The organism is Moorena sp. SIO1F2, assembly GCF_010672755.1.
In the GTDB taxonomy this organism is placed as follows: Bacteria; Cyanobacteriota; Cyanobacteriia; order Cyanobacteriales; family Coleofasciculaceae; genus Moorena.
The window spans coordinates 1-57531 of sequence record NZ_JAAHFV010000005.1 but is presented as its reverse complement, the minus strand read 5'-3'; the positions used below and the strand labels follow the sequence as shown (position 1 = coordinate 57531).

Annotated in this window: 48 protein-coding genes, 1 tRNA gene and 2 pseudogenes; 14 read left to right on the top strand and 37 right to left on the bottom strand. The window is 44.5% G+C overall.

Translation table 11 applies throughout. The features are described 5' to 3' along the window. Nucleotides 1-363: 363 nt before the first annotated feature. The 3 genes from F6J94_RS01685 to F6J94_RS01675 all read right to left on the bottom strand — a co-directional run bounded on the left by F6J94_RS01685 (nucleotide 364) and on the right by F6J94_RS01675 (nucleotide 7503). Nucleotides 364-1776, bottom strand: a complete 1413-nt coding sequence (locus tag F6J94_RS01685; protein WP_293036249.1) for a reverse transcriptase domain-containing protein — start codon at nucleotides 1774-1776, stop codon at nucleotides 364-366. A gap of 444 nt (nucleotides 1777-2220) precedes the next feature. Beyond that, nucleotides 2221-3861 (bottom strand): SWIM zinc finger family protein, encoded by a 1641-nt coding sequence (locus tag F6J94_RS01680; RefSeq protein ID WP_293036247.1) that lies wholly within the window; start codon nucleotides 3859-3861, stop codon nucleotides 2221-2223. A 444-nt stretch (nucleotides 3862-4305) separates the two neighbouring features. Continuing rightward, complete coding sequence (locus F6J94_RS01675; RefSeq protein WP_293036245.1) at nucleotides 4306-7503, bottom strand: WGR domain-containing protein; 3198 nt, start codon at nucleotides 7501-7503, stop codon at nucleotides 4306-4308. Between the two features lie 192 nt (nucleotides 7504-7695). Between F6J94_RS01675 and F6J94_RS01670 the strand changes: the two genes are divergently transcribed. From F6J94_RS01670 to F6J94_RS01660, 3 genes are all read left to right on the top strand, one after another. Next, nucleotides 7696-9492, top strand: coding sequence for a serine/threonine-protein kinase (locus F6J94_RS01670; RefSeq protein ID WP_293036242.1), 1797 nt, complete (start codon nucleotides 7696-7698; stop codon nucleotides 9490-9492). Between the two features lie 609 nt (nucleotides 9493-10101). Continuing rightward, entirely contained in the window at nucleotides 10102-11088 is a 987-nt protein-coding gene (gene thrB, locus F6J94_RS01665; RefSeq protein ID WP_293036239.1) for a homoserine kinase, read from the top strand. A gap of 251 nt (nucleotides 11089-11339) precedes the next feature. After that, nucleotides 11340-12953 (top strand): NAD(P)H-quinone oxidoreductase subunit 4, encoded by a 1614-nt coding sequence (locus tag F6J94_RS01660; RefSeq protein ID WP_293036234.1) that lies wholly within the window; start codon nucleotides 11340-11342, stop codon nucleotides 12951-12953. Between the two features lie 223 nt (nucleotides 12954-13176). On the opposite strand, the gene F6J94_RS01655 is transcribed toward F6J94_RS01660, so the two are convergent. Next, nucleotides 13177-13356, bottom strand: a complete 180-nt coding sequence (locus F6J94_RS01655) for a hypothetical protein (RefSeq protein ID WP_293036231.1) — start codon at nucleotides 13354-13356, stop codon at nucleotides 13177-13179. A gap of 110 nt (nucleotides 13357-13466) precedes the next feature. Between F6J94_RS01655 and F6J94_RS01650 the strand changes: the two genes are divergently transcribed. Genes F6J94_RS01650 through F6J94_RS01635 form a run of 4 tightly spaced genes read left to right on the top strand, consistent with a single transcriptional unit; the run spans nucleotide 13467 to nucleotide 17981 of the window. Beyond that, complete coding sequence (locus F6J94_RS01650) at nucleotides 13467-14903, top strand: Rieske 2Fe-2S domain-containing protein (protein ID WP_293036228.1); 1437 nt, start codon at nucleotides 13467-13469, stop codon at nucleotides 14901-14903. Further along, nucleotides 14900-15469, top strand: coding sequence for a 2Fe-2S iron-sulfur cluster-binding protein (locus F6J94_RS01645; protein ID WP_293036225.1), 570 nt, complete (start codon nucleotides 14900-14902; stop codon nucleotides 15467-15469). Before F6J94_RS01650 ends, F6J94_RS01645 begins: the two co-directional genes overlap by 4 nt. Then, on the top strand, nucleotides 15466-16461 hold the full coding sequence (locus F6J94_RS01640) for a xanthine dehydrogenase family protein subunit M (protein WP_075898748.1): 996 nt from the start codon (nucleotides 15466-15468) through the stop codon (nucleotides 16459-16461). The genes F6J94_RS01645 and F6J94_RS01640 overlap by 4 nt, the downstream gene beginning before the upstream one ends. Continuing rightward, nucleotides 16458-17981, top strand: coding sequence for a xanthine dehydrogenase family protein molybdopterin-binding subunit (locus F6J94_RS01635; RefSeq protein ID WP_293036220.1), 1524 nt, complete (start codon nucleotides 16458-16460; stop codon nucleotides 17979-17981). The genes F6J94_RS01640 and F6J94_RS01635 overlap by 4 nt, the downstream gene beginning before the upstream one ends. Here F6J94_RS01635 and F6J94_RS01630 read toward each other — a convergent pair. From F6J94_RS01630 to F6J94_RS01565, 14 genes and pseudogenes are all read right to left on the bottom strand, one after another. Beyond that, nucleotides 17913-19085 (bottom strand): GTPase, encoded by a 1173-nt coding sequence (locus F6J94_RS01630; protein ID WP_293036217.1) that lies wholly within the window; start codon nucleotides 19083-19085, stop codon nucleotides 17913-17915. The genes F6J94_RS01635 and F6J94_RS01630 overlap by 69 nt on opposite strands. An 8-nt stretch (nucleotides 19086-19093) precedes the next feature. Further along, a complete protein-coding gene (locus tag F6J94_RS01625; RefSeq protein WP_293018838.1) occupies nucleotides 19094-20242 on the bottom strand; it encodes an NAD(P)/FAD-dependent oxidoreductase in 1149 nt (382 codons plus the stop codon). Between the two features lie 431 nt (nucleotides 20243-20673). Continuing rightward, nucleotides 20674-21513, bottom strand: coding sequence for a Uma2 family endonuclease (locus tag F6J94_RS01620; RefSeq protein ID WP_293036214.1), 840 nt, complete (start codon nucleotides 21511-21513; stop codon nucleotides 20674-20676). Nucleotides 21514-21737: 224 nt separating this feature from the next. Next, a complete protein-coding gene (locus F6J94_RS01615) occupies nucleotides 21738-22988 on the bottom strand; it encodes an NAD-dependent epimerase/dehydratase family protein (RefSeq protein ID WP_293036211.1) in 1251 nt (416 codons plus the stop codon). A 187-nt stretch (nucleotides 22989-23175) separates the two neighbouring features. Further along, nucleotides 23176-23511, bottom strand: coding sequence for a hypothetical protein (locus F6J94_RS01610; protein ID WP_293036208.1), 336 nt, complete (start codon nucleotides 23509-23511; stop codon nucleotides 23176-23178). A gap of 178 nt (nucleotides 23512-23689) precedes the next feature. Next, the gene (locus F6J94_RS01605; RefSeq protein ID WP_198954314.1) at nucleotides 23690-24445 is read right to left on the bottom strand and encodes a phosphoadenylyl-sulfate reductase; all 756 of its coding nucleotides are present in this window, start codon (nucleotides 24443-24445) and stop codon (nucleotides 23690-23692) included. Nucleotides 24446-24732: 287 nt separating this feature from the next. Further along, entirely contained in the window at nucleotides 24733-25854 is a 1122-nt protein-coding gene (locus F6J94_RS01600) for a transposase (protein ID WP_293036253.1), read from the bottom strand. Continuing rightward, nucleotides 25838-25948 (bottom strand): annotated as a pseudogene (locus tag F6J94_RS01595) (IS607 family transposase); the annotation flags it as partial. The pseudogene F6J94_RS01595 and the gene F6J94_RS01600, both read right to left, overlap by 17 nt. 103 nt (nucleotides 25949-26051) lie before the next feature. Then, complete coding sequence (locus F6J94_RS01590) at nucleotides 26052-26540, bottom strand: IS607 family transposase (RefSeq protein WP_293036203.1); 489 nt, start codon at nucleotides 26538-26540, stop codon at nucleotides 26052-26054. 263 nt (nucleotides 26541-26803) lie between these two features. Continuing rightward, nucleotides 26804-27733 carry a 15-cis-phytoene synthase CrtB gene (gene crtB / locus F6J94_RS01585; protein ID WP_293036251.1) on the bottom strand — a complete coding sequence of 310 codons (930 nt, stop codon included), beginning with the start codon at nucleotides 27731-27733 and terminating at the stop codon, nucleotides 26804-26806. A 42-nt stretch (nucleotides 27734-27775) separates the two neighbouring features. Continuing rightward, on the bottom strand, nucleotides 27776-29254 hold the full coding sequence (gene pds, locus F6J94_RS01580) for a 15-cis-phytoene desaturase (protein WP_293036200.1): 1479 nt from the start codon (nucleotides 29252-29254) through the stop codon (nucleotides 27776-27778). A 237-nt stretch (nucleotides 29255-29491) separates the two neighbouring features. Next, nucleotides 29492-29854, bottom strand: a complete 363-nt coding sequence (locus F6J94_RS01575) for a DUF4870 domain-containing protein (RefSeq protein ID WP_293036197.1) — start codon at nucleotides 29852-29854, stop codon at nucleotides 29492-29494. 474 nt (nucleotides 29855-30328) lie between these two features. Next, nucleotides 30329-30399: transfer RNA gene (locus F6J94_RS01570), tRNA-Leu, on the bottom strand. Nucleotides 30400-30854: 455 nt separating this feature from the next. Next, the gene (locus tag F6J94_RS01565) at nucleotides 30855-31055 is read right to left on the bottom strand and encodes a hypothetical protein (RefSeq protein ID WP_070393156.1); all 201 of its coding nucleotides are present in this window, start codon (nucleotides 31053-31055) and stop codon (nucleotides 30855-30857) included. Nucleotides 31056-31386: 331 nt separating this feature from the next. Between F6J94_RS01565 and F6J94_RS01560 the strand changes: the two genes are divergently transcribed. Beyond that, entirely contained in the window at nucleotides 31387-32211 is an 825-nt protein-coding gene (locus tag F6J94_RS01560; RefSeq protein WP_293036192.1) for an SDR family oxidoreductase, read from the top strand. Between the two features lie 210 nt (nucleotides 32212-32421). Here F6J94_RS01560 and F6J94_RS01555 read toward each other — a convergent pair whose 3' ends face one another. From F6J94_RS01555 to F6J94_RS01535, 6 genes are all read right to left on the bottom strand, one after another. Further along, nucleotides 32422-33144 carry a metallophosphoesterase family protein gene (locus F6J94_RS01555; protein WP_293036189.1) on the bottom strand — a complete coding sequence of 241 codons (723 nt, stop codon included), beginning with the start codon at nucleotides 33142-33144 and terminating at the stop codon, nucleotides 32422-32424. Nucleotides 33145-33177: 33 nt separating this feature from the next. Continuing rightward, complete coding sequence (locus F6J94_RS01550; protein WP_293036185.1) at nucleotides 33178-33993, bottom strand: metallophosphoesterase family protein; 816 nt, start codon at nucleotides 33991-33993, stop codon at nucleotides 33178-33180. Beyond that, on the bottom strand, nucleotides 33990-34742 hold the full coding sequence (locus F6J94_RS01545) for a GTP-binding protein (RefSeq protein WP_293036182.1): 753 nt from the start codon (nucleotides 34740-34742) through the stop codon (nucleotides 33990-33992). Before F6J94_RS01545 ends, F6J94_RS01550 begins: the two co-directional genes overlap by 4 nt. 86 nt (nucleotides 34743-34828) lie before the next feature. Then, nucleotides 34829-35485 carry a GTP cyclohydrolase I FolE gene (gene folE, locus F6J94_RS01540; protein ID WP_293036179.1) on the bottom strand — a complete coding sequence of 219 codons (657 nt, stop codon included), beginning with the start codon at nucleotides 35483-35485 and terminating at the stop codon, nucleotides 34829-34831. Nucleotides 35486-35596: 111 nt separating this feature from the next. Continuing rightward, nucleotides 35597-35821: a GTP-binding protein gene (locus F6J94_RS34090; protein WP_365972856.1), complete on the bottom strand. Its 225-nt coding sequence runs from the start codon at nucleotides 35819-35821 to the stop codon at nucleotides 35597-35599. A gap of 47 nt (nucleotides 35822-35868) precedes the next feature. Beyond that, on the bottom strand, nucleotides 35869-36063 hold the full coding sequence (locus tag F6J94_RS01535; RefSeq protein WP_149030998.1) for a hypothetical protein: 195 nt from the start codon (nucleotides 36061-36063) through the stop codon (nucleotides 35869-35871). A gap of 43 nt (nucleotides 36064-36106) precedes the next feature. On the opposite strand from F6J94_RS01535, the gene F6J94_RS01530 reads away from it, so the two are divergent. From F6J94_RS01530 to F6J94_RS01525, 3 genes and pseudogenes are all read left to right on the top strand, one after another. After that, entirely contained in the window at nucleotides 36107-36349 is a 243-nt protein-coding gene (locus F6J94_RS01530; protein WP_293036173.1) for a hypothetical protein, read from the top strand. Between the two features lie 468 nt (nucleotides 36350-36817). Next, nucleotides 36818-36868: pseudogene (locus tag F6J94_RS34085) on the top strand (hypothetical protein); the annotation flags it as partial. A 12-nt stretch (nucleotides 36869-36880) separates the two neighbouring features. After that, nucleotides 36881-37150: an EF-hand domain-containing protein gene (locus F6J94_RS01525; RefSeq protein ID WP_293036170.1), complete on the top strand. Its 270-nt coding sequence runs from the start codon at nucleotides 36881-36883 to the stop codon at nucleotides 37148-37150. Nucleotides 37151-37286: 136 nt separating this feature from the next. Here F6J94_RS01525 and F6J94_RS01520 read toward each other — a convergent pair whose 3' ends face one another. From F6J94_RS01520 to hslO, 3 genes are all read right to left on the bottom strand, one after another. Further along, nucleotides 37287-38714 (bottom strand): ion transporter, encoded by a 1428-nt coding sequence (locus F6J94_RS01520; RefSeq protein ID WP_293029474.1) that lies wholly within the window; start codon nucleotides 38712-38714, stop codon nucleotides 37287-37289. 109 nt (nucleotides 38715-38823) lie between these two features. After that, nucleotides 38824-41112, bottom strand: a complete 2289-nt coding sequence (locus F6J94_RS01515) for a chromosome segregation ATPase (RefSeq protein ID WP_293036167.1) — start codon at nucleotides 41110-41112, stop codon at nucleotides 38824-38826. A gap of 224 nt (nucleotides 41113-41336) precedes the next feature. Further along, on the bottom strand, nucleotides 41337-42221 hold the full coding sequence (gene hslO, locus F6J94_RS01510; protein WP_293029480.1) for an Hsp33 family molecular chaperone HslO: 885 nt from the start codon (nucleotides 42219-42221) through the stop codon (nucleotides 41337-41339). 182 nt (nucleotides 42222-42403) lie between these two features. Between hslO and F6J94_RS01505 the strand changes: the two genes are divergently transcribed. Beyond that, a complete protein-coding gene (locus tag F6J94_RS01505; protein WP_293029485.1) occupies nucleotides 42404-42799 on the top strand; it encodes a hypothetical protein in 396 nt (131 codons plus the stop codon). Here the strand turns inward: F6J94_RS01505 and F6J94_RS01500 are convergent. Continuing rightward, entirely contained in the window at nucleotides 42796-43140 is a 345-nt protein-coding gene (locus tag F6J94_RS01500) for a metal-sensing transcriptional repressor (RefSeq protein ID WP_008177474.1), read from the bottom strand. The two genes, F6J94_RS01505 and F6J94_RS01500, sit on opposite strands and share 4 nt — an antisense overlap. A gap of 419 nt (nucleotides 43141-43559) precedes the next feature. On the opposite strand from F6J94_RS01500, the gene F6J94_RS01495 reads away from it, so the two are divergent. Further along, a complete protein-coding gene (locus F6J94_RS01495; RefSeq protein ID WP_293036162.1) occupies nucleotides 43560-44768 on the top strand; it encodes an HhoA/HhoB/HtrA family serine endopeptidase in 1209 nt (402 codons plus the stop codon). A 264-nt stretch (nucleotides 44769-45032) separates the two neighbouring features. On the opposite strand, the gene F6J94_RS01490 is transcribed toward F6J94_RS01495, so the two are convergent. The 3 genes from F6J94_RS01490 to F6J94_RS01480 all read right to left on the bottom strand — a co-directional run bounded on the left by F6J94_RS01490 (nucleotide 45033) and on the right by F6J94_RS01480 (nucleotide 49186). Further along, nucleotides 45033-45884 carry a class I SAM-dependent methyltransferase gene (locus tag F6J94_RS01490; protein ID WP_293036158.1) on the bottom strand — a complete coding sequence of 284 codons (852 nt, stop codon included), beginning with the start codon at nucleotides 45882-45884 and terminating at the stop codon, nucleotides 45033-45035. Nucleotides 45885-45958: 74 nt separating this feature from the next. After that, nucleotides 45959-46807, bottom strand: a complete 849-nt coding sequence (locus F6J94_RS01485; RefSeq protein WP_293028742.1) for a DUF3598 family protein — start codon at nucleotides 46805-46807, stop codon at nucleotides 45959-45961. 474 nt (nucleotides 46808-47281) lie between these two features. Then, nucleotides 47282-49186 (bottom strand): ABC transporter substrate-binding protein, encoded by a 1905-nt coding sequence (locus tag F6J94_RS01480; protein WP_293036153.1) that lies wholly within the window; start codon nucleotides 49184-49186, stop codon nucleotides 47282-47284. A 130-nt stretch (nucleotides 49187-49316) separates the two neighbouring features. Here F6J94_RS01480 and F6J94_RS01475 point away from each other — a divergent pair, with 130 nt between their 5' ends. Continuing rightward, complete coding sequence (locus F6J94_RS01475) at nucleotides 49317-50414, top strand: acyl-CoA dehydrogenase family protein (RefSeq protein WP_293036150.1); 1098 nt, start codon at nucleotides 49317-49319, stop codon at nucleotides 50412-50414. A 255-nt stretch (nucleotides 50415-50669) separates the two neighbouring features. Here F6J94_RS01475 and F6J94_RS01470 read toward each other — a convergent pair whose 3' ends face one another. The 6 genes from F6J94_RS01470 to larB form a co-directional block, all read right to left on the bottom strand. Continuing rightward, complete coding sequence (locus tag F6J94_RS01470; RefSeq protein WP_293036147.1) at nucleotides 50670-52832, bottom strand: hypothetical protein; 2163 nt, start codon at nucleotides 52830-52832, stop codon at nucleotides 50670-50672. 118 nt (nucleotides 52833-52950) lie between these two features. Then, nucleotides 52951-54249, bottom strand: coding sequence for a transposase (locus tag F6J94_RS01465; protein ID WP_293024510.1), 1299 nt, complete (start codon nucleotides 54247-54249; stop codon nucleotides 52951-52953). Nucleotides 54250-54623: 374 nt separating this feature from the next. Beyond that, nucleotides 54624-55076 (bottom strand): hypothetical protein, encoded by a 453-nt coding sequence (locus tag F6J94_RS01460; RefSeq protein WP_293036144.1) that lies wholly within the window; start codon nucleotides 55074-55076, stop codon nucleotides 54624-54626. Between the two features lie 28 nt (nucleotides 55077-55104). After that, a complete protein-coding gene (locus F6J94_RS01455; protein WP_293024514.1) occupies nucleotides 55105-55272 on the bottom strand; it encodes a hypothetical protein in 168 nt (55 codons plus the stop codon). Nucleotides 55273-55741: 469 nt separating this feature from the next. Then, nucleotides 55742-56227, bottom strand: coding sequence for a hypothetical protein (locus tag F6J94_RS01450; protein WP_293024516.1), 486 nt, complete (start codon nucleotides 56225-56227; stop codon nucleotides 55742-55744). Between the two features lie 331 nt (nucleotides 56228-56558). Beyond that, a complete protein-coding gene (gene larB, locus F6J94_RS01445) occupies nucleotides 56559-57332 on the bottom strand; it encodes a nickel pincer cofactor biosynthesis protein LarB (RefSeq protein ID WP_293036141.1) in 774 nt (257 codons plus the stop codon). Nucleotides 57333-57531 lie beyond the last annotated feature (199 nt).

Here is a 57531-nt window from a genome sequence, read left to right as displayed (position 1 = left end):
TGAATTAAGAATTAAGAATTAAGAATTAAGAATTAAGAATTAAGAATTAAGAATTAAGAATTGGGAATTAAGAATTAAGAATGTAGAATGTAGAATGTAGAATGTAGAATGTAGAATGTAGAATGTAGAATGTAGAATGTAGAATGTAGAATGTAGAATGTAGAATGTAGAATGTAGAAGGCATAATTCTAAATTCCCAATTCTTAATTCTTAATTCTTAATTCTTAATTCTTAATTCCCAATTCCCAATTCCCAATTCCCAATTCTTAATTCTTAATTCTTAATTCTTAATTCCCAATTCTTAATTCTTAATTCTTAATTCTTAATTCTTAATTCTTAATTCAAAAATAAGTAAGCTGAGACCTAATGCTGATTAGATAACCATTTGTCTTTGATGCGTTGGATTTGTGCTTGAAACGGGGCTGCTTTTTCGGGATTTACCATGGCGATGAAGTTGGCGTAGCCTTGAATGGCTGCGATTACATTACTGGAGTTTCCCCAGTGTTTGCTGTCTGGACCGTCTTTTTCGATTTGATAGAGGGTAGCACGGAAGCGTTTTAATTGTTTTCTGGAAATATTGAGATGGTGGTTGACTACAATTCCTGTTACTTCTTGCTGTTGGGATTTGCGTAGGATTCGGGTCTTTTGTTGATTTATAGTAAACCCTTCGTGAGCTACTACGGAGCTGGTGCGTTTTAGGAGTTTACCGATAAAGCGGAGGCTCTCACCAGAGGCGGAGAAGGTAAGGTCATCGGCATAGCGGGTGTAAATAAAGCCTAAGTCTGTGGCTACTGTGGTTAGTCGGTGGTCTAAACGACGGCACAATATGTTGGTAATGGCTGGTGAAGCGGGGGACCCTTGGGGGAGGTGGCGATCGCTTGTGGCTACGTAGTAGGTTTTGCTATCTAGTTCGACTTCTTCAATGTCGGCTTCTGTACATAGTAATCCAAATACTGTTGCTGCTGCTTCTGAATAACCGAATGACCGGAAAAGTCCTTTGACTCGTGGGTAGGAAATGGATGGGAAGAAATTTTTTAGGTCAATGTTGATAATGACATCAGCACCAACATGAGGCTGGGCGTTGGTTACTATGGAGCGATCGCGTCGAAAGCCGTGAGCGGCATTGTCTAGTTCTAGTTTTTCTAGTATGTTGCTGAGAATCCAGTGTTGTGCTTGTTTTAGTTTTGGTTTGGGTGCGGAAATTAATCGCTCTCCACCGGTTTTTTTGGGAATCTTGAAACGAATGTAGTGAGATATGGTGGCGGTTTTGCGATTAAATGCGAGAAAGCGTAGCTGTCCTAGGGCAATCCCCATGGCTTGAGCAATGTCTTGGGCTGTGCTAAGCAGGGGTAATTTATAGGTTTGTAATCGTATGCGATCGCTTTCGGTATGGTTTAGACCTGGGGATACTTGCTCACCGAGATAGAGTATTTCCTGTTGCTGGCGTATAGCCCACGCTTGGGCACGTTCGAGCCGTTGTTGTTCCCGTCTTTCTTTGGTTTCCTGACGCTTACGCCTGGACTCTGCTAACCGTTCTTTTAGCAAGCGCTTACGGAGTGCTTGTTCGTTTTGTAGTTTCTTACTTTCTTGACGCAGTTGGGCTAGTTCTCGCTGGAGTTCTCCCCGCCGTCGAATTTCATCAGCTGGATCTTCTGGCATCTCACCTTCTGCTGGCCAAAATCCGTAGCGAATCATTTCTTCGAGGACGAATTCTTCTTTTCCAATTTGGCGGATGCGATCGTAGAGTTCCTGACGGGTACGGGGTTGGTCTGACATGGGTTTTTATAGCAGTTTGCAATTGGGTAAGGTACAAATTCTTGGGTTTTAGGGAGCAGGGAGCAGGGAGTAGGTAAGAAAGAAGAGGGAAGTCGGAAGATGGAAAAAATCCTGTGTACCTCATAGCTAGGAAAAAGGCTATAGTTTTTAAGGTTAGTTGAAGGTTATTTGTGATACCATTAATGATTAGCTCTATACAAAAAAATCACGCCTACTCCGGTTGGTTACCCCTTCGTAAACTCCCTCGGACTAGACTGCTCAACTCAAGCGGGCTCGGGTGCTATCGCTAATTAGTTTTAAGAAAACGAAACCGTAATAGCGATAGCACCCGATAGCCCGCACAGTCACGAGCAGGCTAGTGATGCGTGGTTGAACTTATCGCAGGGACGGCGATCCACCGCCCAGATTGCAAGGCTGTTTACCAACTGATGGAATGGACGTGATTTATTGAAACTGACGAGCGTGCTGCATCCGCAACGCCAGAATGTGTTCACAAGGACCTTTGTACAGCTTATTTTGCTGATACCAATTACAGGTACACTCTGCTGCTATTATACGTTCATCACGATCAATTGTCAAAACGGGATTATAGGTTTTGCTTTTATCTGTGACATTTCCCTGTAGCTGGAGTGTACCTCCAGCGTCTTTTACTGAGGTTACTTGTACGGCATTGTTACTTAAGAAGCGGGTTGCTGTTTCTTCTCGCTGATTGGCAAACCGTAACCGTTCCATGGGTAAGGGCTCTCGGGAGAGTTCCCGGACTCGATATACTTGCTTGTTTAAGTCGTAAATGGCTCGTCCGGCTTGGGTGTAAGCTCCTAAGGCACCTAGGACAGCAGTAGGACTTAGGTCTAACCGCTGGGCGAGACTATCGGGACTTTCTACCCAGTTTTCTCTGAGTGCGTCAAAAATGAGTTGTTGGGTCCACTGGTCTACATCTGCACGGGGTGCCATTAAGTCAAAGTTCCCAGCTTGGGACCAATCGTTAGCTGTCCATCCTGATAAGCCGAGGGTAAAGGACATATCCCCTAGGTCAGCTACATAAAAGGATGGCATGCCGGTTCCGAGTAGGTGAATGGTAAATTTGTTGGCAATGGGGATAAGACGTTCTAGGATGTGGAGGCGGCGGCGTCCCCACACTCGGATGACCTGTTCTGATGAACCTTGATAGGGCGATCGCGAACAGACTACTTCGATGTTCCAAGGCTCAAATACTATTCGCACGGGTTCTCCTGGTTTGAGATGGTAACGCATTCCCCGTGGGCCAGTTTTTTCTTTGTGGCGACGCAACACAAAACAGATATTGTGAATATCCATGGGCTGCAAGTCAAAGGTGGTGGCGGGTAAGGCCATGGCGGAACTGACTTGTAGAAATCCTCTTACCCAACTGTCTGGTAGGTCAATTTTGACTTCTTTAAATGCTGCTTCATGGGTGGTTTTTACTTCAAAACCGGAGGGGTCAATTTCAAATTGGGTTGTCTTGTAACTGCGGATTTTTTGAAATTCGTTGTACAGGGCGGCGGAGTAGTCTATGTTTGTTGTACCGCAGGCGAATTCACTGATAGTTTTAAAGACTTCGTAGCTGGCTCCTAGTCGCCCATAACTAGATTCATCTTGGCTGAAACATTCAAAGAAGACTTCATCGGGATGAACGGTAATTACTGGATCGAGGACAAACCAGGCATCACGGTCTTTCTGATAGAGGTAATTGTAGTACTGCTGTCTGGCTTTATAAAATGTGGATAATCGTTGAGATCTGTTCTGATTTAATTGATTTAGTTCTGCTTGTAAGGGTTGAATTTTATTGGCGAGGTCTTGGCGTTGTGCGGCTATGATTTGCCAGTCTTGTTGGTCTTGGTTAGCACGCCATTGTTTATACTCAGTTCTGTCTTTGGGTTTGAAGCGTAAATCGGAAACTACTACGTCATGTAGGGCGCTGATGGCTTCTCGAAAGGCTACATTTTTCCCTAATTCACCAATGAAGTAGGTGGGAGGACGCTTGGTGTCTGGGGAGAAGGACATTTGGGTGCTGCTGCCGCGATCGCTAACTGCTGTACTATTTTTATAGGCGTAGTTAAATTCCATGGTTTTTAGGGGATTGAAGTATTTTTTAAATTGTTAAGGAGGGAATTTAGAATTTAGAATTTAGAATTTAGAATTTAGAATTTAGAATTTAGAATTGGGAGTCGGGAATCGGGAATCGGGAATCGGGAATCGGGAATCGGGAATCGGGAATCGGGAATCGGGAATCGGGAATCGGGAAGTTAGAAGTTAGAAGTCAGAAGTCAGAAGTTAGAATCGGTAATCGGTAATCGGTAAAATTATGAAATAGATAATGGAAATAGATAATAATAGTTTTTGGTGTTATACTAAATCAGTATTTTGTTTCATGAGCTATCAGGATATATTTGAAAATGTTATAGGGTTTCTCCTACTATCCCTACTCCCTATTCCCTACTCCCTACTCCCTACTCCCTGTTCCCTGTTCCCTATTCCCTAAAATACACAACTTTTAAATCCCTAAACTCCCTACACTCCTCTTACTTCGGATACTGGTTTAACGTTGATGGGAAGAGGAAGATTAGGATAGTTTTGGTGAATTTGAAGCATAATCTGAATTGAACGGGCTTTATCACCAATAGCCATTGTGATGGATTGTCGTGTTAATATTTCTGCTACTATTTTAGCAGCTGCTTGGCTTTTTTGGGCTTCAGCTTCTAGAAATGCAAACACGCGCTGTTTAGCAATTCGTCCGCGATTAACCCGAGACAAAATACTGATAAAGTATGGAATTAAGTCTTGCAAACGGTCGGGATTATCTAGGGCATACTGTTCTAGATAGTTAGTGGCAAATAGCTGCATGTCTTGACTGGGATGTTCACTAAATTTGAGGAGATAATCTTGACCATAACTCTGCTGAAAGGTACGTAGGACTAAATCCCGCCCAAATTGACGAACATCATCCCGAGTACTGTCACAAATACTTACCATGACTTCAGGGGTCCAGTCTTGTTCGGTAATTTGTTGGCTAAAGAGTTTGGTAGCAAATTCTCGGGAATCCTGCCATTTTGCTTCTAGTAATCGCACTGCGGCTAACATGTCTTGAGAATTGCTACGGATACGGTTGATGATTTGCTCAATCATTGTCCAAGCGGCTTGACGGACGGATAGGATTTCATGATTGGCTAGTTTGACAATGTCAGGAGTTTCTAATTCTAATACCCAAGTGGTATAGTTAGCTTGGAGTACTAATCCTGCTAATTCTTGAGCGGCTGATGATTTGGCTTGGAGAAGTTCCATCGCGTTGTCTTTGGGAATCCTAGTCATCCAGCTGGGTAAGTCTTCTCGTAGCAGTTGGACTAAATCTTGGTGAACACCTTGATGTCTTTCTGGTAGCTGCAATAGGGTAATGATTTCTGTGGCTAGCTGAGTGACAAATTCTGGATATAATTGTCCTAAGCGCTGAATTACTGGACGAATACCTTGACGCAAGTGTGGTTGTTGATTGGTTGCGATCGCTAATACTAAGTCGTAGTCTTGTAGCAACCGTTGATCGGGAAGTTGACCGAAAATCTGAACCCCAATCCCTTGCACTGACTGATGGGAAGCGTTGAGGAGTGATTCAATTAATTTGGGTGGTAAGTCAGCGGCAGGAGTTTCGTGATTGAATAGGATTCTTGCTCCCAATTCTTGGATTTCTGGCATGGGGTGTTGGAGGAGATCTAGTATTACTCCCATACCCAATGTCCTGAGTTGGGGGGTAAAACCTAGAAGCAGGGTTTGAGCAGTGTCTTTGGCGATATCGGTTTGAGTTGGTTCTAGTTCGAGTACTGCTACAATAACTCGCCCGATTAATACTTTGGCTGTTGCTTCACTTATTATTGATTGAGTCAGTAACTGACGGGCAAAGGTACGGGTATCGGAGTGTTGACTGATGACTAACGGGATGATCAGGTTGCTAGCCGTGATCAAATGAGTTGGTATTGCTTGTATCCACTGATGGGCTTGAGTACGAGCTGGTGGAAACTGGCAGTTGGCTAAGGCAAGTAATAAGTCTAGGTTAGGATTGTCGGGATTATCGGAATTATATTTTTGTGTTGCTAGTTCAAAGCCGAGTTGAGCCGTTACTGGGTAGGGTTTGTTAACTAGTGTGATTACAGTATCTGTATCGATTTGATTACAGAATGACTGACATACCCTTAAGGCTTTGGCGGCAAACTGATGAACTTGATGACAATCGCTTTCTAATAGTAACTGTAGCAGTGCGTCTGGATGTTGCTCCCAAAGTTTAGGAAAGGCTTCTTCTCGGACATCTGGCTCTGGATCACCAGGTTTGTAGTTGTCTCGACAACGCCATGCCTGGCTGTTGGGCATTAATTGGTAACGGGGACTATTGGTATAGAGAATATGGTTAAAGGTTAAGTAACCAGCATAGCTGTCCCAGTTGCGAGTGTAGCTGGTGCGAGTCCAGTTGGAGTAGTTCCAGCGATACAAGGTTGATGTTCTGGCGGGCACCCCATCAGAATCAGAATATTGGAGTAGTATCTCTAGGGCTAGATTTACATAATTGCCATCGCATTCTTCACCCAATTTCCTGAGAGTCCGCCATACCCGCCGCCGTAGATAGTCACGAGTAACGTTGCTGTAAGCGCGTTTAGCATCAGGACTACCGAGGTAATGGGAACGGGGAATATATTTGCGGCTATTTCTGTCCCAGTAATATTTATGCCAATAAGACTGACGAAACATTGGTCCCTCGGTGTCTAGGCGGTAGGCGATAATGCCAAATACTTGGGCATCTTGTCGATATTCGGCAATCTTGAATATGTGGCGAATGGCTTTGAAGTAGTTGGGGCGTAGGGGAGCAGTGCGTAATAGGTTTAGTAGTGCTGGGCGCACTTGAGCATTATTAATTTGATATAGGGTATCGAGGACACCAAAACGAGTATAGTCGTTACTGTCTAGATAGGTAAGTAGGGCATTAGAGAACTCAGCAGGATTATCGGTTTCGATATGGGATTGCAATTCGGCAGGCAATTGCTCTATCTGTTGAGAGCGCAACCGTTCTTGAGTTGATTGATCACAGAGTTTCATCCAGGCTTCCCAAGCAATCCCCTTGACAAAGTCTGGAGTTGAAGGGGTTTCATACAAGCGTTGGAGGTGAGGAATTACATGCTGATCACCACACCATCCCAAAGCCCAAGCAATGCAGTAGTCTTTTAAGGGTTGATCAGTGCCAATCAGAGGGATAATTAAGGGCGTAGCTTCACGAATTTTCAATTCTCCAGCCCGCCAGATCGCTCGGGTTTGGGACCATTTACTAGAGCCTTTACTACTATCTGGATTTGCGTTCGGCTCTGCCGTGCCAAAAGCGATCGCGTTGAGAATGGCTTGATGGCGTGGGTCCTTGGTAACTACGTTACTAGTAGTTAAGTTACTGCTATTTAAGTCATTAACCTCTTGTTGAGTTTGACTACTTGATGGCTCAGTTACATCTTGATAGCCTTTCTTGAGTTTTGAGCCCACTAACTGATCAAACACTTGTTGTGCTTTAGCCAAAGCTACCGGCTGAGCAGTTTTTGAACTTTCTTTCAAGGTCTTGCCACGGCGTCCATAGCGGAAGTTAACGATATACTGATCGTTACCGAGATCACACAGATCGACTTCGTAGATTTTATCTGAGTTATCAGCTTGATAATGGAGCGTAGTGCGTTTGATCAGTTTCATAAGACATCAGGGAAAACCCAGTTAGAAGTAGAAACGCCTGTCATTACCACGATATTAAAAAAATTATCTAGTCGCTCTCGTTCCCCAATCCTAAAGCTATCGTAAATAGAAGCACGGTAAGCCCAGCCTAACCGAAAGGATTAAGACTTGCCCATTGCTGCCTAGCTTAATTGTGATGTAGCCGATAGATTAATGAGCAATTTTCCAGACTTATCCAGTCACGATTTCAAAGTGATCAGGGAATTGGGTCATAATCGCGCTGGTGGGAGAGTGACCTACCTAGCCCGAAACCAGGTCAATCACCAATTGGTAGTGATCAAGCAGTTTCAGTTTGCTCAACGCAACAGTAACTGGTCAGACTATGAGACCATAGAAGGGGAAATTCAAGTGTTGCGGGGACTGAATCATCCCGGTATCCCCCGTTACTTAGGGTCATTCCAAACCACTAGGGGCTGTTGTCTGGTACAGGAATACAAACATGCTCCTTCCCTGGCTGTACTTCGTAGTTTTGACCCGGAGGAGATTAAGCAAATCGCGGTTGGGTTACTCAACATTCTGGTTTACCTACAACATCGGATTCCTCCGATCATTCATCGAGATATCAAACCAGAAAATATCTTAGTAGATGAGACGATCAATGTTTTTTTGGTAGACTTCGGCTTAGCTCGGATTGGTGATAGTGAACTAGCGGTGAGTAGTGTAGCCAAAGGCACTATCGGGTTTATGGCTCCGGAACAGTTATTTGATAAAGCCCTAAGTAAAGCGTCAGACTTATATGGCTTAGGAGCGACCTTGATTTGTTTACTAACTGGTACTCGATCTACTACCATTAATACCTTAATTGATGAAGACTATTGTCTAAATTTTCAGCATCGTCTACCTCAAGTAAGTTTGGGTTGGCTGCAGTGGCTGCAAAGAATGGTAGAGCTGAAACCTAAAGACCGTTTTCCTGATGCTGAAACGGCTTTAGAAGCTCTTAAGCCAATTTACGTTATCCGGATTCCAGAGGCAAAACTCTCCCAACCGTATCTAGAGTTGAGGGCTAAAAAATTAGGGGAAAAACTGACAAAAACTATTACAATTTGTAACACAGTTCCAGACACAGCCTTAGAAAGCCGCTGGCAAATTGCTCCCCATGTCAGTGACCCACCCCACACTCCCTATTTCCATGACTGGATTCGATTGGACACAGCTGATGTTAATGGTAATCAAGGGTTGTGCCAAATTACTATAGATACCAGTAAGCTGATGGCAGACCAAACCTATGAGCGAGAGGTATTAATTCACACTAATGCTGAACAGTCAACTCAGGTTTTACCGCTGAAAATTCATACTGCTCCGGTACCAATTGCCACGAAAAAACTTCCCTATCTATCCCTAGCGCTATTGATTTGCTTAGCTACTACAGCTACGTGGGTAGAAACTACGGCTTGGGAGGGAATTGTGAGTAACAGTGGCACAATCGGGATTGCGATCGCTACTTTTGTCTCAGTCTTGGTGGCAATGCTGGGATTGACTGCGGCTGTGACATCTGGGGTGATATCGAAACTGGTAGCAAGACTCAGAGCCAGGTTTAGTATTCCGTTAAAGGCTATGGATACCGTAGCAGCAGTGTTTTTTGCTGGAGTAGCAGCCCTGTTGGTAGCTGGATTTGGTGCCAAGTTTCGCGCTACCGATAGCGCAATTGCTACCTTTGCAGCAGTGGATGCGGTAGTGTTTATGGCAGCCTTTGAAGGGGAAGGAGTCGCTCAAAGCTGCCGAAAGCGTGGGTTTAGTAAAATCTTAGCCCTAGGAGTGCCTGTGTTATCGGTAGCCTTGGGCATTAGTTTAGGTATCGGTTTAAAGCTGGGATTTTTAAATGTGTTGGTAATGATAGCCATTTTAGTGACAGCAGTTCCCTTAGCTGTGATAATTCTCTATCCACCATTAGAGCGTCTGCGGCAAGTCAAAACCTATCGGAAATTAGAGAGAAATTTGATCAAGCCTTAGAAGGTATTTATTTGCAGGAGCGATCAGCCTACTGCTTCCACTCAATTTTTTGTGATTGCAACAAAATAATAGATCTGGACGACCTTTTATTTTTGGAACTATGCTGTAAGGACAACTGTTAACAATTTTTCATAAAAATTAATAATTAATAGTCAACCACGCAAAACGCTATTATATTTTTTGATATTTAATTAGGTAATTTATTATTACCTATTACCCATTATAAAAAAGCGCTGAGCTATTTTGCTTAGTGATTAACAAAACTTGGTATATTATAAAATTTTGTAATTTTATAGGTGTTTAATAGTTTGGCTTTGGAGTAACAGGTTTTATTAATGTAGAACTCCCCTAGCAGCTGATCGGCCTTTGATGATTTCAAACATGCTGTATCAGCACGCTCTGCACTCACGACTTATCGAATTTTTCACAGGCTGAGAATAGACTGATTCATGATTACCATAGATCATTAATCGTTCTCACTTCTGTCTGGGTGTCGTTTATTCAATTTAAAATCACTAGACGTGCAGCCAACTGTAAATAAATGTACCAAACCAGGTAGACAGGAGAGCAATTTTTAGGGCAAGATTATTTAGTTCAGAATATTGTCAAATGTCTGTTGTTTCTACGGTCAGGGTTATTGTGCCCGGTACTACCGCTAATCTAGGACCAGGTTTCGATTGCATAGGCGCAGCGCTAACTGTGTATAACCAGTTTAAAGTCACTCGCCTGGAGTCGGTAAATTCTGGATCAGTCAAGCTTAAGATTGATGTTACTGGTGTGGAAGCCAACAAGGTGAGTAGAGATGAGAGTAATCTTGTCTATCGAGCGTTTGTGACCTTATATGAGCGTCTGGGAAAAACTCCGCCTCCGGTACACCTAGAGATTGATTTGGGGGTGCCTTTGGCACGAGGATTGGGGAGTTCGGCCACAGCGATTGTTGGAGGATTGATTGCTGCAAATCAGTTAGCGGGTAAACCTCTTTCTCATCAGGAGGTAATGGAGTTAGCGATCGCAATTGAGGGGCATCCTGATAATGTGGTTCCAGCGCTTTTGGGGGGATGTCGTTTGACCGGTCGAGGTTTGGCGATGAAACCCCAAAGACCCCAAAGACCCGAAGCAAAAGAACAGGATTGGGTAGTTTGTGATGTTGCTTGGTCTTCTGATCTGGTTCCGGTGGTGGCAATTCCAGATTTCGAGCTTTCAACACAGGAGGCACGGCAGGTGTTGCCTGATAGCTACAGCCGTGCTGATGCAGTGTTGAATGTGGCCAGTTTGGGGTTGTTGTTGCGGGGTTTGGAGTCTGGTAAGGGGGATTGGTTACGGGTCGGTTTGCAAGACAGGATACATCAGCCTTATCGCCAAAAGCTGATTCCTGGTTATGACGCTGTGGAGGCGGCAGCTTTGGATGCTGGAGCCTATGGCATGGTGATTAGTGGGGCTGGTCCTACTTTGTTGGCCTTGGTGAGTGAGTCCCAAGCACCAGCGGTTCAGGAGGCCATGGCGGTAGCTTGGACCGATGCCGGGATTGAGGCTCAAGTGCGATCGCTTTCTCTAGATTCCCACGGCACCAAGATTGCTCTGGAATTGATTAGCTAATACCACATCCGATAGTATGACCCCCTGCTGGTTATAGTTGGTAATTGCTTCTGATTACCCAAAATCTTCCATATAGCATAATGCTTCTGGGTTTGACCCACCTTAACCTAAATTTTTAATAATTCTTTACTTTTTTGGTAGCAATTGTTACCAAAAAATTTTTTTTGTGTTTTTTTGGCAAATACCCTTTGCAATTCTTAACTTTAGTTAATATACTGAAACTAGAAGCCAATAGGTATTTATTCTTAGCTATGGTCTCCGTAAATTTTCCTTGGATAACGACGATTATTCTGCTGCCCCTAGTGGCATCTCTGCTGATTCCGATCATTCCCAGCAAGTGGCTGAGGATGATTCGTTGGTATGCCCTAGGTGTAGCCCTTCTGGATTTTGTCCTAATGATCTATGGGTTTTGGCATCATTACGATTTCCGAAACTCCGATTTTCAGCTCAGGGAAAGTTATACGTGGATACCCCAGCTTGGCATTAGTTGGTCTGTAGCAGTCGATGGCTTATCGATGCCTCTGATTGTGTTAAGTGGCTTAGTCACTACCTTAGCTATTGTTGCGGCTTGGAAGATTAACCATAAACCGCGTTTGTTTTACTGCTTGATGCTGTTCATGTATAGCGCCCAGATCGGGGTGTTTGCAGCTCAAGATTTAGTGTTGTTTTTCCTAATGTGGGAATTAGAGTTGCTGCCAGTGTACTTGCTCATTTCTATATGGGGAGGAAAACAACGCTTCTACGCCGCAACCAAATTTATTCTTTACACAGCAGCAGGTTCAGTTTTTATCCTGGTCGCCGCGCTAATGATGGCGTTTGCTGGAGATACAGTCACCTTTGACATGCAAACCCTAGGGAATCGGAATTACCCGATAGCTTTGGAACTAGTAGCTTATGCGGGTTTCTTAATTGCCTATGGTGTCAAGTTGCCGATTTTTCCGCTACATACTTGGTTACCAGATGCACACAGCCAAGCTTCTGCTCCAGTCTCGATGATATTAGCTGGGGTCTTATTGAAAATGGGTGGGTATGGACTGATGCGCATGAATCTAGAAATGCTTCCTCATGCCCATACTTACTTCGCACCAGTGCTAGCAGTATTAGGTGTGGTCAATATTATCTACGGTGCTTTGCTTGCTTTTAGCCAAGACAATCTCAAACGACGACTAGCTTACTCATCAATTTCCCACATGGGTTTTGTGTTGATTGGCATTGCTTCGTTCACTGAATTAGGAATGAATGGAGCTATCTTACAGATGCTTTCCCATGGGTTAATCGCTGCTGCCTTATTCTTCCTATCTGGTGTCACCTACGAACGTACTCATACGCTAGCGATGGCGAAAATGGGAGGAATGGCGAAAGAAATGCCCAAAGCATTTGCCCTCTTCACTGCTGGTTCCATGGCATCCCTAGCCTTACCAGGAATGAGTGGTTTTGTGGGTGAGTTGTCGGTGTTTCTTGGAGTCACCACTAGCAGTGTCTACAGCTCATCTTTCAAAGTCGTCATCGTTTTCTTAGCTGCAGTGGGATTAATCCTAACTCCGATTTATCTGCTTTCACTGCTCAGACAGGTATTTTTCGGTAAAAATAACTCTGGATTAGTTATTGAGAAATACTTAGGGGATGCCAAGCCTCGCGAAATTTTCGTTACCGCTTGTCTGTTAATCCCTATTATTGGCATCGGTCTTTATCCGAAGCTAGTCACTCAAACCTATGATGTGAAAACTGTAGCGGTTGCTGCTCAAATGCGCCAATCCTTACCAGTGATTGTTCAAGAGGAATCACCTCTATACTCTGGTACCTTCACACCGCCACAGTTACCTAACACCAATCCTCAAGCTATTCTTGGTGTTACCAAGTACTGAGTACTTGCTGTTTCCGATTAGCGGGAGTTAAACAAAAAGAATGCCCCAAAACAGGAGCATCCCACTTTGGAAGAAACATACCGCAAATAGCTGTATCATCGTGATTATACCGCCGACATAAAAATATATAGTTACCAAAATGGGATGCTCCCAACAAAATGGGAGCATCTTACTGTTTTGATGAAAAGCCCGAGTGGGAGAAATATCCTGTTCCGTTGCTGAATCAATTTTTTATAGCAGCTGTTGTCGGATTGAGTTGACATAAATGATTAATTGCAGCAATTACCGCTTCATCCTTAGTATTTCCACCACAAGCGGCAAGCACTTGACGCAAAGCTGTTTTAGCTGATATACGTTTTTCTGAATCTACGACTACCATATTATGGAAAATTTTAGCTGTCATGATGCTACTTTATATCATCCTAGATTGTTGAGTTTTTATTGACTATATTTTTTTAAAATTGTTACATTGTTTCTGGTAAAATCCCAATAATTTTAAACAAAAATCCTACTATGTCTAGCAGCGTTTTACAGTCCGTAACCTCTCAAACTAAGCCAGTGGAAAAACTGGCAGCAGGTGGGTCTGATCCAGAAGTCTTTGACTGGCAAGAAGTTTGGTATCCTGTTTCTTACGTCGATGATTTAAACAAATCCCAGCCTACTCGCTTCACTTTGTTAGAGCAGGATATTGTCCTCTGGTGGGACAAGCATGAACAGATGTGGCGAGCCTTTTTCGATCAATGTCCACACCGTTTGGCTCCACTGTCTGAAGGTAGAATTAATCAGGATGGACAGCTAGAATGTCCCTATCATGGCTGGGCTTTTTCCGGAACAGGCCAGTGTGAAGTCATTCCACAGCAACAAGAAAGGGGAAAGGCTGAAATTTCCCAACGTGCCTGTGTCAAATCACTACCGACTACAATTGCTCAAGGGTTGTTATTTGTTTATCCTGGACAAGCTGAAAATGCGGCTCAAACTAAGGTTCCTATTGTTGATGCCTTAGAAGAAGACCCGGACGGTTGGGTTTGCTTGAATACGTTTCGGGATTTGCCTTATGATGCCCTAACATTGATGGAAAATGTACTCGACCCCAGTCATATTCCTTACACCCACCACCGCAGTGTCGGTAACCGCGCTAATGTATCTCCTGTGGAATTGGAGGTTGTAGAATCCGGAAAGTGGGGATTTAAAGGGGTTTGGGCAGAAGGTCCCCGTAAAGGAACCCTAGGACGACAGGATACTACCTTTATTGCTCCTGGACTGATGTGGCATGACCTCACCTCCAAGCAGTTTGGCAGGACACTAACAGTTGTGTACGCGACTCCGATTCGCAAGGGGGAGTGTCGGCTATTTGCCCGCTTTCCTTTTAAGTTTTCCTCCAAATTACTAGGGTTATTTCTGAAACTAACTCCTCGGTGGTATTCCCATATTGGGCAAAATAATGTTTTGGAAGATGATCAGATTTTCTTGCATTACCAAGAAAGATATCTCGAAGAAAAAGGGGGTAGTGGTAATTTTAATAAAGCGTTTTACTTACCAACTAAAGCCGACCTATTTGTATTCCAGTTGCGTTTTTGGGTGAATCAATATAGTATTGACCCATTTCCAGGAAAAACTCTACCACCATCACTACCCAAAGAAGTTCTCTTAGAAAGGTATCATTCCCACACGGAAAAATGCGCGAGTTGTCGTGGGGCTTTAGCTAACTTGCAACGGTTAAGGCTGGGATTAGCTGTAGGGACTGCACTGGTTTGGGTATTGCTTCCGTTACTGGTATTGCTCCACCCTGAGGTATCTATTGTTACTGTTATTATTTTGACTGTAGCTTTTTTAATGAGTGGGGGAGTTTGGTTGCTTTTGGGTAAGTTGGAGCGACAATTTTATCAAGGAAGGGAAATTCCACCCCGTAATTGGCCAGAGAAAGTTGACAAGGAGGCGAAGCCTAGATGAATGTGACTCTTACCATTAATGGTGAACAGCACATCCTCACCATTGAACCCCGTGTAACACTCCTAGATGCTCTGCGTGAATATTTGGGATTAGTCGGGAGTAAAAAGGGGTGCGATCATGGACAATGTGGAGCCTGTACTGTTTTAATTGATGGTCAGCGAGTTTATTCCTGTCTCACTTTGGCAGTCATGCAAGAAGGTAAGGAAATTGTTACCGTTGAAGGTTTGGCAACAGGGGATACTCTCCATCCGGTGCAGGAGGCATTTATTGACAATGATGGCTTCCAATGCGGCTATTGTACCCCAGGGCAAATTTGCGCTTCTGTGGCTCTTGTGGAGGAAGTTAAACGGGGTTGTGTTAGCGCGGTGACACCAGATTTGCATAGTCCTCCACAACTAGCTGAACTCTCCGAGGCGGAAATCAAGGAACGACTGAGTGGGAATCTCTGCCGATGCAGTGCTTACAATGGTATTGTGGCAGCCGTACAGCAGGTAATTGGACAAAAACCACCTTCTCCTGTGGCAGCGGTGATGGTCAGTGAATATGGAAATAACAAAGGATCATGAATAACTTCACCTATACCCGTGCCACTTCCTTGTCAGATGCCGTGAACCAGGCAGTTGCTGACCAACACTCCATGTTTATTGCTGGTGGAACGAATTTAGTTGACCGTCTGAAAGTATTCTTAGATCAGCCATCGCAACTGATTGATATCTCTCGGTTACAGATGCATAACATTGAACCGATGGCTGATGGTAGTCTGCGTCTGGGAGCGCTAGTTAGTAATACCGCAGTGGCAGACAATAGTGATATTCGCCGCAACTATCCCATGTTAGCTAGGGCAATTATATCTGGCGCATCTCAGCAAATTCGCAACATGGCTACAGTGGGGGGAAACCTGCTGCAACGTACCCGTTGTCCCTATTATTACGATACCGCCTTTCCTTGTAATAAACGGCAACCAGGGACAGGCTGCCCCGCAATCACGGGAATTAACCGTACTCATGCCATCCTTGGGGCCAGCGAGCAGTGTGTAGCAGTACACCCGTCAGATATGTGTGTTGCCCTAGCTGCATTGGATGCGGTGGTGGAAGTAGCAAGTCCCCAAGGGCAAAGGGAGATACCGTTTACAGATTTCCACCGTCTACCAGGAAATAGACCCGAGCAAGACACCAATTTAGAACCAGGGGAGTTAATTACCGCTGTGATTCTGCCGACCTTATCCTTTGGGAAATCTGGGGTTTATTTGAAAATACGCGATCGCGCTTCCTATTCCTTTGCTTTAATTTCTGTGGCGGCGGCGGTAAACTTGCAAGGGGAGCAAATCCAAGCTGCACGCTTGGCAATGGGTGGGGTAGCACACAAGCCTTGGCGAGCAACAGCAGCAGAAGAGTTTTTGATTGGTAAGTCGGCGGATGTAGCAACATTTACCGAGGCTGCAGAAATTGCCTTGGACTTAGCCAAACCTTTAACTCACAACGGTTATAAAGTCGAACTGGCAAAACGGGCGATTCGTCGCGCCCTCATGGTTTCTGCTCAAGGAGGAGGGGTAGCATGAATCAAGTAACTAGTACTAGTATTAACCGCAAGGATGGACGAGCAAAGGTTACAGGGACAGCAACCTACGCTGCTGAACATCAAATTCCCGGTTTAGTTCATGGTTATCTGGTGACTGCTAATATTGCTCATGGGCAGATTAAAAGTATTGATACCCAAGCAGCAGCAACAGCACCAGGGGTAATTGCAGTTTTCACCCATAAAAACCCGCCGACTGTATCTAAACCAGCTAACGATTTTTTAACCTCGAAAATCTACGAAGCACGACTACCGTTATCAGATGACCAAATTTACTACGCAGGACAGATTATTGGTTTGGTAGTCGCAGATACCTTTGAACGGGCACGTCACGCTGCTCATTTAGTTAAGGTAGAATACGTCACCCAAGAACCAATTGTAGAAACCAGCAAAGCTACCTTTAACGAAGCTCCACCCATGCTTGGGCAACAGATGACCTTTGAGAAGGGGAATGTTGCTGCTGGGGACTTTGCCAGTGCCATGGCAGGTGTAGGAGCCGAGATTACAGCAACATACACAACTTCCACTGAACTACACGCAGCGATGGAACCCCATGCTATCATTGCTCACTGGCAAGATGCAGACACCCTGACTGTCTACGAACCATCCCAGTGGGTAATCGGTAGTCAGCGTACCTATGCAGACCTGTTTGGACTTGCCCCAGAAAAAGTCCGTATTATCACACCTTTTATTGGTGGAGCCTTTGGTTCTAAAGCCTTCCCTTGGCCCCATGCCATTCTTGGTGCAGCAGCAGCCCGTCAACTGCAACGTCCCCTGAAAGTTGTTCTCAGCCGTCGGCAAATGACCGCCAACACCGGACACCGGTCTGAAACGGAACAAACGATTCGTTTAGGGGCAAATGCTGATGGTAGCTTGATGGCCATAGACCATGGGGTTAAATCCTGTACCTCACCAGTTGAGATTTTTACTGAACCTTGTACAGGCATCACACCAGTTATGTACGCTGCACCCAATCTGCGAACCCGTCAGGAATTGGCGGTGATGAACGTTGGGACACCCGCATTCATGCGTGCCCCAGGGGAAAATCCGGGGTTATGGGCACTAGAATCAGCCATGGATGAATTGGCGTGGGAGTTAAAAATCGACCCAGTGGAACTGCGGTTAAAAAATGAAACTAAGGAACACCAGCGCCAGGGTTTACCGTTCTCTGCCAAGGATTTCGCAGAATGTTTGCGGCTGGGTGCGCAACAATTTGGGTGGCAAGATCGACCAAAACAGGTGCGCTCCCTCACCCGTGATGGTAAGCTAATTGGTTGGGGCATGGCGGCATCAACCTTCCCCGCTTTACGGAGTTCAGCCACAGTCACAGTAAGGTTGTTAGCCGATGGTACTGCCCATATCCTCACTAGTGCTAATGACATGGGTACTGGTGCATATACCATTGTTGCAGGTACAGCAGCCGAGGTATTGGGGCTAGCTGTAGAACAGGTACGGGTGGAGATGGGAGACTCCTNTGGTATATATCAAGGTGGTTGCGGTTAGATACAGCAGGTAAGGAATTATCAAGTAAGGTAACTTAGCAGCACTAAAGACCCCTAAAGTTGCGCCAAACTGATAAGAACAAGCCGAACCAAAAGCGATCGCGGAAATACAAGTTCCCCTAGAACAACTAGAACAGGCACGGGTGCTAATCACCGCAGGAACATTACACCCCATACCCATAATTACTCGCACTAAATCCCGTCCCGATAACCCAAACGGACGGAGTAAAGGATTGAGAGCAATGGTAATTCGTTCTATTAACCCACTAGCTTTATATGCGCCCAAGAATAGGGCATAGAGAATTACTGTGGGCATCGCCCAAATAAACAGCAACGGACTCATAGTTATCAGTCCATACTGACCTATCAGTATTTCTCTTAACCAGATTGGGAGTTGGGATAAAGGTTTAATAACAGGAGCGATCGCACTTTGTACTATAGGATCTGCTAAAGTCGCAAAGGAGTTAGCACCCCAGACAGCAATAATCGCAGGAATAAGTAATAGGGCGATCGCCAATAACCAGCCTAGTCGAGGATGTTCTAACAGTGTCGGGTGAGGTTCAATATACCAGCCAGCCCTTGTCGGAATCCATTGGGCGGGAAAAGGATGAGGTTCTTGCAGAGAAGCCAAAATATAGTCTTTTTGTTCTATTGTCAGGTGGCGAGCATCTACAGTGACAATGCTCAGGTTAGAAGTTTCCTTCCATTCCCGAACCACTTTTTGAGTATGAACCGTCGAGAATACCTTATCCCAGAAAGTAATCACCACAATGCCCCTTTTATCTGCTACTAAAGGCAGTAGATCGGCTAAATCTCGATCTACGTCGGTCGCCTTGACTATCAGTAGCACGGTGTCATTTTCTTCTAGCTTTCTTAAAGCTTTCTTAGTAGTTACGCTGTCGGAACGATAGAGAATTCCTGGAGTATCGATAAAGGTATAGGCTTCAGATTGATAAGTGTCACAAGTCACTGTAGAACCCCGAAAATTGGCACTATAGGGAGTCTGTCCTGTAAGAGCCGCAATTAGTTGGGACTTGCCCGTACTCTCTTTACCAATAACCACAATACAATCGCGCTCTAATTTTGACGGCGTAAAAATATTCACTTTACTTTTCAACAAACACAATCGTTATTACAGCAAGAAAGGTCATCTAGAAACAAACCTTCTCGGCGATAGGCTTCCAAGGTCGTTGTATCGATTCCCAGACGTTGAGCGATCGCATTACCGACTACAGCAAATCGCTGCCGAAATTTATAAATGAAACAAAAAATTAGATTGCCGTGACGCACTGAAGGACCGACGACAAATAATCCTGGAGTTAGGGTAGACTCATCTTCTTCAGTCAGGGCTGCATAGCCATTTGACCAGTCAAATAGAGGTGCGATTTGTTTTAAACTGCTGTTAAATCCCGTACAGAGAATTGGCGGTGTGGAACTAAACCACTGTTCGTACTCGCTCTCCACCACATATCCTTTTTTTACTGCTTTGACTGCTTCAATGTTCTGTTCTCCAATTAGTTCGACCCGACCCATAGAATAAGCTCTTTCTAAACGTTTTAGACTATAAGGAGACAGAGAAACACTAGGATCTGAGTCTAAGTTTGACCAGCTACTCTGGCGATCGATTAACTTTACTTTTTTCCCTAATGCTGCCAAATTTGACGCTGCATCTACACCGCTTTCATAGCCTCCCACAACTACAAATTCTTTCCCCTTAAGCTCTGTCCAAGAACGTATTTGGGAATTATGAATGCAGAATTCTGCTCCTGGAAACGGATTAAGATTGGGATATTGAAACTCTCCTGCTGCCCAAATCACAAACTGCGATCTCAGCGAAGCTGAGGCACTGCGTGAACGCAACTCGCCTTTAGAAGTTTTCAAGACAAAGCCTTTGCCTTGAGGTAAAGCTGCAATAGTTTTCACATTTGTCTCGGTTTTTATAGGTAGTTGAAAATGCTCTGCTACAGTCTCCAAATATAGGGCATATTCTTTCCCCGAAAGATGTTCCTTTCTGAAACTGAGGGCAGGAGAAGTATTTAAAACTACTGCGTTGAGATCCAGCAATCCAAAACCATGACTGGGAAACGACGGCGTAATGAATCGCATTTCTTCAGGCCAACGCCTAAAAGAAGCCCCTACTTGATGTCGTTCTAAAATGACAAAGTTTTCAATTCCTAAATCTTTTAAGACTACTCCACAGCCAATTCCAGCAGCCCCAGCCCCCACAATTACAACTTCAAAACGATCGTTAGTTTTGTTCACCAGCAGACAATCTCGAATAGATACTTTATGACAATTATAATCATTCTATAAAAAAAAGCTAGCTTTCTAACAAACAATATTGGTGAGGCAGTGGTAAACCATGATTGACATCCTCCCACCGCTAAACTCCTTACGTCGCTATAGGGCGTTGCGAGAGCAAATGGACAAAAAACAACGCTGGACGTATAATTAGAATAATCAAACTAAATACTCCAGAACTGAACTAAGCGTATAAGTGGACTTATATCAAATCCCTTTGTCAAAACCCTTTTATAAAAATCGACCAAATCTTTGTATGCCACGAATCTATGGCTATGCAGATAAGGGGGGTTTGGGAACAGGATTTGGTATGAGACGGGTATTGCTATATGCGTTCGCGTAGCGGATCGTACCGAGCATCGCCTTTTCTATTCTGCTGCCAACGGCACCTTTTACACCTCTCCTGGGTCAATCCCCAGCTGTCGCAGACGTTCTGCTAATCTCGCTGCCTGCTGTTGAGCCAATTCCTTTTCCTGGCGTTCGAGTTGAGCTTCTTGTTCAGCCTCCTGCAATTGCTGCTGAGTCTGCTGCAACTGGTGCTGAGTCTGCTGCAACTGGTGCTGAGTCTGTTGAGCCTGTTCAGAGCCTGTGGGAATCCAGTTCCCTAATTCATCATACCAGCGTAACCATCCTCCATTCACCTCTTGGTATGACCCAGACCATACTCCTAGGCCCAGCCCTAATTCTGGCAGCCAGAATCTGTCGGTGTCCAAGCTTACCTGTTGATAGTTTAACCCTTTCAACTCAAAAATTCTTAACTCATTGGTATATCGGCTAAACACCAGATAATAAGGAATACGAAGGATACGTTCATAAACCTCCCACTTAGTCGGCGGTTGATCGATATCCCGTAGGGTTTGCCCTAAATCTTCTGATTCCGTCGTTGGAGAGAGCAACTCCACTACGATAAATGGACTGACCCCTTCCTGCCACATCACATAACTCAATCGTAAGTCTCGCTGTTCATAAAACCGAGACACCCCAACTACCCCAAACCAGTCCGGTCGTTTGTACCATTGAGGATGACGAACATCATAGTACAGATTCAAGTCAGTCCCCACAAAGATCTGATCCCTTGGGTAACTCGGTGGAGAGAATGTCTCCCGTAATAGCTGAGGTTGAAAATCATGAAACTCGTCTGGCAAACCTGGTTCCTCTGGATCTTCACTAGGGAGATCATACATCGTCGGTAGGGTTTCCTTGGCCGGACGAGGGGGGTCAGTTTGATACATAACAGACAATCGGATCAACTAGTTTTAGGGTAGCAAGAAGTTTCACTACTGATGAACTTATTAAGATTGCCAGAGTTTCAGATACTTTGAGCAGTCAGTAATGGTGCTACGCCCATGCTGTCCTTGTGATCAGCTATTAGTTGCAAGGCCAACAGAACCAGACTGACCATAAAAAGCTGACCGCTCAAGGTAAAATATGCTCCCACCTGCGCGCTACCTAATTTTTAACTGGCACCTACACCCACCGCCGTTTTGTCGGATGTGGTTTGAGCAGAAGTTTCGTCAGCCATACTCACCCCATTGCCCTTCTGCCGCCACAGTGATGTACAGATAATCTTCGAGCGATCGCAACGATCGACATATTTAGCAGCAATCTCGATTACCTCTTGCATCAGACCTTTAACCAAGGTGGTTGGTTTCAGACCCATTTCCAAGAAACATTTATTCTCCACAGCCAGTTCATTTTCTGCTGATTCGTTTCTAGGGTTCTCTAGATAGGCAATTTCCGCTCCAGTGATATCAGACACAATCTGGGCCAAATCCCGCACCCGATGGGTTTCGGTCATCTGATTCAAGATTTTCACCCTGTCCCCAGAAGCCGGAGGATTTGCGATCGCTAACTCTATACACCGCACTGTATCTTGAATATGGATAAATGCCCTGGTTTGACCCCCTGTTCCATGTACTGTCAACGGATGACCAATCGCTGACTGCATCAGGAACCGATTTAGGACCGTACCATAGTCTCCATCGTAATCAAACCGATTAATTAGCCGTTCATCCAGCTTTGTCTGCTTGGTCTGAGTTCCCCAAACAATCCCCTGATGCAGGTCAGTGATCCGCACCCCATCATTCTTGTTGTAGTAATAGAAAAACAGCTGGTCTTGAGTTTTGGTCATGTGATAGATACTGCCCGGATTGGCTGGGTACAAGATTTGCTGCTGTACCATTTTTCCCTCATCCGTAGTCACCTGGATATCTAAATACCCTTCCGGAATCTTCATCCCAGCAGTACCATAACCATAGACTCCCATGGTTCCTAAATGAACCACATGTATATCCAAACCCGATTCCACAATCGCAGCTAGCAGATTATTAGTCGCATTCAAGTTATTATCTACCGTGTAGCGCTTATGGCTAGATGACTTCATCGAATAAGGTGCAGCCCGCTGTTCCGCAAAATGAATCACCACATCCGGTTGATAGGTTAGGAATAGATTCAGTAAGCGATCATAGTCTTTCGCTACATTGAAGTTATAGAACTGGATTTGTTTGCCAGAAACCTCACGCCATGTCTTCAGACGAGTGGACATCGGCTGGTAAGGTGTTAAGGAACTCACTTCCAACTCATTATCAATGTTGCGTCGTGACAAGTTATCAACAATTACAATGTCATGACCACTATCAGATAGATGGAGAGCTGTGGGCCAACCACAAAATCCGTCACCGCCTAAAACTACAACTTTTTTCATCATCAACTCCTAGTTGTTTGTTTAAATGGTCTTTTTTGGTTGAATTGTCAGCGAGCTGCGACTATAGTATCCCGCTTTGGGAATTAACCGAGAACCAATCGAGAACCGATATATTTCCATCACCGGACTTCGTCGAGCTACGCTAACATCACCTGATCACCCCACTGTTACGATTACAGCAATCAGTTTTTTAGATGAAATCTAGTTCAGGGTATCGATCCATGATCTCCGATACCTCTTCCCTTTCAGAAGTCTTCTGATTCAGGATTTCCTTGAAGAAACGAACATAAGTGCTATAGACTTGGGTCGATCCGTCCTCATGATCAACAATGAAGAAAGGGGCTGCTTCTACCCCGTGCTTTATAGCTAGATCTAGTCCTTCGCTAGATGGCTGACGCTCATCAGCCACCACAATCTGGTCTATTCGACCCATCAGTCCTTTTTTTTCAAGTTTTTCTACCACATTGACGCACTTGCGACAGAAATTACCGTCCTTGTTGATTTTTTTAACTAACGTGATTTTCATTCTGTATTATTTAATACTGAGTTATTTTTCAAAAGCGTAATAAAGAAATTATCACAACCCACTCCCCACTTCTACCTAAAAATTAGGATTTCAACTGCAACAAGCTTGATTGTGCTGCAACGATTAAGTACCTGAACTGAATTTTTTTACCTAGTCTGTTTATTTCAGTGAGGGTTGCTCAAACCCTTACTGTTTGGTGTTCCTTCTTCGTCATTACCTGTTCTGTAGTGTTGTGTAAGCCACACTCTTTTTCTTTCTGCCCTTCCCACCACCAGCGACCTTCCCGTTCATGCTGATTGGGCAGAATTGGGCGAGTACAGGGTTCGCAGCCAATGCTAACGAAACCTTTAGCGTGCAATTGATTGTAAGGCACATCATTAGTGCGGATGTATTTCCACACTTGTTCAGAACTCCAGTTAGCTAGGGGGTTAAATTTAATCAGGGTTCGTTCTTGGGTCGAGAACGCCTTGTCTACCTGGACAACAGGGATATTAGCGCGAGTACTAGGACTCTGATCCTTTCGCTGACCCGTAATCCAAGCATCTAGCTTAGCCAGTTGGCGACGCAAGGGAGCCACTTTGCGAATACCACAGCACTCTTTGTGACCATCCTGGTAGAAACTGAACAACCCCTTTTGTTTAACCAGTGCTTCCACTGCATCCGTTTCCGGGAAAATCACCTCCAGTGGAATTCCATAGTGCTGTCTTACCTTCTCAAGTAGTTGGTAAGTCTCGGAGTGCAAGCGACCCGTGTCGAGGGAGAACACGTTCACATCTGGCTTAATCTTGGATGCCATATCCACAAGAACTACATCCTCCGCACCACTGAAAGAGATCGCGATGTTGTCAAATTTGTCAAGAGCCAGTTTCAGGATTTCCTGAGGACTCTTGTGGGCGTATTCGGATTCCAAATAAACAACATCCAGTTCAAACATGAACATCTCCTTACTATATGACAAAAGTGGTTGGACTTGCTGATTATACGACGTATCGATACCTTTATCCATCCTCAGCCTTCAGTTTTAAGCTCGTGTAATCGACCATAGTTCAGAAATTGTATATAGCACTTCAACGGCTGAAGTACATCCCTTGTGAAGAAACTTATCGCGCTTTGTAACCCGCGCTAATTAGAAACCTCTATAAATGTTTGCTGCCAATAGGAAGAGTTTCAGTAAATCTTAAAGGGTAATAAATATCTTCCTTTACCCCTTGCCGATACTTTTTAGCTACCATAATCTACCAAAGGCGGATTCTGGCTCACTAATGCAAGCTGCTTTCGCAGCCAGGGGGTATCTCCCAAAGCCCGCAGAAATATACCACGAGCGCCGTTGATGTCTCTATCCATGACTTTGCCATCAACCTTTGACTTAATAGTCTTACTTCCATTTATACTTACCAGTTCACCTGTCCAACTAACAGTTTTACTGGTGTAAGCCTCGCAGACATCTACCACTACCTTCCCAGTTTCCTGAGCTTTATGCTTCAGGAATTCCTTGAAGCGGTAATGAGCAAAGGTGAGCAGATTCCGAACGGTTTTAGATCGGATTTTTCTGTTTCCTTTCTTCGACATTTGAGATGTTTCAAAGGTGGGAAGTAGAATCACATCAAAATTATCAACCAGAAACCTAGCTGTCTTATGATGAAGTTCATTGATCAGATTCTGAATTTTGACAACCATTCGCCTAGAGGCTTTTATCATCCGACGCTTTTGTTCACGCTTAGCTTTGCTGATTTTAGACAGCAAATTATCTAAATGCTGGCACAAACGTTGAATTCGATAAAAATCTCCGTGCCCAATCTTCCCTACAGATGCCTCACTAAAAAAAGTGACGAAAGTTCTAACTCCAGGGTCTAAAGCCACCACTCTACCTTGGTTTTCGGTACATGATATAGCTACCTGGTGAGGGACTACTAGATAGTAGTCGCCATTATTACTAGTTAGTCGGCAGTCGCAGATGTCTACGGGCAAGTTTTCGGTATAAGTCAATTTACCCAGCTTTGTCTGGTATATCCCTGTCTCAGAAACTGCTGATTTAGGAATATAGCAAGACTGAATAGGATTTTTCCTTGACCTGAATCTTACCCGATTAATCTGTGACGTCTTTTTGTACTTTTTCTTGGCCTCCCTGACGGCGGTACAGGCGTCCTTAATCGCTATCGATTTTATTTGATAAGGTACTTCCTTGCACCAATCAGGAAGGTCGTTTAATATCCCTGTCTTAATTGCTTTCCAGTTGGCTTTTACAACGCCTGCTTGAAGGATTTTGACGGTTTCATTAAACACATAACGGGACACTCCGAACCACTTGCGAATAAGCGTACGCTGGTCAGGATTTAGGAACAGTCGAATCTTCTTTGATTTTTTGACCGTATTTCCTGAGTCCGTGAACCCGGCAGGAGAAGACGTGAATGATTCAGAGAATATCTGCGGTAAGTTCGGATCAAAGACAGCTTTCAGGTTGGTCGAGAACCAAGATTTTTCCACCGTTGAGACCGACCGGAGATGAAACCTTAGAGTAGTGCAGCCTTACTACAAAACCTTTACCCTATGCTGCATAATTTACCAACTATAAAGGCTGCACTACTCTTACGGTAACTTCTAACCAAGTACTCAATGAGTTCAAACCCAAACCGGGTAAGTCTGTCTCTACAGGTAACAACAATCGTGAGCTGATCTCCGCAGACAATTCGCTCCAGTATGGTTCTAAGCCCCTTCCTTTTGTAGTTGAGGCCGGAGCCGATATCTTTGATGATTTCTGCTTCAGGGAAGAGGGAGTGCAGATAGGCGACTTGACGGGCAAGATCGTCTCGTTGTTTTGTGCTGCTGACTCGGCAGTAACAGATTGTGTGACAAAGGGATCTGTTAGACTTTGGAGCCTTTCCAAAACGGAGAAGATCTGTTGAGTCAAAGAGTCTAGTTCCCCCAGGGGTTCGTTCGAATTTGAGTGTGCCATTATCTGCGTACTTCCTTAAAGTGTTCGGAGAAAGTCCCGTAAGTTCGACCGCCTTACGGATTGGGATGAGTGCCATCCTTGAAATCTAACACAATTTGGTAAATAATGCTAGATTTATTAACATTTATTTTAACTGTTACAAACCCTTTGATGTTCCCCCTTCCCCCTTCTCCTTTTCCAATCCCAAGCATTTGTAGCACCATTAAATAGAATTGATAGTATTTTCCTTTTGTATCCCACTCTTTTGCTGCCCTTGGTCAACGGTAAAAAAAAACCCATCGATATGTAGGATGGGGATTTCTTGACAGATTTTCCATTAAGGATTTGCCATGGCGCATGCTATAGAACTTGTGCCCTCAGCCAGGCTATCGGTAAGGATAACATCTTACGGAGTTTGGGCACATAGGCTCTTTGGCTAAATACATCGTAATGGTTGTGTTCAATCACATTGAGAATTTTCTGATAGAGCATCAACGCAGACCAAACCGGCCAACGGGCATCACGGCTTAGGGCTCTAATACCTCTTTCTGCTTTGGTATAGTAATCCCTTGCCCGTTGAATTTGGAAACGCATTAGTTCCTGCCAACGGTCATCAACCACACCTTTGAACAAATCATCCTCAGTGTAATTAAACCGTTGCAAATCTTCTAAGGGTATGTAAATACGACCTCGTCTAGCATCCTCTCCAATATCTCGGAGGATGTTAGTTAGCTGATTGGCAATACCTAATGCGATCGCTTCTCCCACCGGATTATAGGAGTTTGTTTGCTGATCCCAGGGTGCTTTACTAGTGGAGTTGTCAACCCCCAGCACAGCACTAGACATTAACCCCACCGTACCCGCCACCCGATAACAGTAAAGATTAAGTTCATCAAAGGTTTCATAGCGACTACGGTAGAGATCCATCTGCTGACCTGCAATCATATCCCGAAAGGGTTGAATATCTATTGGAAACCGTTCTAGGGTATCGACCAAAGCCACATCATAGTCATCGATGGGATGTCCGGCAAATATAGATTGCAGATGTTCTTCCCACTGATCTAGGGTTTCAGGGGTGGTTAAAGCCGCCTGGGGACCATCAACTAGTTCATCAGTTCGTCTGCACCAGACGTATATTGCCCAGATGGCTCGACGTTTGGCTTCTGGCATTAGTAGGGTGCCAAGATAAAACGTCTTAGAGTACTTCGCCGTAATCTGGCGGCATAATTCGTAGGATTTTGACCGGGAGGCCAGGTTTCTCATGGGCTGAGATTTGGGCAGTTGGAGCATTCTTAGCAACGTTGGAGATTGGAAGCTTTCAACTTTCATCCTTCAGCCCTCAGTACTCGCCCTTGGCATGGGTGAAGAGACTAACGGGATGTCAATCTCTGCTTTCTGATTGCCGGCTAGTGGTTGAGCGCTGGTTTGTGAAAGCCTAGTGCTGTTGTTATTTATTGCCTGCGATGTCAGCTTACCAGAAAGTACGGCTCCTTCCATACTTGCTAGGTATCGTTGCATAGTGTAATCCCCGCTTAGGAAGAAGTTGGCAATGGGTGTTTCTTGGGAGGGACGGTGCTGCTGCCGTCCTGGAGTTGCCTTATATACCGAACGGGGAGTCTTAACCACGTGGTATTTTAGCAGTTGAGCTGAGTTATCAGTACCAAAATGCTTGGGGAACAGTTTCTCCAGTTCTGCTAGGGTGGCATTCACAATTTCGAGATCGGATTTGCCAATCCAATTTTTAGCAGGTGCTAAGACCAATTCCAACATTGAGCGGTCGGGATTAGCGTACTCTTTGCAGGTATTGCTCATGTCAGCATAGACACTAAGCAGAGGTGATCGGGAAAATAACAGATGGTCAATATCCGTCAGTTTGCGGTCAAACCACATCTGCAGGTTAATTACCGGTACCCCCTCTAGCCCATCCAGCTGTTGGAAAAATTTCATTTGACCCCAAGGTTTGGGTATCATCAGCTTTAAAGGGTCTACCGGCATAGCTGATACATAAGCATCCGCTGTCAGAACTTGATCGGGTGCTCCATTCAATCCCCTAATCAGGAACCCACTGACAGTGTTGTCTGAATTGAGTAAAAATTCTTTAACTGGGGCATTCAAGCGTACTTCTCCACCCCGCTGTGTGATATAATCAACTAGTGGTTGACAGAGTCGCTCGGTGGGAGAACCATCCAAGAATGCCATCTTGGAACCGTTTTTTTCCTGTAGGAAGCGGTTAAGAGCAGTCAAGATTACAGTGGACGAAATTTCATCAGGCCCAATAAAGTTTAGTGCCTTAGACATGGCGATGAAGACTTCCTTCTCTACTCGCGGTGGTACGTTCTGTTTTTTCAACCATTCCGAGAAGGAGTATTTGTCCATTGCTTCCACATACTTTTGCCCTTGAAGCATGGCCGGAATCAACCCTATCCCAAAGCTAATCTTCTCGGGCCAGGTCAGCATGTCGTTATTGCGCAGAATTGCCACAATCCCATTGAGGGGAGCTGGTATATCTGGGAAGTCAAACCGGGAGTAAGTTCCAGGTTGATTTGGCTGATTAAAAATCATGGTGTGCTCTTTCCACTGCAGCCGGTCTTCAATACCCAGTTCTTTAATTAGCTGCAGCATATTGGGATAGGCACCAAAAAATATATGGAGACCAGTTTCATACCAGTCCCCATCTTGATCTTTCCAGGCTGCCACTTTACCGCCTAAAACATTTCGGCGTTCTAGGACAATCGGGGTGTGACCAGCGTCTGTTAGATATTTAGCACAGGAAAGCCCTGCTAGTCCGGCTCCAGCGATCGCAACTCGCATGTGATAGTAATACTGTAAATTTTTCGCTTAGGGGTGTTCTTTTAATTATACTTTGCATTTCGTTACATTTTACATCTGACCCCCAGGTTTTTCCGGGGGGTGGTAAGAGCGGGAAGAGGGGGAAGAATGAAATTCTCTGGTCTGATCGAATCTTCCTGACCTCCTGTGACACTCTTTCTGCAACCATGGCATGCTCCCCCCTGTTAACTCAGGTTCGAGTTAAACCCTAGCGCTAGCTTAAATCACACGGAATATAAATGGGTAGCGGTAGGATACATTGGGATCCCCAAGAATCTTGAGAATTGCCATAATCGGCAGTACCAAACTTAAAATAAATAACAGAGGCAGGAAAAGCCAACCAATCAGGATAATAGTCAAAGTCCCAAAAATTACCTCATATAGCCAGACATTGAAGTGAAAATTAAGGGACTCTTTGGCATTATCTTTGACTACTTGATCATCGGAGATTAACAAGATAGCCAGGGGAATTAACACGGAGATAAATGAGACACTAATGAAAATTGCTCCGTGACATAATGCTGATAAAAGCTTGCGCTTGTCGGGGTCATAGTCGATGTTATTTTTTTGGTCATAAACCATAATAGAGCTCCTTTATTTCGATAATGTATTCAATTTTACTTACCTATAATCATAGCATTTATCTCCCTATACTATAGGTAGTAAATTCCGTCCAAAATCAGGTATGAAATCACCACAAGCCTTGTTTCGGCTTCTCAAATTCAAATACTCGATCAAGATAAATTATTAACAGACATAGTTACATCCAGTCAAGAATAAATAATGCCAATAATAATTATAACAATGGTAGCTAATACTAGCTTATTTAACTCATTAATCGGGGATCTTAAGCTAATAAAAAACAAGAATTAATAACTAATTAGATGTGTCATAATTTAGTAATTTAGGAATCCTAAATGAATGAATTGTGATAATTTTGTTTCCTAATCCGTACTCCCTACTTCCTACTCCCTACTCCCTACTCCCTGTTCCCTATTCCCTGTTCCCTTTGCTATAAAAGATTGAATCAATTCGCGCAAGTTCAGAAAGCTGTTGTATCACACACGGGATTTGAACCCGTATATTCTCGATTTTGAGTCAAGTGCCTTTCCATTTGGCGAGTATGAAAGCTTTCCGGGTCAGGGCGCGAAAGTGACTCAGTTAATTCAATTTTTAAATTGTTTAGTTATGGCAGCTGATTTCCACTAGAATTAGGGTCCCCGCGCAAGTCAGTAAAGCTTTTAATAAAATGATGCTCTATCCATTTGAGCTACAGCGGCAAATAGCGCCGCTGATAGGATTCGAACCTATAACCTTCCGATTAGTAGATCGGTAGTATGTAAGCTTCAGCAGTTAGGGCGCGGGGGGAAATTTGGAACAATTGCTCCTGTGCAAGTTATAGCAGAAGTCAGAAGTCAGAAGTCAGAAGTCAGAAGTCAAACTCTTGCGCTTACTTAGGTTTGAGACTTTTGTCATGTCCGCGCCTGCCCTGGCGACTGCTATAACAAAAGCTTTGTAGGCTTCTTGAGATCAGGGCACAGGACAAAAGGTTTAACCTTTTAACACCTTTTAACCATAAACCTTAACCATAAACCGCTTCAGGTCTGATAATCAGATTGCGGTTGGTACTGCGGTCAATGACATAAGAGGTAAAGCGCTCTGGGGCTACATCAAAGTACTTCGCAAGTTGCTGTTTAACAGCAATATCGTTCATACTTTTGGCTATACCCAGCTGACCTTCAGCAATGTCGTAGGAACGACCTTCAAACCGAACATGAATCATTGGGCATCCCTCCTTGTAGCGCGATGTTTTATCTTTGACCTTACTTTTATACTACATACATATTACAAATGTGTCAAGTCCTTGGCACAAAATTTTTTAGGACTTAGGGATAAATGGTATATTTAACTTATTTAACCCTTAAAAGCAGGGAAATTCATTAGACCTTATACTAGGGACGGTAACTTGGGGCTGATATCGTTAGATTGTTCGCGACCCGATTGAAGCTCAACTAGGCGAGTGTTTATCTTAGGATTTAAAGTTATACAGTAAAATTTTATTATTTAATACAATCCAGCTCAAAATATTGAAATTAACTTTCAGCAAGCAATAGATGAGCAACTTTAAGGATCAAGTGGCACTAATCACAGGAGCTTCCTCTGGCATTGGAGCAGCTCTTGCTCATGAATTAGCCCGTGAAGGAGCCAATGTGGTACTCCTAGCTCGGCGAGCAGAACGATTAGAAGCCATAGCTTCACAAATTGATCCCAATGGTCAACGTGTACTTGCTATCCCCTGTGATGTCACGAAGGATGGTGAGCTTGATCAAGCAGCAACCTTTGCCCGTAGTAAGTTCGGCAAAATTGATATCGTTGTTGCTAATGCTGGCTGGTCTTTGAAGGGTAATGTGGAAAACCTCAGGGTGAATGACTATCGACGTCTGTGGGAAACCAATGTTTTTGGGGTACTGAGTACCATCTACGCGACCTTAGATGACCTCAAGAAAACTCAAGGAAGACTGGTCATTATTAGTAGCGTAAAAAGTTACCTTGCCTTGAGTGGTGATTCTCCCTATAGTATGAGTAAATTTGCTATCCGGGCTTTGTGTGAGTCGTTGTCTCAGGAGTTGGCTCCCCATGGGGTGTCGGTGACACACATTTGTCCAGGGTACGTTGCTACTGAAATTCGTCAGCTAGACAATCAGGGAATTTGGCATTCAGACTGGCAGGATCCTATTTCGCCCAGGCTTCTGATTTCTGCTGATCAAACTGCCAAACAAATTGTTAAAGCTATTTCCCGACGACAACGGGAACAGGTAATAACAAACTACGGCAAGCTGATTGTCCTGATCAAACGTCACATGCCTTGGTTGCTCTCATTGCTGATTTCAAAATTCAAAATCAAGGTAGCTTCTAAGCCTTCACCAATTAAGCACTAATATTTTTTACTATAGCAATTATCAGCGACGTTTGGGCGTTGCTGAATTAAGGAATGAATACGCGATTATCTGATTTTATTACAGCCCCCTAAATCCCTCGCTTGGGGGGCTAGGGGGGCGAAAGCATACCCAAAATCAGCAACGCCTTTTCCAGAAAGTTGTCTCCGACTACCTGTTTTTGCACTTAGCCATACCTTTAGCAACCTGAAACTAATTACCAGATCCCTTTTTATGGCCATAAAAAACTGTTTTAAACTCTAAAAAATCGCTATTTGGACTATAAAGCGTATAAGTAGCCTTTCCTGGTTCTTTGCCTACATTTCCTACACCAACAACTCTTCTTTTGGGTGCAGTAATAGTTTCCACGGGTTGCTGGCTATCTAAAGTCATCACCGAACTATTTACCGAACCTCCTTGTAGTTGATATTCAAATACTTGACCCGAACGACCACAAAAGAGATGATTTGCCTGGACTCTTTGCAAGCGGTCTAGCATTTTCCAGGGTAGGGTTTCGGGGGTTAACTCATCGCTGACGCTAACAGTGCTACCGTGAATTAACAAACAATCTAATTCAAAGAAGCCAAAATGACAGTTGCGTAACCACTGTACGGTTTCGCGAGATACAGAATCCCAAAGAAGTTTAGCAGTTTCTTTACCAAAGCGCTCGATTAATTCTGTCGGTTCTGGTGTCGAACCCAAACCGTGTAAAGTAAAGCATTGTTCTTCCCACCAGCCGACGCATACTTGGGGTTCTAATTCTCCAGGTAAAGGATTCTGAATTCGTTTAATTACTTGTTCGCTATCTTGGTTAGCTGCTACGATATCGCCCAGAACATACAATACTTCCACCTTAAAGCGCTGGCGTTTGATATCTGCCAACACTGCTTCGTAAGCTGCGATATTTCCTTCAATTCCGCTTAAAATTGCCCACATTGATTTTCAATTTAAATATTTAAGTAATTTAATTTACCTCTCACACACATGAGTCGGATCGTCGGCTTTTTCGGCAAATTCCAAACCTCTAGCCAAACGCCAAGCGAAAATCGGTGGTAAACCAGCATCTAAGATGGCAGCGCAGGTGGTTTTATAGTCATACTCCACTTCCCGCAAGTTTACTGCTTGTGTTTCCGTGTCATAGATAACATAGGTAGCATTGGGACGACCATGACGGGGTTCGCCTACCGAACCGACATTGATAATTCGCTTCAGGGGAGTATTAAAACTTATGGTTGGTTGTTCGTTTCTACTGGGTTGACGAACTTTAACCTGTAATTGTCCAGAATCTAGGGTGCGGACATAGGGAAAGTGGGTATGTCCGCAAAATAATATATCTGCATCGCTGGAGAGAACTCTTTCTAAAGCAGTGAAAGCATCCATTTCGGATAACAAATATTCGTGGTTGCTATTAGGACTACCATGTACGAAACAGAGATTATCTTCTTTGTAGGTATGGGGTAGTTGGGCTAAATATTCCCTAACTTCGGGATTGACGTGCTTATTTGTCCATTCGTGGGCGATTTTACCTCTTTTTTCCGCCAACAGGGAAGGATAACTACATTCACAAGCATTTAGTCCTTCTACAATATCTTCATCCCAACAACCCTGTACAGTGGGAATATCTAAAGAACGAATTTGTTCCACCACTGCATTAGGATAGGGACCATAACCCACTAAATCCCCCAGACAATAAATTTTTTCTGCTTTTTGTTCGTCAATATCCAGTAAAACTGCATCTAACGCTGCATAATTACCATGGATACAAGATATCACTGCTATTTTCATACCACTTCTACCTCTGGTTCAATTTCTAAAGACTCTTTTACTTGTTGTTGGTAATAATTAATTGCCGATTCGGGAAGACAGCAATCTTGGACAGTTTGAACAATTTCAGCTTTATCTAAATTACTACCTACTATTTCAAAACCACTAAAACGATCTGGTTTACCATTTAACCAACGGGGTAATTTTAAAGGTGTAAATGCTAATTCGGATTCCCCTAGTATGAAGTCACCATAATAAATTTGTCCATCCATTAGGTCGAAAAGTCCTTTTACCCGAGCTACCTCACCGTAAGCACCTTGAGTAAGTTCCAGCCAAAAAGTAGCTAAACTATCAAAATCTAAAATTTCCCCCGTCAAAACCCCCCGATGAATCTGCAAAGCTGTGGTTGGCTTAGTGATGTTATTTCCTGGAATAACTTCATCCGCCCAAGTATTTAACTCTGTACTATCTGTATCGCCGGGGATTATGGCTACTCGATGGGGGTTAAAAGTTTGCAGTAAAGGTTCAATTCCGGCTAAATCCAAATACCAGGGAATCTCTAGATAAGTAATGGTTTTGTGTAATTCCGCTTCTTCCCCTGTCTGATAAAGTTTTAGTTGAGGGTATTCACTTTGGAGATATATTGCATCAATGGGTACGGAATCGGTTTGAGGACTGAAATAACCTACAGGTTTATTGCTTTGGACTATTTGTTGACGAATCCAGTGGGTTTTACCGCCACCGGTCGGACTGGCGACAGCAATAATCATAAGCAGTTTTTTTTTATGACGATAATCATTGTATCAAAAAAAGAGATGAGCTTTATACCCATCTCTCATGCTGCCACGCGAATTAATTAATGCATTGAAGGGTTGTGGTGAATTAAACTCATAAACTCCTGACGGGTTTTTGGATCATTTGCAAATACACCTCTAACCGCACTAGTGGCAGTCCAAGAACCAGGTTTTTGGACTCCTCGCATTACCATACACATATGGCTTGCTTCCACTACTACCGCTACCCCTTTTGGTTTTAATAATCCTTGAAGGGCATCGGCAATTTGGGCAGTTAATCTTTCCTGTACCTGCAAACGTCGTCCGTACATTTCACAAATACGAGCAATTTTCGACAGTCCGATTACCTTACCGTCGGGAATATAAGCGACGTGAGCGTGACCGAGAATAGGTAAGATATGGTGTTCGCAGGAGCTAAATAGGTCAATGTCCCGAACTAATACCATTTCATTGGTATTTTCGTGAAATACTGCCCCGTTGAGGAGTTCGTCTAAAGATTGATGATAGCCAGAAGTCAGAAATTTCAAGGCTTTGACCACTCTTTTAGGAGTATCTTTCAAGCCTTCGCGGTCTGGGTCTTCTCCCAATCCTAACAGTAAAGTCCGTACCGCTTGGCGCATCTCTTCTTCAGAAACGAGAGGTTGTTGGGTGGTATTTAGTTTTGGTAATTTGCGATCAATTTTCTCAATCTGGTTGGGTTCGGACTTACCTAAGGTCATGAATTTGAATTAGATGAAATTAAACAGTAACAGAAGTAGCCAAGCAGTTATAGGACTTACGCAAATCCCTCAATTTACACTACCTGTAGTGTGAACAAGGTGTGGCCTAGCCTACCCATGGAGTCTGTGCGTAAGTCCTGAGTTATTTAACTTTTGGCGAAGTTTATCGGTATCTAAATGATAACCGATAAAGACTAGCTGATTAACAGGAGGAGTAGACCAAAGTTCGGACTTGATCTCGCTGCCCTGTCCGCAGAGTTGGAAAATGTGACGTAATGGTACTGGTTCCGTCGAATGTGAAGGAGAAAAGCCTTGCAGGTCATGAAATAGGGGCATGCTGGAGTTAATAGAAGCCTTTCCTCAATGGTGGTTGTATGATCGAACTATTTTCCTACCCATGTCCTGGATGTGGGAGTGAGGATGTGTCCCCTCACCACCGCTATAGTACTCAAAACCATGGTTTCCGTACGATTTATCATTGCCGAGAGTGTGACATCTATTTCAGCGAGACCATAGCAGCCGCCACTGGCGGGTCTGACCACTCCCCTGAGTCGGTAATCCGTGATTCTTAAAGCCATAAGGGTCAATATGGGGCTGAATGCCACAGCTATAACCTTCAGTGTGTCAAAAAATAGTGTAATTGATTGGAAAAGACGTTTAGCGGGTCTCAAACCTACCCTGATGCTTTATGCCCTGCTCCATCAGTTTATTCATCAGGAGATAGAAGGAGATGAGCTGTTGACGATTGTAGATAAAAACCTACCTGCTTCAGAATCACCACGGATGGACAATGGTCTTGATGGAGCGAGGCAGTCGATTTCTATGGGAATTGCACTGTGGACCGAAAGACCAACAGTTATTTGAGCAGGGGTTGAAAGTCGTGAGCGTTGGTGATTGACCAAACCGGAAGCCTCAATCTCTTAACCGATGGAGAACGACGATATGGCAACCTGCTGTTTGAGATCTGCCATGAGGTGATGCGCACGGGGCGACCGGGACGTCCACCAAAGGGGTTGCAAATTTCAATGCTTCTGGGGGACATCGTAACGAGCGCCTTTCGGCGTAAAACCAACACCTATGGGTTAATCTCGCAAAAACCTTCAAAGAACCCTTGATGTCTACTGGTTAGTACACAACTGTGTACGAGTTCATTTTACCACAAAGATTGTGCCTGCGGTGAAGTTAGGCATTTTGGAGGTGGGCATATCTTGGTCGCAGTTATTCACAATTCGATATGCTCTGTAAACAACTAATGTCAAAACTTTTCGCTTCTCACTCGGCGGAACCAGTGCCGACTTTCGGCAATCTTTACATTTTTTGTCCTGTACTTAGGTTGATTTAAATGGGAATGGTCAGATTGAACTCAGTGAATGGTTAGAATGCCTCGATAAGCGTTTGGATTATGATTTTTCTGAAGCCTTTATCAAGCTCATTGATGGCAATGAAGATGGCAAAATTGTGATAGATGAACTTAGACTATTTTATCAAGCTTACCAAATCGATACAACTCATATAGAGGAAGCTTTTGAAACTCTCGATCTCAATCTTGATAGTTCTATTTATAAAGATGAGTTCAAACAAATCTTCGAACAATTTTTGTATAGTGAGGATGTGCAAGCACCTGGAAATTGGTTTTTAGGTGTTAGTTTAGCGAAGCAGCTCTGAAGTTTTGGGTAGTTTGTTACATTAGTCATTGGTCATTAATTATGGCTATTTAGTTTGAAAATTCCCACTCATGGTGAACCCTAGGGCGATCCGAACGTGCGATCGCACCATAAGAACCTGCCGAAAAGTTGAGACTTCACCGGACTGGAACCCCAATTTTCGGCAGACTACGAGCAATAATCACTAAGTGATCACCAGACAGTAGTGTTTGATCTTTGGGGGGATTAATTAGGGTTTCCCGATCTCCATTGCTATTGCGCTCTATGGCGATCAAAGTTGTATCAAACTCCTCTTTCAACCGCTGAGCAGCTTCCCAGAACGAAATGTCAACCCACCTCTGTGGTAAAACAATTTTGTAGAATTGGTTTCCCACTTGCACAGTTAGCAACTCTGACAGCACGTCCACAGCCCCTAGGTTCCGAGCTGAGGTAGCAATTAAGTGACTGGCTAGTTCATCAACAACAACGACATCTTCAACGCCAGCTACTCGCAGTTGGACATTGTTTTTCCGGTCAAGGAGTTGAGCACAAGTGTAGATTCCGGGTTGGAGTTTTTCAATGGTCAAGGCCGCTAGGACTGTCCGTGCATCCCGGTCTTGGTCACTTCGAGGATGGGTAGAATCAGCCAGGAGGATTGCCCGTGAGGCATGATAGATCCCCACACTTTCGAGGACATCAATAGTCGTGTAATCACCAATATAGAAATATATTTGGGAACGGTTAACTCCCTTGAGTTCCGACTCTGGTGTGTCGGTAAACTCTGCCACAACCACCATTGGATAGTGCTTGAGCTCAGAGTCTGCCTGGAGTTCCTCAATTAGTAGGTGACCACCTCGGTTCCAGCCGCAGATAACAATGTGATTGCGCAGTTCATCCAGTTCCAAGTATTTCACCTCCATGACTGTTCTAAGTCGTTGCACCATCACGGCTGACACTACACCGGTGAAGACGGCAAACATGGTTAACCCCCCAATTACTACCATGAGGGTAATCAGACGTCCAGCATCAGTCTGGGGTTGACCACCAATAGGTTCTCCTGAGATTAGGGTAAAAAAACTCCACCATAAAGAGTCTCTTAGGGAAGCAAATGACTCATTCTGTCCTCCCTCCAGTAGATAAATCCCTAAAGCACCGACTAATGTAATTAAGCCGATAATCAGAAAAACTCCAATCTGAGCACTAATACTGGCAGCGAGTGAGGAAGAGATGCGGTTGAGGTTACGGTTTACCAAAATTCCGACTCTGAGCAGCCTTAACATCCGTAACACTCGCAATAAGCGGAATGCCCGTAACAAAGGCAGCACAGCAATAATATCCAGCCAGTAGTGACGCAAGAACCGACGTTTGTTTCTTGCCACTAGGTAGCGGATCGTTAGTTCTATGATAAATATACCCGTGAGTAGCTCTTCGCTTACATAGACCACTCCATGAATGAAACTTGCACCCTCCAGACTTGCTTCAAAAACCACTAGAACTACCGAAAGTAGAATTAGCAGAATGAGGGTGAATTCAGTTTGGGGAGCGTGAATGAACTGGTCAAGACGGGATTTGAGGGTTGATGACAAGTTAAAGTATTCTATATTAAATGGAATTTATTCCATTTAATATTAAGAATTTTTAATGTCCAATTTCCACAGCTTTGATCCTAGCCGGTTGTAGTACCCTCGAAAACTCTTAAGAGTCAGTATCAATTAACTCAATCTTTCTACCAGCGGGGGGATTAAACCTAGGCGGCTCTAGCTGAGTCGGTGGTTTTACGATACCCGACGGTGAGGTAACTTCCGGTGGTGGAACCACAATTGGGAAGGAGCGGGCTGGTGGTGATGGTGGTTTTACCACTGATGGTGGAGAGGGAACTGGTTTCGGGATCACCACTTGTGGGGTAGATGGAACCGGAACCGGTCTTGGTCGTCTTACGGGTACAGGAGGTGGAGGAGGTGGGGCTAAAATCTTCCGCCATGATTGCATTTGCCGTTGCGCTTCCTGGTAAGGGCGAGTACCAGACGGAACGATGTTTGCGATCGCAATTGCTTCAGAGAGGTTATAGGCAGAACGACTTCTGGCTATGGATAGGATTTTGTAACTCCAGCGATTGACTACTGTTCTCGCTTCGCTACGGGATTTGGTTGAGGTTGGCACTTGCCTAGCTACTCGAATCGCTTTTCTTAGGGCTTGTGGAGTTCCAGCCTCAGCAATTTGGTAAGCTTCCCGTAAACGCTGCTGACCCTCAAGTTCTAACTTCCAGCTTCTGACTTTGCTTTGGGCTTCATTGTACAGAGCCCGACCTGCCTTAATTTGTTCGGCAGTTGCCACGGCAGCATATAGATCACCCCGGATTGCCAGAGTGCGTGCTTGGTCTAAATAAGGTTGGTCTTCTTGCTGCTGGATACTTCTAGACCACTGATTAATTTTAGTTTGAGCTTCCTGGTAAAGACTACGACCTCGGGAAATTTTACGGGCTTCTTGAACAGCAGCTTGCAAAGAATCGATGCTCCCATAACTAGCCAGTTGTGTTGCCCGCTCCAGGAATGGTCTGTCTTCGATCAGCTGAATTTGACGAGTCCAATCTCGAATTTCGTCCCGTGCTTCCTGATAGCGGGGATTACCACGAGGGATCTGTTCCACTTCAGCCACTGCCAGTCTTAAGTCACTGGCTAAACCCGAGGTAGCATAGGTTCGGGCTCGCTCTAGTCGCGCCACATCTTCTACTTCTCGTTGCCAACGGCTAATTAATTGCTGCCCTTTCTTATATAGGGGACGTTCTGATCCGAGCTTTTGGGCAGATGCGATCGCTTCTTCTAAATCCCAGGTTGTACCGGACTCAGCACGAGATAGGGCATGAGCTAGGTCAATTAAATCAGATTTGAGTTCAGGTACTTTAATGGTTTCCGGAAGTTTATAGGCAATGTCAAGAACTTCGGACCATTTACCTTGCTCTAGCTTGTTCTGAGCAATCTCCACCAGCTTGTTGCCAGAGTCTTTTATTAAATCCTGAGCTTCTTTGTAAGCATAACTTTGCTCTGTGATTTCCTTAGCTTTGTCAATAGCTTTCAGAATCTTCTCTATATTGCCACTTCTACTCAGCTCATAAGCCTTATCCAGCTTAGCCGAGTCTTCCCGTCCCATCTTAATCTTATCTGTTAGCTGGTTATACTTAGCCGTAGCCCAGTAGTCATTGTCCACATAGGTCAATCGTACTGCTTCGCGAAATGCTAAGTTCCAGTTTGATAACCTCAACTGTTTTTCTGCTTGCTCATAAACTCCCTCTGCCCTTGACCAGATTTTCTGCCAACGTTTTACCCGTTTTTGTACTATCGCCCCAGCTACAGATTTTGAAGGAATACGTTTAGCAATCTTAAGAGCTTCATTGAACTGACCAGCTTGAAACTTAGCTTCCCCAATCTCCAGGATTGCCTGTGACCACTCTTCTATATATTGGTTAACTTGTGGGCGTAACGGGTGATCTTCGGGCAGGGCATCGACTAATGCGATCGCTTTTAGCAACTGCGGCACAGTTTCCTGATTTGCTGCCACCTGAGCACAAGATAGGCGCATGGATGCTGAAGCCGTTGGCCAAAACACAGCACGGCAGTTTGGTACAGCTGGCAACCTCAACAACATCATTGCTGAAGCAAATCCCGCACTACCGAACAGCAACACAACTAAAGCTGACCAAAACTGCCAACTGTGAGGCAAGAGGTTTTTTACTCCAGTAGTTTTTCCTGAGCGAGCTTGTCTTGGGGTAGTTTGTGATTTGTTTAATCCAGAGTTAGCTACTGGTTGACCAACCCCAAATTTTTCATATTGCTGGGGGGGCTGTGTCGATGGGTTTCCTAGGTCAGGATAGTTTACGCTCGGTTGAGTAACCGGTTCGCTATGGTTAGGTTGCCATCCATTAAACTTACCTGAACTTGAACCATTTGACGTTGGCCAACGGTCTGGAAATTCTCTATTTCTGGTCATAATTCACTTCCACACTCCCTACACCGCAAGACAGCAGGTTGTTTACAGCAACCTCAGTTGTTGAGATTTTACCCACCTTACACATATAGAGTCTACACCCTATCTTATAGTAGTGTTCTTATAATTCTGGTTGAGTTTATATGCTGATCCATATTTCTTGCAATCCTTTACAAGTCAGGATTCTAATCTTCCAGTTACAATAGGAAGTCCAGTAGCTACCCAGTTTACAATTCTTTTATCAATTGAGAGAGTTGATCGGGATTGGCATGATAGACCTCTGAGCAAAAATGACAAGTTGCCTCAGCTCCACCGTCTTTTTCTATCATATCCTGAAGTTCCTCTTTTCCGAGCATTTTCAGAGCCCCCAACATCCGGTCAAAGGAGCAACCACAGTTAAAATGGAGCATCTGGGTTTCTGGAAAAATCACTAGCTCCATATCCCCCAGCAACTGTTCAAAAATCTCTGGTAAGGTCTGGTTAGCTTGGAGTAGCGGTGTAAAACCTGATAGTTTGGTAATGCGAGATTCCAAAGTTTGAACTAATGCCTCATCCGTTGCTGCCTTAGGCATAACTTGGATTAAAATCCCCCCAGCCGCAGTTACCCCTTGAGCACCTACAAATACACCAACTACCAGCGCTGACGGGGTTTGTTCCGAATTTAGCAGATAGTTAGCGATGTCATCACCTATTTCACCAGAAACCAACTCTACTGTACTCGAATAGGGATAGCCATAACCCACATCCCGAACCACGTATAGGAAACCATCCCTACCAACAGCACCACCTACATCTAATTTGCCCTGCTTATTCGGTGGCAGTTCAACCTCTGGGTTATCTACATAACCCCGAACTTTACCATCTAATCCTGCATCCACCATAATTCCACCCAGTGGACCATTGCCGTTGATCCGAATATTGACCCTCGACTCGGCTCGCTTCATACTAGAAGCGAGCAGAAGACCTGCAGACATGGTACGACCTAGGGCAGCCGTTGCCACATAGGATAGTTGGTGACGTTGTCTAGCTTCTTCGGTCAGGCGTGTAGTAATCACACCAACTGCGCGAATACCCCCTGAAGCTGCTGTGGCGCGAATTAACTGGTCAGCCATAGAAAACTCTTACACTTCTTAATATAATTAATGTTTATTTTACAAATTATCGAGAAAGTATCGAGCCCCTTGCTTGCCCTATCCCTTTAGCCTAGGGATGAAAACAACAGACGGGATTTATCCCATCTGTTCATTCACACTAATCACAAATATTTCCTACGAATAAGGACGATCTAACCAAAATGCTAGGAATCTTTCAAAAAAGTCATCTGAGGATTGAAGTCGAAGCACCACACACTGTTATCCGGGACAGTCTGCTCTATACGGAGCAACTGCACCAGTGGTTGTGGCCGGAGAATTTATCTTCCGAGTTACCCGAACAGCTAGATTTAGGATTGACCTTTACTTCTTCCATCGGGCCAGTAGCAGTACAACACAACGTTGAGCTTGTTCAGTCGAACTGTTTAAGACTGCTCTTGAGTCAGGGAATTGATGGTTATCATGAATGGTATTGGGGAGATGGTTGGGTACAATCTCGCCTAGAAGGGGTGTCTTTGTTACCCTTGAATTGGGGTCAAACCTTAAGTTTGCTGAGGCTACGTCAGTTTGTAGAGCAGCATAGAGCCTCTGACTCCTAACGTAAAAATTGATCTAAAGCCGCTTTCAACTCCTCAATTTCTACCTCAATGTTGCCCTGCTCAGCGGCTCGACCGATACACTCGCTTAAATGTTCATCCAGGATAATTCGTGCCACTTTATCCAAAGCCCCCCGAACTGCAGCAATCTGTACCAAAACATCAGGACAGGGGCGACTTTCTTGCACCATAGTCTTAATCCCTCGAATATGCCCCTCGATTCGAGACAGGCGATTGATAATTCGCCTCAGAGATTCTTCATCATGGACGTGACCATGAGTATGTTCACTATGGTTGTGATTCAGCTCTTGAGTCAGGGCATATTCTCTATCTTTCGAGATCATAGCGGTTTTATTAGTTTTCTTAGTCCAAGGTTAACCAACTTCCTGGGTATATCATTCATTGATAATTATTAAGCTTAACTTGTTGGGGTCTCTTGGGCTGATCACCCCTTGAGGTCAACCTCTTTGACTCTCCTGGAACTAGCCCAGGTAGTACTAACGTCATAGGAATAACTCTCAAAATAGCGATTAGATGCTTGTAGCAACTAATCCACAATCCTAAAAATCTGCCTCGAAACCCACTCCTGGCTGTGGGTGGGAGGAATCTCAGGGAAGCTAGACTTGAGTTAGGGGTTAATGCTAAGGGTCAGCAACAACTGACTAGTAACCACTAGCCGCCAAGTAAATCCCATGCTTAAAGGTGGTGGGATTGGCTTAGCAATAATATTCCCCAAAATTAACCAGAAGAATACGATAATACTATGTCATCAACTAAATTTTCGATTTGGCTTCGCTCAATTAGTAACTATCTCTTGGCTATCTTACTTGGAGTCTTATTGACAGTTGGCGTTTATCGTGTATCTCCCTCCAAGGCTGCTCCTGTACCCAGCACAGACTCAGTAACTCCCCCACTGATCGCCCAACAACTGCTGAATCCACAGCAAGCTAGTAATAGCAGTTTTGTAACAGCAGCGGTCAATCGGGTTGGAGCAGCAGTGGTGCGTATTGACACCGAGCGCACAGTTTCCAGGCGTGTCGATCCCTTTTTTGATGACCCCTTCTTCCGGCGCTTTTTCGGTGATGACTTTTCAACCCAAATTCCCCAAGAAAGACGTTTACAAGGTCAAGGCTCTGGCTTTATTATTGACAATAGTGGTATCCTACTGACCAATGCCCATGTTGTGGAAGATGCAGATAAAGTAACCGTTACCCTCAAGGATGGGCGCAAGTTTAATGGTAAAGTCAAGGGTGTGGATGAATTCACCGACTTAGCTGTTGTCAAAATTGACGGTACTTCCTTACCGATTGCCTCTCTAGGGGATTCGAGCCAAGTTCAGGTTGGAGATTGGGCTATTGCTGTTGGTAACCCCCTAGGGCTAGATAATACAGTGACTTTGGGAATTGTCAGCACCATAGGACGCTCCAGTGCTCAGGCAGGTATTCCTGACAAGCGACTAGACTTTATTCAAACCGATGCAGCTATTAATCCTGGAAACTCTGGTGGTCCGTTGTTGAATGCGACAGGGGAAGTAATTGGCATCAACACTGCTATTCGGGCTAATGCCATGGGAATTGGTTTTGCTATTCCCATCAACAAAGTCAAAGAGATTTCCAACAAACTAGCCCAAGGACAAAAAGTTGTCCATCCATATATCGGCGTTCGGATGACAACCCTAACCCCGGAACTAGCACAAGAGAACAACAATGACCCCAATTCTGTTTTCCTATTACCAGAAATCAATGGTGTCTTGGTAGTTCAAGTAATGCCGGATACACCAGCCGCTGATGCTGGTATGCGTCGTGGGGATATAATTGTTCAAATTGATGGAACACCTGTTACTAATGCTACACAACTACAGCGCCTTGTTGAAAATAGTGGAGTAAATAAGGTACTAGAGATAAAAGTAAGGCGCGGTAAGCAGACTACTAGCGTGTTTGTTCGCACCGATGCACTAAAAAATCCTACTTAGCTTGAGTTCGACATAACCAACTTTATCCAGGAGTCAGGAGCTTCGAGTCAGGAGTCAGAATAAATGATTTCCCAGTTAATTGGCAATTAATCAGAGTTTGATCAGCAATAAAATTCTGTATTATCCCCACACCTCCCAGACCTGGGATCACCTCCCACGCTCCCTGCGCCCGGGGCCGAGACTCCCCACGCCCGGGCCCTATCTCCCTACCTGGATCTATAGTCCTACTTTGAAGAATTGGTATTACTTCAGTTGGGGAAGAGTTCAAGGTTTCTGAGCAGATACAACTATGGCTGACATAGGCAGAAGCAGTCGATTATTTTGCCTATAGCTTGCAGTGTCCTGGTGAATTGCTGCCCGTATATTGTCAAGGGATTTACTAGTTTGAGCGCGCAGTATCCCACCTGTTCTGGCGGTGCCTTTATAAAAAGCATCAAAAAGTTCATCGGCACTGCTAAGTTCCCAGAGTAGAGGAATTTCCTGCACAGAAGGATTCTTAAATCCTAAATGTTGCAAACACTTGAAGCAATAATCCTGTTCACTAAACAGAAAAAATGGCGGCCCTTCTGGAAGAGTAATATCTGTATTTTTATAGGTCTCAATCGCCTTATTCATAATCTTCAACGCTATCGATTTTTCTGGCTTACTCCACACAGTAAACCCAAACCTGGCCTGGCTAGCAATTACCCGAAATGCTTCACCCAATGCTTTTTCTGGTTCAGCCAAATGCAAAATTCCAAAGTTCATTACGGCTGCTTGATATTGAGATTCGGGAAAGGGTAACGATTCCGCTTCACCCTGAAAAAATTCGATCGCGTAGCGTGACCGTAGGTCAATCTGGGGATTGAGTTGCTTGGCTTTGGCAACCATAGCGTCTGATAAATCTACCCCCGTTACCTTACATCCTCGCTTCTGGGCCTGGGCAGCCACATAGCCAGGACCAGTGGCAATATCAAGTAATTCCATATCCCTTCCCGCATTTACACTATCAAGCAGAGACTCGATAGTTTGGCTAGTTAGAGACGAAAAAGAGGAATGATATTGGTCTACTGACTGTTGCCATCCACAATATTCAAATTGTCTAAATTCTTTGGGATTATTGGTGGGTACTGTCATGTTGCGGTAATCTTTTTAGTAAGTCTAATGTCAATCCTAGTACTAAGGCTTGCTAGATATTGCCCACCCTATTTTTAGACAATCAGGCATTCCTGGGTAATCAAATCAGCTGCGCGGGTATCATCCGTGAAGTGAGCAACCCCTCTCTTGATTCTATCAGGGCTGTATCTCCAACTGACAATGAGAGTGCTATCGTGACCAGGCTCAAGGGTTTCTGGCACGTTTATGGAAATCCCGTCGGGAAAATCAAATATTAATCGACCGTCCTTCGGCCAATGGGCAGGGTAATCTGGCAGGGGAATTTCATCAAATGTGCCTGATCGTAATACCAGGGTATCTATGGCCTTAATGCTCGGATAATCCCGATTACTTACCTCTGGTCTCTGATTAGACCAGGGAAATGGGACAACGTCAAGTTTCACTTCGCGAAACAAGGAAATCCCGGAGAGTACACATCGATTCTCTGACTCCTTGGAGCGATCGGGGAAATAGCCAATTACCACGCTGATACGACGGTTCCCTTGGAACAGGTAAATTTCGGTGAAGTTGGCCTGGTCTTTCCTAAGAGGTCTGCTCATTACACCAGAGGATTTAGATGAAAACATCGTGGTTGAACTCAGATCGATGGGGTGAGAGATACCTGGACCGCATTTCTCAATAATCCACGTATTTTCTTGGACTTCCGAGGGGTCGTCTTGGTTAATAAAACATAGATAATGCTCAAGTTGAGATGCATCTGCCAGAGGAGTAAATCTTCTTGTGGAATCAAGGACTTTATCAAGAATTCCGTTACCCTTATATCGAGAAAGAATTCCTTTCCAGGTGAATCCATGATCCTCAATAAAGCGATACCATTGTCGGAATAATTTTTCGTCTGACTGGTCAGTTGACTGGTTGTCCTGAATCTGATTATGATCATTCATGGTTCTTTACTTCCTCTAGTCCGACTTAACCTACTCTAAGTTAACAAAGAAAGCGATTGGCCGTAGGCCACGCTACGCGACCTTTGGTCACGCGGGGCGCGTTCGCTATACTCGCGCCTACAGGATGGGATAGCGATCGCTATCACCTAGTCAAATAACTGATGCGATCGCATTTAGCGTGACCTTTCGGGAAAAACCCGACGCTGCGCGAACGGTCAATTCCGTAGGGGCTCAATGCTTAGCATCGCATTTTTTATCAACCCCTTTCTTTCTATGCTCTATAGGCACTTTTTTTGGCAATTATCAAAATTAATATCATCAAATTAAGGGTAATTCCAGCTATTTTTTCTACCAATTATTAGCGTTCACACTTCCCATCTCCCCATCTCCCCATCTCCCCATCTCCCCATCTCCCCATCTCCCCACACCCCCCACACTCTCTACACTCCCCATCCCCCAAGACCCAAGACTTGATTAGTTTTCCGCAATTCTCAGCTCATCAATGTTCCATAACGGTCCCCCTAAGCCAGAAAATTTGATATTCTCGATGCGATCGCGTACTGCCTGAAAGTCTAGTGAATTGACCAGGAAAAACACGGGCAACTCCTCGGCAACGATTTCCTGGAATCGACCATAAATGGCTTTGCGTTTGCTCTGATCAAGTTCTTTTATCCCAGCATTGAACAGACGGTCAATCTCTTGCTCCCAGTCAGACACTTCCCACCCTTCCAGTGGTGGTTGTCCGGGTTGAGGACCTTGATTAAATTGATGAAACGATCCTCCGCTATACCAGAAAACAAATATACTGTGAGGCTCACTCACTCCTGCTCCAAAGGCACCCACATAACACTCCCAATCTCGAGTCGATAGGAGCTTTCTGAGCACAAGGTTAAAGCTGAGTACCTGCAAATCTGCTTCTATCCCAATTTGGCTCAAGTCTTGTTTAATCTGAACTGCTGCGTCTACTCGGGATTTATCGTCTGATTTCACCAGCAAAGTGAATTGTACCCGGTTGCCATCCCAATCCAGCAGCTGATTTTGGGAGTTATACCTGAAACCAGCCTCTAATAGTAATTGTTTTGCCTTCTGGGGTTGATAGTTGTAAACTTTTAACCCATCTTCTGGGGATAGGTAATAGGGACTTTGGACAGCAATGGGCGAATGTTGTACTTCACCGAGTCCCCGATAAATATTAGTTTTCATCTTTTCCCGGTCAATAGCATAGGCTACCGCTTGTCGAAAGGCCAAGGTATTGAACCAACGAGACTTGATTGGGTCTACGAAAGGTTTTCCCTGAGCATTGCGAGCTTTGTTGAGATTAAAACCGACAAACCTAATGCTAGGCATCGGTCCGCCATTGTAAATGGTGTATTTCCCCCGCTTTTCCTCTCGTTTGAGTAACCCAAACGCCTCGGGATTCACTCTGAGGCTATCCAACTCCCCAGAGCGAAATCTGAGTAACTGGTTATCAGAGGATGGGATAACTTGTAAGACAATCCGTTGAATGTAGGGTTGGGGATTTCCCTGAGCATCAGCACGCCAGTAATAAGGGTTGCGTTGTAGGATGACTCGCTCAGCAGGGGTATACTTTTGTAGTCGATACGGACCATTGCTAACAATGTCTTGGGGATTGGTGTTAGTGCCCCAAGTTGAAAGAAACTGGGGATTGCCATTACCATCAGTGGCTTGCACAGACTCTCGTAACGCATGAGCCGGTAGAATGGCTAGGGTTCCTGCGGATCTCACAAATGGCGCAAAGGGTTGTGGTAAGGTAAACTCAACTCGCTGCTGATCTAGTTTGCGCACCGATGGGTACTTACCAGTACTACCAATCTTGAGGAAATCTCGGGAAACTGTGGGAATCTTGGGATTCAGGTAAAGCTGCTGATAGGTAAAGATCACATCATCCACCGTCAGGGGTTCCCCATCAGACCACTTTAGCCCATCCCGCAGGGTGAAGGTGATCTGCTGTCGGTCTGAGGAAATGTCCCAAGATTCAGCTAGTGCTGGTTCCAACTCCCCTGTCATGCCATTCTCACTCAACAATCCTTCGTAGATGTAACCAAATACACCAAAGGGAGAGGTATTAACAATAGTGTTAAAGGTAGCTGGGTCACTAGGAGTAGCTAACACTAGTTGAGAGACCTGAGCTGCTTGAGTCTTAAACTGGTTCGGATGGCAACCTGTAAGGGTCAATAGACAAGATAGCACCAGCGCAACTGCTTGAAGAGGGAGGAGTGTGGGGAGTGTGGGGAGTGTGGGGAGTGTGGGGAGTGTGGGGAGTGTGGGGAGTGTGGGGAGTGTGGGGAGAGGGGGGAGTGTGGGGAGGGAAGAAGTAGTTTTGGATAAGAGGATATCTTCAAATATATTTTTGATCATTGTCTTGATGCAGTCGCGAATGGTAAAAGTATCGGGATTAAAATTTATGTAGCAAGCGGATCTGGGAAAAAATCCTGTGTACCTCTTTAGGTTAGAAACCGCTATAGATTTAGATTAACTAGAAAGGTTGATGCAGGTAATCAAAAAGTATCCCGATAATGACCAACAAAGCCTATTAGAGACAGCAGAGTCTTACCTAAGGGAATCCGTTGCTCCCTTGGCTAATGAGATTGATAGTGCTCCTGAGGTGTTACGAGAGGCTCTCAAGGGGATGAGCGTTCGCACTTTGCTAGGGCTACGGATTCCCAAATCCTGGGGAGGTGTCGAAGTCAGTAGCACCACCTTTCCATACTTTCAGCAACTGGTAGCACGGTATTCCGGTGCTTTGGCATTCTTGCAAATGCAACACCAGAGTGCTGGAGCAATGATCGCCTTCTCTGAGAATGAATCGTTGAAGCAGCAGTATCTTCCCAAATTAGCCAAGGGTCAAGTGCTAGTTGGTATCGGCTTTTCCCAAGTGCGACGAACAGGTAACCCACCGGTGAAAGCTATTCCGGTAGATGGTGGATATCAGATCAGCGGAAAAGTGCCTTGGGTTACTGGGTTTAGCTTGTTTCAAGAGTTTGTCATTGGTGCAGTATTGCCTGATGGTCGAGAAGTTTACGGTACGGTGCCATTGACTCCAACTTCCCAAGATGCAGGTGGTACTATTACCTTTAGCAAACCCATGGCATTGGCGGCGATGCAATCCACCAATACGGTTAGTGCTACCCTTACGGATTGGTTCTTACCCGAAGAAGGTGTGGTCTCGATTGCTAAAGCAGGTGCAATTCACGGAAATGACCAGAAAAAAGTTTTGTCTGCTGGTTTTTTGGCCCTAGGATGTGCCCAAGCTGGACTCGACATTGTAGAAGCGGCTGCCAAAACCAAGCAACTGGATTTTCTATTCAATGCTTTTGAATCCCTCAATGGGGAATTGATTCGCTGCCAGACAGCTATGATCCAAGCAGTAAAAGCCGATTCCCAGACCTTTGAACAACGACTACAACTGAGGACTTGGGCAATTAACTTAGCAGGACGATGTGCTCAAGCAGCGGTGACTGTGTCTAGTGGTGCTGCTAACTACAAACACCATGCTGCCCAGCGAGTCTATCGCGAAGCTTTGGTATTCACTGTCTCTGGTCAAACCACCGCTGTCATGGAGGGAACTCTGGCTCGGTTGATATAGCGCTACGCTTAGCGTCAGAATTTAGAATTTAGAATTTAGAATTTAGAATTTAGAATTTAGAATTTAGAATTTAGAATTTAGAATTTAGAATTTAGAATTTAGAATTTAGAATTTAGAATTTAGAATTTAGAATTGGAAATTGGGAATCAGGAATCGGGAAAACTGATCTGACTCCCGATCCCCCCATCTCCGCATCTCCCCATCTCCCTATCTCCCCATCTCCCTACTCTCTACTCCCTGCGCTATATGAGCTCCTCAGGGGTTCATTAGCTTAAGCAAAATAGTCTGCCATTTTTGTACTAATGCTTGATCACTAGTCTGAATTTCCTGAATTATCCACTGCTCCATCCCTAAGGACGCAAAAGAATATCTACCGTTACCTAACTCATCCTGATATTTATCAATAATTACGCCTTGTTCTACTAGGTTTGTTAACTCTCGTTGATGTTGGCTAAAGATTACGTCAATTTTAGTTAAGTCAATGTCACTTAAGTCAATAGTAATCTTTTGCTCAAGACCACCTTTTAACTTCGACCAAGCCATCAGTATCAACAGCCCTTGCTCGACATCGCTGCACCGTTGCCAAATATTTTGGAAAATATGTCTAGTTTGACTTTCAAACTCCTTGATAAAAGTTTCAGTATCGGGTAACTTCCCAGTTCTTAATGCTCTAAATAGCAAAGAACCAGCAATTTGTAGCAGCGCCGGATGTCCACCAGCCCTGTCTTTAATGACATTCCGTAATGCTGGTGTGATGGGAATACTTGCCATCAATTGCTCCACTTCAGTTTCCGTTAATGGCTTCAGGGACCGAAACAGATAGTGATTGTACCACGGGGATTTATCTGGGGTTAGACTCGGCCCAAGTTCATTGAGACGGCGGAGTGAGGTGACAATCATTGATAAATATCTCCTCTCCCGAGAGTGATAGGCAATACTACGACACTCACTTAGAAAGGCTTCCATGTCAGCTTGAGTATAGTGTGGGTTTTCCCGCAAAGCCGCATCATAGTCATCCACTAGCAACACCAAGAACTTGTTGTGTTTCCCAAGCTTGCGCAATACTTGGGGCATAGCCCTGGCAGTTGCTTTTCCGTGGTCGAGCAATGTCTCAATTTCAGTCTGAAGGTCTGGCTCACTATCCAATTTATAGATCAGCTCAGTTAGGACTTCTTGCCAAAACCCGGAAGCTGTAAACGGTTGGATACTTTCGCAACTGAGTAACACCATCACTGCCTGTGATGGGTCTTGTCCATACTCTTTCCAAACGTCTGGGGAAGCTAGGAGTTCCAGGAAAGAGGTCTTACCCATGCCTGGACCACCCCAAATCGCTAAGTTACTGCGGTTCGAGATTTGATTAAAACCAGCCAGAATTTCTGATTGTCGTCCCACAAAACGGTCTGGGGGAACTGGTGCGCCTACAACGAAAGGATTGTTTAATTGGTTATAGAATTGATAAGCTTGTTGATTTTCTGGCTCTATCCTTAGCACTTGGTCAAATTGCCGCCTGGCTAGGATAACTTCCCCTACTTCCATGAGGTGTTGTCCATAACCTAAATGCGATCGCACTAATCCATCCTGATTCCGGACTCGATCAATTTGATATGCTCGCTGATAGCATTCCACTGCTTTATCAAATACGTGACCTTCCAAATATATCCTTGCGATCTCGAATAAAGCACGAAAGTGATTGGGATTGGCTTTCAAAATCTGTTCATAGGGTTTTACTTTCTGCCATACATCCCCCTGATCAGTTTGTTCAATTGCTTGTTGATAACTAGCCTTAGCCTCTGGATCGAGGTCTTCCAATTCAAATATCTCTCGCCGCAATGGGTAACGTTGGATTAACCAGCGGCGGACTAATTCTATTTTTACCTTGTAGGATTTTTCTTTATAGGATGAAACTTGATCAGTTATGTCTACAACCCCCAAGAAACCTGATTCAACTAGTTTTTCCCTAGCTTGAGTCAAAGACTCGGTGATGGTAACGCCATACTCTTCCAGTAAACTCAACGGGTCTTGCACAACCTGAGTATAATTTCTTTCAGCTTTTTTTTGAGCCTCTGCTACTGCCGAAAATATCACTCGTTCCGGAATCGGTAATCCATCCCGAAACCAGGTTAATCCTCCCTCACCAATTTCAATGGCATCATCCACAATTCTGGTGACATCATCACCAGTTACCTGCCACTTTTGTTCAGTTCTAGCTTGAGCAAACAGTGCATGACATAGGACCTGAGTGAAATAGGGATGACCTGATGTTAATGCTAAGATAGCATCGATTGCCTCTGAGTCATAGGTCAAAGACCCCTGAGCTGGTTCAGTAGACTTCGCGGCAGTTGTCGGGAACAGGGAACAGGGAACAGGGAACAGTGGAGAAGAATTGACGCAAACACTATCAGAAAAATACTTTTGCAAGAGGTCTAGTAATTAACTTTGTGGCACTTCGTTCACTGAGCAAGCCAACTTTTTGGCTAGGAGCACCTTTAATTGAACTACCCCACCTGTCGCAGGGATGGGGATTCCCAGGCACAACCTATACGGCTGTTATATCCATGGGCGTGACTTTCCTTCGCACCGAAGGTAGCTGGGTGGGGTTAATTCCCAGTTTCTTAAGACCCCGCATTTTGATGTTTACTGCACCATTTATGTCAGCGTCATCGTGGTACCCACACTCAGTGCAAACAAATTTTTCTCCTTTTCGATTGTCTGCGCTAGTGTGGTGACACTTTGGACATCGCTGAGATGTATGTTTGGGGTTAATCTTGATGACTGGAATGCCTGACTTTGCAGCCACGACTTCAACCTTTTTGACTAATTCACCCCAGGCAGCGTCGGAAATTACACGATTAAGACCTTTCTTGGCTGATTGTCCATTACGGTCGTAACCACCCAAATCCTTGGGCTTGGGTTTACAGCGAGACTTCATCCCTTTGATGTTCAAGTCCTCAAACACCAGAGCATCTGCTCCATTACTTAGATTTTTTGCTGTTTCCCAATGGTATGCAGAACGTTTATTGGTAACCCGTTCGTGCAACGAGGCTACTTTGGAAAAGGCTTTTTTGCGATTGTTTGAACCCTTCTTCTTTCGACTCGCAGCTCGTTGTCTTAGTCTTAAACGTCTGGTTTGGCGTTTGGACTTCTTACTATTGGCTGGGTTTTGAACTATCTCTCCATCAGAAATACTAAGGAGTTTTCTGATTCCTAGATCGCATCCTTTAACACGATCAGGTCTAATCTCGTGTTTAGTTTTTACTGGTGGAACTGGTACCGATTTATCCTCGATCTGAATGCTAACAAACCATCCCCGTGATTGACGACGAACGGTTACAGATTTCATGGTAAAACCATCCGGGATGGGACGGGAATTATGGAATCGCATCCACCCTATTCCTGGTAAATAGATTCGATTACCATCTAGTTTTACCTGGCCTGGAGCATACTTGAGGCTCCGGAAACGATATCGCCTTTTAGGTCTTGGATATTTGGCTTCTCCCTTGAAAAACTTTGAAAAGGCTACATCCAACTGTCTTAACATTTGCTGTAGAACAGTCGAATTGATCGCTTTGTACCAAGGTCGTTGTTTTTTGAGGGAGGGGAGACTTGAACTTTGAACCTCGTAAGCACTCCGGCGAGGATTCTTTTGACTCTTTTTCCAGGGATAACCTATCGAGCTTGACTTGTTTACCGAACAGGACAATGGGCACGCCTCTCCATGAGTCTTCAAATCGCAGTAATTACCAAGTTTTGGTGATTTAACCTGCTCGTAGGACTCATTTCTATCTCTTAACAAGTAGTTGTACTGAGCCAATAGCATATCTAGCCATCGGTTCATTGTAGCTTCTTGCTGAGAGCTTGGGATTAGTTTATAGACGTAACCCAATTGCATAGTATCGACCTTTTTTTTCGGTGCTATCTTGATTATATATTACCGAAATTGATCTGACAAGAGAATGGTAAGACAAAAACCAATAAAAGTAGGACGCCCCTGTCTTCACGGCTCACCCAAAACAACACACACTATTAAGGCGACAAACACAGCTTGGAACGGATTAAAGAGATTGGCAGCTAAATCAGGTTTAAGCCTGTCAGAGTATTTAGAGTCGCTGGGAAAAACTGGGACACTACCTAGTTAATGGATTGTGGCTTACGCCACTTGAGAGGGTGAATTCATCCCCGTCCTCTTAGGTCGGGGTATTCTTCGCCCTCTCAAACTCTCCCACTCCGATAATCATCCGCTAGCAATACTAGGAATTTATTGTGTGCTCCCAGCTTACCCAAGACTTCAAGGAAATCCTTAGCAGTGCTTTTTCCCTCTTGGACTAATCTATCGATATCTGCTTGCAGCTCAGGATTGCTGTCCAGTTTAGTTTTAATCAAGCTTAAGACCTTTCCCCAGAAGCCAGACCCAGTGAAGGGATGGATACTGAGGCAATTTAACAACACAATCACTGCTTGCGATGGGTCGGTCTGATGTATTCGCCAGATTTCCGGCCAAGTGAGTAATTCCAGAAAGGAAGACTTTCCAATGCCCGGACCTCCCCACACTGATAGGTTACTGCGATGGGAGATTTGATCGAAAGCGGTTTCAATCAGAGCAGTTCGTCCCACAAAACGCTCTGGGGGGACTGGCTTACCGACAATGAAGGGATTGCTTGGCATTGGAACTAATCAGTAATTAAATCAGTAATTATTTCAGAAGTGTTGAACAGGGAATCGGGAATAGGGGGAATAGTATGGGTAGAGTCTGGGCAGGGGGAGGAGTGTAGGAAGAAGGGGGAGAGGAGGGCGGGGGCTCGGGCAGATTAATTAAGTTGTTTTCGATTAAATCAGTATCTTTAAGTAGATTTTTGCTCATTTTTCTCGTAGTTCCTACTCTGATGACAACAACGATTTTGGGAAACGTTTATGACTGGATTTAACTCTTGTGGGCACTATTTTCAGTATAGTGCAGTTCTCAATTGTGTGAGGTACTTTGCTCCTGGGTTGATGGAAGTCGGGAGTCGGGAGTCGGGAGTCGGGAGTCGGGAGTCGGGAAAAAATTCTGTGTCGCTCATTACTATGATAACCTGAAAAGGCTTGAAAACCCTATATTATCATGGTTTCATGCCTCGAAAATTTGAGTCTTTAATCAGACTACTATGAAATAGTTAAATTGGTGCTACGTTTCCAAAGATTTTAGATTTCCTGATCTGAATTTGTCTGTCCCGACAATTAATCTGATCTGTAGCATACTTTTTTCTATTTCCTATAACTAGCCAGTAATTATTCAGCTAATGCGCGTAGCGCATTAGCTGATAGCTGATAGCTGACGGATGAATGCTTACCTAGCGAGTCCAAACACTACCACCGAAGCCACCTGTTCTCCGAACTGCTGTTAGCCTGCGGTTTGAATCGATTCTGACTACCATTTCGCCAGAGCTGCGAGTCCGACCCCTAGGTACATCTGCCCAGTTACCAGCAACTTCATTCTTACCAATGTAGCCATGGAAGACATTGCTGAAAGTTCGGCCATTATTAGAACTTTGACCATACCACCAGAGTTCATTACCTACTTGCCGAATATAGTAGGTGCCACCATCATTGGCTCGCCAGGTACCAGTCAGACTAATTGCAACCGCTTGAGCTACCAAGTCCGGTGAGGATGTTTGGTCAAAGCTACTTTTCTGTTCTAGTTCAGGGACTGTGGCGGAGTTGCGATTAGCCCCATTGCCAAGAAAGTCTGGGATTTTTGCCAAGGTGGGATTTACCAGACTCATAGCAAAAACTGCACCACTGATACAAAGAGTTGCCGTACTTAGTTTAAAATTCATAATCACCTCTTTGAAACACTAGTGGAAGGAATCAAGGTCTCAAACTTTTCCCTCCAATTACTTATCAGGGTGAGTTTTATCGTTTACTCATGGGGTAGGGATTTTGTAATTTTTCTTAACAAAAGGAACAGGGATTAGGGAGTAGGGAGTAGGGAGTAGGGAGTAGGGCAAAGGGAACTTAGGATCAAAAATTTTCAGAATTCCTACACGGATCCCTATTTAATCAGTCCCGTAACGCACCACCGGGTCAAACAGCTTTAATGAGATGGACCCAATCCTCTGAGCTCTTTGCTACTGTTCCCTGTTCCCTATTCCCTATTCCCTTGTTCTATCAACTCTGCAACTTATTACCAGTCCTCAGAATCTGTCCAGCTAAGACAGCAGCACCAAAGCCATTATCAATATTCACTACTCCTATGCCTGGTGCGCAAGAATTCAACATGGTTAACAGGGGTGCCATACCACCAAAACTGGCTCCATAGCCGACACTAGTAGGAACGGCAATTACTGGACAATCGGCCATGCCAGCTACCACACTGGGTAATGCTCCTTCCATCCCAGCTACCACAATTAAGACATCGGCTTCGACAATCATCTGTCGATTATTCAGCAAGCGGTGGATACCAGCTACCCCCACATCCCAAAGGCGCTTGACCTGAAACCCACATAATTCAGCGGTAATGGCTGCTTCCTGAGCTACTGGTAAATCCGATGTGCCAGCGGAAATTAGACTAATGGTGCCGGGATACTTAGGTTCGAGCTGAGATGGTGCGATCGCACAAATCCGAGCTGTGGAATAATACTGTAACTCTGGGACTTTTGACTCTAGCTCCGTTGCCACCTCTGGTGTAATCCGTGTTGCCATTACTACCGGATTCCGCTGGCGCATGACCGCCATAATCTGAGCAATTTGGTCTGGGGTTTTTCCCTCTCCCCAAATTACCTCAGGAAATCCAGTTCTTAAGGTGCGGTGGTGGTCAATTTTGGCAAAATCACCCACTTCTTCGTAGGTAAAATCTTTGAGTTTATCTAGAGCAACAGTTGGGCTAAGGTCACCAGCCGCCACCGCTTCCAGTAGAGATTTTAATGCTTCGGGTTGAGTCATTTTTTTTTAAGGGAGTAGGGAGTAGGGAATCGGGAGTAGGGAGTAGGGAGTAGGGAATCGGGAGTCGGGAATCGGGAGTCGGGAATCGGGAATCGGGAAGAAGTTTTAATGGTTTAATGTTGAGCTACGATTTATAGCAATTCTCTTTACCATGAGGTACAAAGGTATCCCCCTAAATCCCCCTTTTTAAGGGGGATTA

Excerpts from the sequence above, each read along its gene's own strand:
- larB (WP_293036141.1), bottom strand. The coding sequence starts at position 57,332 with ATGACTCAACCCGAAGCATTAAAATCTCTACTGGAAGCGGTGGCGGCT.
- F6J94_RS01555 (WP_293036189.1), bottom strand. The coding sequence starts at position 33,144 with ATGTGGGCAATTTTAAGCGGAATTGAAGGAAATATCGCAGCTTACGAA.
- F6J94_RS01620 (WP_293036214.1), bottom strand. The coding sequence starts at position 21,513 with ATGTATCAAACTGACCCCCCTCGTCCGGCCAAGGAAACCCTACCGACG.
- F6J94_RS01685 (WP_293036249.1), bottom strand. The coding sequence starts at position 1,776 with ATGTCAGACCAACCCCGTACCCGTCAGGAACTCTACGATCGCATCCGC.
- F6J94_RS01545 (WP_293036182.1), bottom strand. The coding sequence starts at position 34,742 with ATGATTATTGCTGTCGCCAGTCCGACCGGTGGCGGTAAAACCCACTGG.
- F6J94_RS01660 (WP_293036234.1), top strand. The coding sequence starts at position 11,340 with ATGGTCTCCGTAAATTTTCCTTGGATAACGACGATTATTCTGCTGCCC.
- F6J94_RS01610 (WP_293036208.1), bottom strand. The coding sequence starts at position 23,511 with ATGAAAATCACGTTAGTTAAAAAAATCAACAAGGACGGTAATTTCTGT.
- F6J94_RS01495 (WP_293036162.1), top strand. The coding sequence starts at position 43,560 with ATGTCATCAACTAAATTTTCGATTTGGCTTCGCTCAATTAGTAACTAT.
- F6J94_RS01640 (WP_075898748.1), top strand. The coding sequence starts at position 15,466 with ATGAATAACTTCACCTATACCCGTGCCACTTCCTTGTCAGATGCCGTG.
- F6J94_RS01505 (WP_293029485.1), top strand. The coding sequence starts at position 42,404 with ATGCTAGGAATCTTTCAAAAAAGTCATCTGAGGATTGAAGTCGAAGCA.
- F6J94_RS01550 (WP_293036185.1), bottom strand. The coding sequence starts at position 33,993 with ATGAAAATAGCAGTGATATCTTGTATCCATGGTAATTATGCAGCGTTA.
- F6J94_RS01490 (WP_293036158.1), bottom strand. The coding sequence starts at position 45,884 with ATGACAGTACCCACCAATAATCCCAAAGAATTTAGACAATTTGAATAT.
- hslO (WP_293029480.1), bottom strand. The coding sequence starts at position 42,221 with ATGGCTGACCAGTTAATTCGCGCCACAGCAGCTTCAGGGGGTATTCGC.
- F6J94_RS01645 (WP_293036225.1), top strand. The coding sequence starts at position 14,900 with ATGAATGTGACTCTTACCATTAATGGTGAACAGCACATCCTCACCATT.
- F6J94_RS01605 (WP_198954314.1), bottom strand. The coding sequence starts at position 24,445 with ATGTTTGAACTGGATGTTGTTTATTTGGAATCCGAATACGCCCACAAG.
- F6J94_RS01650 (WP_293036228.1), top strand. The coding sequence starts at position 13,467 with ATGTCTAGCAGCGTTTTACAGTCCGTAACCTCTCAAACTAAGCCAGTG.
- F6J94_RS01475 (WP_293036150.1), top strand. The coding sequence starts at position 49,317 with ATGCAGGTAATCAAAAAGTATCCCGATAATGACCAACAAAGCCTATTA.
- F6J94_RS01500 (WP_008177474.1), bottom strand. The coding sequence starts at position 43,140 with ATGATCTCGAAAGATAGAGAATATGCCCTGACTCAAGAGCTGAATCAC.
- F6J94_RS01675 (WP_293036245.1), bottom strand. The coding sequence starts at position 7,503 with ATGAAACTGATCAAACGCACTACGCTCCATTATCAAGCTGATAACTCA.
- pds (WP_293036200.1), bottom strand. The coding sequence starts at position 29,254 with ATGCGAGTTGCGATCGCTGGAGCCGGACTAGCAGGGCTTTCCTGTGCT.
- F6J94_RS01615 (WP_293036211.1), bottom strand. The coding sequence starts at position 22,988 with ATGATGAAAAAAGTTGTAGTTTTAGGCGGTGACGGATTTTGTGGTTGG.
- F6J94_RS01680 (WP_293036247.1), bottom strand. The coding sequence starts at position 3,861 with ATGGAATTTAACTACGCCTATAAAAATAGTACAGCAGTTAGCGATCGC.
- folE (WP_293036179.1), bottom strand. The coding sequence starts at position 35,485 with ATGACCTTAGGTAAGTCCGAACCCAACCAGATTGAGAAAATTGATCGC.
- F6J94_RS01465 (WP_293024510.1), bottom strand. The coding sequence starts at position 54,249 with ATGAACCGATGGCTAGATATGCTATTGGCTCAGTACAACTACTTGTTA.
- F6J94_RS01480 (WP_293036153.1), bottom strand. The coding sequence starts at position 49,186 with ATGATCAAAAATATATTTGAAGATATCCTCTTATCCAAAACTACTTCT.
- F6J94_RS01565 (WP_070393156.1), bottom strand. The coding sequence starts at position 31,055 with ATGATTCATGTTCGGTTTGAAGGTCGTTCCTACGACATTGCTGAAGGT.
- F6J94_RS01560 (WP_293036192.1), top strand. The coding sequence starts at position 31,387 with ATGAGCAACTTTAAGGATCAAGTGGCACTAATCACAGGAGCTTCCTCT.
- F6J94_RS01455 (WP_293024514.1), bottom strand. The coding sequence starts at position 55,272 with ATGAGCAAAAATCTACTTAAAGATACTGATTTAATCGAAAACAACTTA.
- F6J94_RS01575 (WP_293036197.1), bottom strand. The coding sequence starts at position 29,854 with ATGGTTTATGACCAAAAAAATAACATCGACTATGACCCCGACAAGCGC.
- F6J94_RS01535 (WP_149030998.1), bottom strand. The coding sequence starts at position 36,063 with ATGGCTTTAAGAATCACGGATTACCGACTCAGGGGAGTGGTCAGACCC.
- F6J94_RS01670 (WP_293036242.1), top strand. The coding sequence starts at position 7,696 with ATGAGCAATTTTCCAGACTTATCCAGTCACGATTTCAAAGTGATCAGG.
- F6J94_RS01460 (WP_293036144.1), bottom strand. The coding sequence starts at position 55,076 with ATGCCAAGCAATCCCTTCATTGTCGGTAAGCCAGTCCCCCCAGAGCGT.
- F6J94_RS01515 (WP_293036167.1), bottom strand. The coding sequence starts at position 41,112 with ATGACCAGAAATAGAGAATTTCCAGACCGTTGGCCAACGTCAAATGGT.
- F6J94_RS01450 (WP_293024516.1), bottom strand. The coding sequence starts at position 56,227 with ATGAATTTTAAACTAAGTACGGCAACTCTTTGTATCAGTGGTGCAGTT.
- F6J94_RS01485 (WP_293028742.1), bottom strand. The coding sequence starts at position 46,807 with ATGAATGATCATAATCAGATTCAGGACAACCAGTCAACTGACCAGTCA.
- crtB (WP_293036251.1), bottom strand. The coding sequence starts at position 27,733 with ATGCTCCAACTGCCCAAATCTCAGCCCATGAGAAACCTGGCCTCCCGG.
- F6J94_RS01590 (WP_293036203.1), bottom strand. The coding sequence starts at position 26,540 with ATGGCACTCATCCCAATCCGTAAGGCGGTCGAACTTACGGGACTTTCT.
- F6J94_RS01655 (WP_293036231.1), bottom strand. The coding sequence starts at position 13,356 with ATGACAGCTAAAATTTTCCATAATATGGTAGTCGTAGATTCAGAAAAA.
- F6J94_RS34090 (WP_365972856.1), bottom strand. The coding sequence starts at position 35,821 with ATGCCCCTATTTCATGACCTGCAAGGCTTTTCTCCTTCACATTCGACG.
- thrB (WP_293036239.1), top strand. The coding sequence starts at position 10,102 with ATGTCTGTTGTTTCTACGGTCAGGGTTATTGTGCCCGGTACTACCGCT.